The sequence below is a fragment of the Azospirillum sp. TSH100 genome (genome assembly GCF_004923295.1).
In the GTDB taxonomy this organism is placed as follows: Bacteria; Pseudomonadota; Alphaproteobacteria; order Azospirillales; family Azospirillaceae; genus Azospirillum.
Genome location: NZ_CP039639.1, coordinates 341,695 through 399,365, shown reverse-complemented (window position 1 = coordinate 399,365; position 57,671 = coordinate 341,695). Strand labels below are relative to the sequence as shown.

The window sequence follows — 57,671 nt, the reverse complement described above, 5'->3', positions numbered from 1 at the left end:
ACCGTCAATAGGCCTACCGACGGCAGGGTTATGGTCTGGCGCGGCTAACCGGCCATCCGCTGCCCTTCGGCGAGCAGCTGCCCCAGCAGCGCCCGCAGCGCGCCCGGCCGTACCGGCTTGTAGAGCAGCCGGCAGCCGGCCGCTTCGATGTCCTCGCGCACGGCGGGGTCGCGGTCGGCGGTGACAACGGCGGCGGGGATGTCGCTGCCCAGTGACGCTCGCAACGTCGCCAAGGCCTCCACGCCGGTCAGGCTGCGGTCGAGGTGGTAGTCGGTCAGGATCACGTCTGGTGTCCGCCCTTCCAGCTTGGCCAGCGCAAGGTCGGGGGCGGCGGCGGTGACGACGCGGCAGGACCAGCTGGACAACAGATCCTCGGTGGCGCGGGCAATGGCCGGTTCGTTCTCCAGGCAAAGCACAAGGACGCCGCGCAGGTCCCGCCCGCGCGGGCGGGCCACCACCGCGCGGGCGGCGACCGGCTCATCGGTCAGCGGTACCAGCACCGAGAAGGCGCTGCCCCGCCCGACGCGGGAGCGCACCTGCACCGTGTGGCCGAGGATGCCGGCCAGACGCTCGACGATGGCGAGACCGAGGCCTAGACCCTTGCCGCGGTCGCCCCGATCATCGTGGTCGGCGTCATTGTCGAGCTGGCGGAACTCCATGAAGATTTCCGGCACCTTGTGTTCGGGGATGCCGGGGCCGGTGTCCCACACCTCGATGGACAGGAAATTCCCCCGCCGGCGGCAGCCCAGCAGGATGCGGCCGGTACGGGTGTAACGGACCGCGTTCGCCAGATAGTTCTGGAGAATCCTCCGCAGCAGCGTCGGGTCGCTGCGCACGGTGGCTGAACAGTCGACCACCCGCAGCCCCAACCCGTGGCGGCTGGCCAGCACGGTGAACTCCTCGCCCAGCGGCTTCAGCAGTTCCTCGATCCGCATCGGTACCGGGTTCGGCTTCACCACGCCGCTGTCGATCTTCGACACGTCCAGCAGATCACCCAGGATCGTCTCCACCGACCGCAGCGAGGCGTCGATCTGGCGGATGGCGCTGTCGCCGTTGCGTTCGCCCAGAGCCGACAGGAACAGCCGGGCGGCATGCAGTGGCTGCAGCAGGTCGTGGCTGGCGGCGGCCAGGAAGCGGGTCTTGCCGCGGTTGGCGCGCTCGGCCTCCGCCTTCGCTTCCGACAGGGCGTGGGTGCGCTCGGTGATGCGGCGTTCCAGCGTTTCGTTTGCTTCGCGCAGGGCGGCGGCGGCGCGGTGGCGCTCGGTCACGTCGGTGTAGACGGCAACAAAACCGCCGCCGCCCGGCTTTGAACCGGGCATGGGATTGGTTGCGATCTCCAGCACCGTGCCATCGGGCCGCACCCGCTCATAGACGTCGGGCTTGTTGCGGCGGCGCGGGTCGGACCGGCGCTCCAGCAGCGTCTCGATCTCGCCGTTGCGGCCATATTCGCCGCGCCGCGCGATCAGCCCGACGATGTCCTGCAGCGAGGTGCCGACCTGGACGAAGCCGTCGGGCAGATCCAGCAGGACGAGGAACTGGTTGTTCCAGGTGGCGACGCGCCAGTCCTCGTCGAACACGGCAATGCCCTGGGGCACATTCTCCACGGTGGCGCGCAGAAGCTCATGCTGCTTCAGGATGGCGCGCGAGGCCTCGTCGATGATCGAGCGCGCATCGGTGCGCGACAGCCGGCGGTCGGACAGCAATCCCGCCACCACCACGCGGGCGGAAGCCGAACCGACCGCTCCGGCCAGCAGCCGTTCGGTCAATTGGATCGCCTCGCCATCGGTGCGCATCAGCAGGGCGGTCCGCAGATCGCCGTCGGCCACCCCGGTGAAGCGGCGGAAGGCGGTATCGGCGCGCGACTGCCCGACATACCGCACCGCCAGATCATGCAGATCGGCCAGGGTGGCGCCACGCGGCCCGTGCGCCTCGCCGTCGGCGGAACGGCGGAGGCTCATGAAACGGGCTGCCTGCTGGCGCTCCAGCGTCGATGGCCGGGTCAGCAGGGAGACCAGCACGAAAAGGAGGATGTTCGGCCCCAGGCTCCACAGCGCGGCGTTGGTCAGCGGGTCGATGCCGGCGATGCCGGCCAGCGCCACCGGGCTGAGGCCGGTCAGGCCGAACGGGCCCTCGCGCAACGCGCTGGAGGCCAGCCATCCGGCGTCGGCGAAGGACGGCAGCAGCATCGTGTAGGCCCAGCCGAGGAAGCCGGCGCAGATGCCGGCGAAGGCGCCGCTGCGGCTGGCCCGGCTCCAGACCAGGCCGCCGAGCAGTGCGGGGGCGAACTGGGCCACCGCGGTGAAGCTCATCATGCCGATGGTCGCCAGCGGAAAGGCCGGGCCGATCAGCCGATAGCAGCCATAGGACAGCAGAACCAGCACGATCACCGCCGACCGCCGCACCAGCAGCAGGATGCCCGCCGGATCGTCGCGCAGCCGCCGGTCGTCGGGGCGTAGCGCCATCAGCAGCGGGACGGCGACGTCGTTGCAGATCATGGTGCTGAGCGCCACCATCTCGACCAGGATCATGCTGGTGGCGGCCGAAAGCCCGCCGATGAAGGCGGCGAGCGCCAGCCACGGCCAGCCCTGGCTCAAGGGGATCGACACCATGAAGGTATCGGCGTTGGTCGTGCCGTCCGGGAACAGCATCAGCCCGGCCAGCGCCACCGGCAGGACGAACAGGTTGATGGCGACCAGATAGGCGGGGAACAGCTTCGCCGACGACCGCACGTCGCCGCCATGGGTGTTCTCCACCACCGCGACGTGGAACTGGCGCGGCAGGCAGAGAATCGCCAGCCCGGACAGCAGGCACGCCACCCACCAGTCGGTGCCGATGTTGTCCAGCCGGATCAGCTCCAGAAAGCCCGGATGGCGCACCGCGGCGTCGACGAAGGTCGCCGGGTCGCCGAAGACGGAGATGGCGATGGCCCCGCCCACGCCGAGCGCCGCCGCCAGCTTCACCACCGATTCCGCGGCGATCGCCATCATCAGGCCGCGGTGGTGTTCGTTGGCCGATACGCTGCGCACGCCGAAGAGGATGGCGAAGGCCGCCATCAGCAGCGCCGCCATCAGCGCGGTCCCGCCCGGCATCTGGCTGAGATCGGTGCCCAACGAGGCTCCGGCCAGGATCTCGAAACTCACGCTGATCGCCTTCAATTGCAGGGCGATGTAGGGCAGCAGGCCGATCACGGCGGCAACGGTGACGAGAGCCGCCAGGCCGCGGCTCTTGCCGTAGCGTGCGGACAGGAAGTCGGAAATGGAGACGACATTCTCCGATTTGGCCACCCTGACGATGCGGGCCAGCACTGGCCAGCCCAGCCCGATCATCAGGATCGGCCCGATATAGATCGGCAGGAAGTAGAAGCCGCCGGTCGCCGCCCGACCGACCGCGCCATAGAAGGTCCAGGAGGTGCAATAGACGCCGAAGCTCAGCGCATAAAGCCAGGGCGTGCGCCGGTCGCTGCCATGGGGACCGGTCCGGTCGCCGTACCACGCTATGGCGAACAGCGACAGCAGATAGGCCAGCGATGCGGCCAGGATGAACCAGCTTTCCATGGGGCTTTGCGCATCCCGTTCTTGATTTTCACTCCCTATGGGGTGTGAGCCTAACACAAAACCGGCACCACCGCCGTGCCCACCGTGGCCTTCCACCTTCGACAGGGCGCAAAAGGCTGGGATTGGTGACGCAGGGGGCAAAGGGGGACCGTCCGACAGCATGCCCACCCCTGCCGGGACACTTCCGACGCTTCGGTGTTCTTCGTGCACGGCTGCAAAAGCCGTTGCTCGACCATGCAAGGTGAAGGAGAGTCCGAATGGTATCGGTTACCCCCGGTTCCCAGTCCAGCATCAACACCGACGCGCTCGGCGTGACGGACATCCAGGGGGGCACGGTCACCGTCGCCACGCCCAACCAGATCGTCGTCAGCTTTTCCGACAACCGGTTCACCGATTTCCGTGGCAATTTCACCTACGACCCCACCGGCACAACTCTGACCGGCGGTACAATCAGCAGCGTCACCAACGGAGCCAACGGCGTTGGCGACGTCACGGTGGGGGATTTGAGCCTGCCGATCGCGACGGTGCTGGGCTGGGCCAGCAGCGGCACCGATCCGGAGGCGATCCGCCTCGCGCTGATGGGGGGCAACGACATTCTGCTGGGGTCGGACAGCAATGACACGTTGCGCGGTTATGCCGGTGACGACACCATCAAGGGTGGTGCCGGTGACGACCTGCTGGACGGCGGCAGCGGCGTCAACCTGATCGACGGGGGCGACGGAATTGACACGGTCGTCCGCGGCGCCACGCGGGCCGACAGCGGTGCGGTCAAATACGACGGCGAGATCTATGTGATCGACGCCGGCGGCTATGACCGGCTGACCAACGTCGAGTTCATCCAGTACAGCGACCAGACGGTGGCCGGAGCCTCCGCCCCCGTGTTCGACGGGCTGTCCTACCTTGCGGCCAATCCGGACCTCGCCGCCGTCTACGGCACGGACAGCGAGGCCGCCTTCGACCATTACCGGTCCTTCGGATGGAGCGAGGGGCGGACGCTGACCTTCAACGCCGCCGGCTATCTGGCCGACAATCCGGACCTCGCCGCCGCCTTCGGCACCAACACGGCCGACGCCACCCGCCATTACATCGAGACCGGCCGGAACGAGAATCGGCGGTTCGATTTCGATGCGGAGGCCTATCTGGCTGCCAACCCTGACCTGATCCAGGTCTTCGGCAATGATCCGACCGCGGCCGCGCTCCACTACGCCACCATCGGCCGGAACGAGGGGCGGAGCCTGGGCTTCGATGCGCAGGCCTATCTGGCGCGCTACCCGGACCTGCAGGCCGCCTTCGGCAGCGATCTCCAGGCGGCGACCGCCCATTATGTCGCGGAGGGCTATGAGGAGGGCCGAAGCGCTGCACCGCTGGCTCACAGCACTGGTGCCGCATTCGCCGTGGACGATGCGGTGCAGCGGAATGCGACGCTGACCATCGCCTGACGGAAGGCTGGCTGAAACACAAGCGGGCGGAGGATCATCCCCTCCGCCCGCTTTTCATATCAGCCTCGCGATGGCGGTCAGTCGTGCTGGTAGATGTCGACGTCCTTGGTTTCACGAACGAACAGCAGGCCGATCACCAGGGTCGCCGCGGCGATGACGATCGGGTACCAGAGGCCGGAATAAATGTCGCCGGTGGCGGCCACGATGGCGAAGGAGGTGGTCGGCAGGAAGCCGCCAAACCAGCCGTTGCCGATGTGGTAGGGCAGCGACATCGAGGTATAGCGGATGCGGGTCGGGAACATCTCCACCAGCATCGCGGCGATCGGGCCGTAGACCATGGTCACATAGATGACCAGCACCGTCAGCAGGGCGATGACCATCACCGTGTCGATGCGGGCCGGATCGGCCTTGGCTGGATAGTTGGCGGCCTTCAGCGCATCACCCAACCCCTTGTCGAAGGCCGCACCGGCGGCCTTTGCGTCGGTCGGGGTGGCGGCGGTGGCCGGGCCGTGGCTCAGCGACACGGTGGTGTTGGTCTGCGGCAGGGCGGAATAGCTGGGGATGACCGTGCTGCCGACCTTGATCGACGCCACGGTGCCTGCCGGCGCCGCTTCGTTGGTGTAGGGGATGCCGCGCTTCACCAGGGCGCTCTTGGCGATGTCGCAGGAACTGGTGAACTGGCTGGTGCCGACCGGGTTGAACTGGAACGAGCATTCGTTCGGATCGGCGACCACCACCACCGGCGAGGTGGCGATGGCTTCCTCGAGCGCCGGGTTGGCGTAGTGGGTGATGCCCTTGAACAGCGGGAAGTAGGTCAGGCAGGCAAGCAGCAGCCCGGCCATGATGATCGGCTTGCGGCCGATCCGGTCGGCAAGCGTGCCGAAGATCACGAAGAAGGGCGTACCGATCAGCAGGGCCGCGGCGATCATCAGGTTGGCCGCCTGGGCATCGACCTTCAGCGTCTGGGTCAGGAAGAACAGGGCATAGAACTGGCCAGTGTACCAGACCACCGCCTGACCGGCAACCAGACCGAACAGCGCAAGCAGGACGATCTTCAGATTCTTCCACTCACCGAAGGATTCGGTCAGCGGCGCCTTTGAATGCTTGCCTTCCTCCTTCATTTTCTTGAAGGCGGGCGATTCGTTCAGCATCAGCCGGATCCAGACCGAAATGCCGAGCAGAACGATGGAGATCAGGAATGGGATGCGCCAGCCCCAGGCGTTGAAATCCTCCGGCGACATGGCGACACGGCAGCCCAGGATGACCAGCAGCGAGAGGAACAGGCCCAGCGTCGCGGTGGTCTGGATCCAGGAGGTGTAGTTGCCGCGGCGGCCGTGCGGCGCATGTTCGGCGACATAGGTGGCGGCACCGCCATACTCGCCGCCCAGCGCCAGCCCCTGCAACAGGCGCAGGCCAATCAGGATGATCGGGGCGGCGATGCCGATGGAGGCATAGTTGGGCAGGATGCCGACGATGAAGGTCGACAGGCCCATGATCAGGATGGTGACCAGGAAAGTGTATTTGCGGCCGATCATGTCGCCGAGACGGCCGAAGACCAGGGCGCCGAACGGGCGGACCGCGAAACCGGCGGCAAACGCCATCAGCGCGAAGATGAAGGCCGCGGTCGGGTTGACGCCGGAGAAGAACTGTGCGGCGATGACCGCGCTGAGTGATCCGTAGAGATAGAAGTCATACCATTCGAAGACGGTCCCGAGCGAGGATGCGAAGATGACTTTCTTCTCCTCGCCGGTCATCGGTCGGACGGCGTCCGATGTCGAAGCCGCATAGGCCATGGTCTTCACCCTCCCAAGTGAATAAGCCATAACTATGGTTGGTTTTTCACGAGCGGTGCATGTCGGTCAGCTGATTCGATGACCGAGCCCACGTCTTGGTTATGTCACGGATAGTTGTGTGCACGAACCTTGTGCGTCACCCCCGACCATGGTCGGGGGTCACCGGGTTGGAGGTATAGGGTTACAATACTTTTTTGCGCGCTTCACGGCATTGGTTGGTCGTTGCCGGAAGAAGCATCACTGACAAAGTCACTGAAAAACCGGTGCATACAGCAGTCCGCCCTGGGTCCAGGGCCGATTCAGGCCGCGCTCGAGCTTGAAGGGCGATCGGTTGCCGAGGTTACGCTCAAAGATTTCGCCGTAATTGCCGACCTGCACCACTGCCTGATAGGCCCAGTCCGGACGCAGGCCGGCCTTTGCCGCAACGTCCGGCATGCCCGACAGCAGGCGGCGCATCTCGCTGCTCCCGGTGATGCGCTGGAAATTCGCATTGGCGCCGGACACCCCGGCGTCGTCGGTCAGGAACAGGGCGAACATGGTCCAGCGGACTGCCGCCATCCAATTGCGGTCGCCGTTCGGCGTCAGTGGGGCCAGCGGTTCGCGCGAGGTCAGCGGTGACGGCATGTCGGTGATCTCCAACGCGTCCTGCGGCGTGTCCAGCATATGCAGGGCCGTGGTCAGCAGCGCGCGGTCCGCACTGACCGCGGCACAGTCGCGGCTGAGAAAGGCCTCCAGCGTGTCGGGCCAACCGGGGAAACTGCGCAGCTTCCAAGGCCGCTTGCCGCCGGCGATCAGGGTTTCCAGTTCGGCCTGGGTGGTGGTGCCGGCCGGCACGCAGACCGTCAGCTCTCCGTCCAGCGCCGATCGGCCATCGGGTTGCCGCCATGCGGCAATTCCCTGCACGTCGTAGAAGATTGGCGGCCCGAAATCGACGGCATAGGTGGCGTCGCGCGTCAGCGTCCAGGACGTCTGGGCAAAGGAGACGTCGACCTCGCCAGCAGCGACGGCGGCGAATTCCTGCGGCTTGGACAGCCGGCGGATTTCGATGGCGTCGGCCTTGCCCAGCACGGCGGCGGCGAGAGCCCGGCACAGATCGACCATGAAGCCGACCGGCCGTCCGCCGTCATCGTTGGCGGCGAAACCGGGGTTGAAGGACACGCCGCAGCGCACGACGCCGCGCCGCTCGATCTCCGCCAGCACCGGGCGCTCGCCCCGGTCACCACCTGGGCTGCTGCCTGGATTGCCGTTGCGGGCGGTGGATGTCTCCGGCAGTGCCGCGGCGTTTCCGGCCGACGGCAACGTATGAAGCGCCAGCAGCAGGCCGACCGCGACGGCAACAGGCTTCAGCCCCATCCTTCTCCCCTTATCCGACGGCTGCGCTATGATACGCTGCCGGCGCCGTCACGCAAACGATGCGCGGAAGAGGAAATCGGGAAGCGGGAACGGGAATGGCGGGCGACAGCAGGTCGGGGGCTGACGGATCGGAACCGGATAAGACGCCGGGCAAGGCCGCGGGCAAAAACGGTGTGGTCAGGATCGGCGTCGGTGCGCGGCTGTTCGGTGCGCTCGCTTTCAACGGGCTGGTCGCCTTCCTGATCGGCCTTGGCGCCTACATCGCCTTCGACGGGCTGCATGCCGGCATCACCAAGGTCACATCGGAACAGTTCCCCGCCGTCGTCGCCTCCGCCAAGCTGGAGCGCCAGCACCAGCGGATCATGCGGACCCTGGAACAATTGGCCCTATCGCAGGAAAATTTCGGACGCGAAACGATTAAGCAGGGCTTGGCCGACCAGCTGGACGGCTATGACCGGCTGCTGGCGGAGATGGTCTCGTCCGACGGCCGGCAGGCGCAGCGGATCGCCGGCCTGAAGTTGCAGCGCGATGAGATCCTGCGGCTGCGCGACGCCATCGACCGCGGCGTGACCGCTCGTATCACGGCACGCCGGGCCCTCGCCGAGCGTGAACGCGATGTGCGGCGGATGGCCGATGCCCTGGCGGAACCCGCCCTGCGCGGGGTGGAGGATGCCGGCGTGCAGCGCTGGCTGGCGATGGCGGAGCGGTTGCTGTTCCTGATCGCCTCGGTCCATCAGGCGGAGAACAGCTTCGCCCTTACCCGCTTGGCCGACAGTGCCGCGGCGCAGCTGGCGGCGTTGGACGGGTCCCTGCCGGCGGTGGAGGTGTCGGACCGGCTCGCCCGGCTGGCCGAAGGGATGCGGTCGGTGGTCGAGGGCGACCGCTCCGTCTTCCGCCAGCGGCAGGCCGAGTTGCAGGCGTCGGAGATGCTGAACGGGCTCGTCGACCGGGCCAATCAGGTGTCGTTGATCAACACCGGGTTCAACACCGGCATTTTCGTCGAGCAGACCAAGGCGGCGGAGGAAAGCCGCCAGCAGGTCATCGAGGTCTCGACCACCTATACCCGGCTGTTCTTCGCCTCGGTCGGCGTGGTGGTGCTGGGGATGGTGCTGTCGGTGCTGTATGTCCGGCGCAAGGTGTTGGCCCGTTTGTGGGCGGTCAGCGAGGCGATCCGCGACCGCACCGGCGGCGGCCGGGCCGAAGTGCCGGTGACCGGTGCCGACGAAATCGGCCAGCTTGCCCGCGCGCTGCGCTTCTACATCCAGGAAACCGAGGACAAGAGCGAGGCGCTGCGCCGCAACGAACAATGGCTGCGCACGGTGCTGGAGGTCGCCCCGGTTCCGCTGGTGATTTCCGGCCGCGCCGACGGCCAGATCCGCTTCGTCAACCGCCGTGCCGCCGACCTGTTCGAGGTCAACGAGGCCGGCGAGCTGCTGGGCCGTCCCGCCGCCAGCGTCTGGTCCGTCCCGCAGGTGCGCGACGAATTCGTCCGCGATGTCTTCACCAGCGGCCTTGCCCTCGATGTCGAGACGGAACTGGTGACCCGCACCGGCCGCCGGTTGTGGGGTCTGTTGTCCGGCATCGCCTTCGAGTTCCAGGGGGAGGAGGTGCTGCTCAGCTCGGTCGTCGACATTACCCGCCGCCGCGAGGCGGAGGAGCTGTTGCGCCGGACCCAGGCCTTCCTGGACGCGGTGATCGACAATGTGCCGAGTGTGCTTTACGTGCTGGACGGCGACAGCGGCCGCGTCCTGCTGTGGAACCGGGCGGCGGAGGACTGCTTCGGCACCCGTCGCGCCGAGATCGGGGACCGTACCCTGGCCGAGGTGCTGGGACCGGAGACCGGGCGGGCACTTGCCGGCGGCGATCCCGGTTCGATGCGCTCGCTGGGAGTGGAGGAGCTGGTGCTTCCGCGCAATGGCGAGAACACGGTATTCGCCTTGCAGCGCCATCCCTTCGAGTGGTCGGGCGACGGACGTTGCCGCATCATCTGCGTCGCCAACGACATCACCGCTTCGCGCCGGGCGAGGGAGGAACTGCGGCAGGCCAAGGAGCGGGCGGAACGCGCCGACGCCGCCAAGACCGAGTTTCTCGCCACCGTCAGCCATGAGATGCGCACGCCGCTGAACGGCATCCTCGGCCTGTGCCGGCTGCTGCTGACCGGGCAGCTGCATGCCGGGGAGCGGCGTTACGCCATGTCGATCATGCGCTGTGGCCACGGGCTGCTCGATCAGGTCAACGACATCCTCGATCTGCGCAAGATCGAGGACGGCAAGCTGGACCTCGACCCTGCGCCCTGCGCCCTGCTGCCGGTGCTGGAGGAGGTCGTTGCGACGGTGGAAGGACTGGCGAACGAGAAGGGGATCGACCTCGACCTCGATATCGCGCCGCAGGTGCCGGATCAGGTGGTGGTCGACCGCCAGCGGCTGCGCCAGATTCTGGTGAATCTCGTCGGCAACGCGGTGAAGTTCACCGAACGCGGCGGGGTGGATCTGCGTGTCGATATCGAACCGGTGCCGGAACGTTCCGGTGCCGGAGAAATGCTGCGTATGGCTGTCCGCGACACCGGCATCGGCGTGCCGGCCGACCGCCGCGCCGCCATCTTCGAAAAGCTGGAGCAGGCCGATCCGAGCATCGCCCGGCGCTTCGGCGGCAGCGGGCTGGGACTGGCCATCGTCCGCCATCTGCTGGACGCCATGCAAGGCAGCATCCGCGTCGACAGCGCGGAAGGGCTGGGCAGCGTCTTCACCGTCACCATTCCGTTGCAACGGGTTGTCGAGCCGGCGCTTCCCGCCCGCCCCGGCCGTCTGCTGCCGATCAGTCGGGTGAGGTCATTGGCCCTTCTGCTGGTGGAGGACGATGCCATCAACCGGGAGGTGGCGCTGGGCCTGCTGTCCGACGCCGGCCACCGCATCACCGTGGCGGAAACCGGCGAAAAGGCGCTGGAATTGGCAACCCGGCGGCGCTTCGACGCCATCCTGCTGGACATCCGCCTGCCCGACATCGACGGACCGGAGGTGGCGCGCCGCATCCGCGCCCTGGAGGATGCCGATCGCGCGGCGGTGCCGATCGTCGCGGTGACCGCCAACGTCTTCGCCGCCGACCGCGCCCGCTACATCGCCGCCGGCATCGACGCGGTGATCGAGAAGCCGATCTTCCCCGAACGCCTGATGCACCTGTTGTCAAATGCCGTCGCGGCACGGTCCGATGATGAGGAGGAGGTTGACACGGGCACGATTGCGGTTGGACCGCCGGCCCGCCCGGCGGTGGTGGAGGATGATGTGAATGAGGAGATATTGGAGCGCTACATCCGCTCCCTGGGTCCGGCACGCTTCGCCACCATCCGTGGCCTGCTGCTGGATTCAGCCCAGGAGGGTCTGCCCCGCCTGATCGCCGCCGACACCCCAGATGCCGAGATCGAGGACATTGCCCACCGGCTTGCCGGTGCGGCCAGCCATTTCGGCCTGACCGCCTTCGTCGGCCTGATGCGTGCGGTCGAGGACGGCATGCGCGAGGGCCGCCGGGGCGAGGCGCAGCAACTGGCTGCCACCGCCGAGTCCGCCTTCAGCCGCGGCCTTGCGGCGATGGACGCGGTGCGCGGGGTGCTGGAGGGGGTTTGAGGCGGGGGAAGTCCCCGCCTCATGCCGATTGGTTCACGCCCCCTTGGCGGCGCGATAGGCTTCCATCAACTGGCGGCCGGCGGCCAGGATACCCTCGCGGTCGCCTTTCTTGACCAGGGTTTCATCGACCAGCTTGCCACCGGCGCCGACGCAGGCGACACCGGCCGCGACATAGGACGCCACGGTGGTGGCATCGATGCCGCCGGTCGGGACAAAGCGGACGCCGGGGAACACCGACTTCAGCGCCTTGATGTGCGCCGGGCCGACGGTGGAGGCGGGGAAGATCTTGATGGCATCGGCACCGGCGGAGATGGCGGCATGCACCTCGGTCGGGGTCAGAGCGCCCATCAGGCAGGCAACGCCATGGTCGCGGCAGGCGGCGGCGACCTTCGGCACTACGCAGGGTGATACCACGTATTTGGCGCCGGCCTTGACCACGTCGGCGACCGCCGCCGGGGTCAGGACGGTGCCGGCGCCGATCAGGGCACCACCCTCCGCCGACAGCTCCTCGATCAGGCCGACAGCGCCGGGGGTGGTCATGGTGATCTCGAAGGTGCCGTAACCGGCTTCGCGCAGCCAGGTCACGGCGGTGCGGGCCAGATCGGCGGAGCTGTTGCGGATGACCGGAACGACGCCATAAGCGACAAGCTGGTCCAGGATTTCGACAGGGGTCTGGGATGTGGACATCAGGATTCCTCGGAGGTCTTCTGGGTGACGGTTGATCTGGAAGAAGAAGCCGGCCGTTCCGGCACGCGGTGGTGCCCGGCCAGGACGGCCTTGATGCGGGCGAGACGGCGGTCGAGGCCGGGTGGGGACTGCAGGCCGACGGCGACGGTCAGCACGTCGATCAGCGCCAGCTGCGCCAGGCGCGAGGCCATCGGTGTGTGGACGGCGGTGTCCTCGTCCACATCGACGGTCAAACGGATGTCAGCGCGCTCGGCCAGGGGAGTCGCCGACGCGGTGATGGCGATCACCGTCGCCCCGCCGTCGCGGGCGATGGCGGCGACGTCGAAGATCTCGTCACTGGTGCCGGTCTTGGAGATCGCCAGCAGCGCGTCGCCGGGACCGAGAGTCGCCGCCGCCATCGCCTGGAGATGGGCGTCGGTGCTGGCGGTGACCTGCGGCAGCAGGCGGAACAGCTTGTGATGGGCGTCCAGCGCCACGGTTCCCGACGCGCCGACGCCGACGATCTGTACCCGCCGCGCCCGCGCCAACACCCCGGCGGCCTTTTCAAGCGCCATGCTGTCGAGCCGGCTGCGCAGGCGGACCAGCGCATCGATCGAGCGGTTCAGCACCTTTTCCGCCGCGCTGGCGACGCTGTCCCCGGGAGAGAGGTCGCGTACCAGCGGGGTCGGACGTTCGCCGACCTCCTCCCTGACGGCGGACGCCGCTAGATGCTGGGCCAGTGCGATCTTGAATTCCTGAAAGCCGCCGAAGCCGGCGGAGCGGCAGAAGCGCAGAACGGAGGGTTCGCTGACTCCTGCCTTGCCGGCAAGCTGCGCCAGGCTGTCACGCACCGCGGCACCCGGATCGGCCAGCACGCTGCGCGCCACCGCGGCTTCCGCGCGGCGCAGGCTGTCGAGGGAGGAGGCAATGGTGTCCAGCATGGGGGTCAGCATGGCTGCCGAGAGACGGTTGTAGTTTTACTACAGATATACCGGTCTGTCGACCTGCCTGTGAAGCAACGCTACAATTCGTTCGCGCACCCCTTCACTTTTTGGACGCGTGTGAACGGGATGCCCCGCCGAGGGGCGACAGGCCGCGATGATGGTCATGGGGTGGAAGAAAATGAAAAGCCCCTCTCCATCAGGAGAGGGGCTTTTTGGGTGGGTCAGGCCGACCGCACCTGACTGAGGAAGCGGTCGATCTGTTGTTGGAGGCGACCGGTTTGGGTCGAAACCTCCTGGGCGACCGACAGCACCTCCTGCGCCGACTGGCCGGTCTGGCCGGCGGCGGTGCGGACCTGACCGATGTTCTGGGAAGCCTGGGCGGTGCCGCCTGCCGCCTGCTGGACGTTGCGGGCGATTTCCGAGGTGGCGGCCCCCTGCTCTTCCACCGCCGCGGCGATGCTTGCGGCGATGTCGTTCAACCGGCCGATGGTCTGGCCGATGCTGCGGATGGCGTTCACCGCTTCCCCGGTCACCTGCTGCATGGCGCCGATCTGTCCGGCGATCTGGTCGGTTGCCTTTGCCGTCTGGCTGGCCAACTGCTTGACCTCCTGCGCCACCACGGCGAAGCCCTTGCCGGCCTCTCCGGCGCGGGCCGCCTCGATCGTCGCGTTCAGCGCCAGCAGATTGGTCTGTCCGGCGATGTCGGAGATGAGGTCCAGCACGGCGCCGATGCGGCTGGCCGCCTCGTTCAGTTCACGCATCGTGCCGTCGGTGCGCTCGGCCTCGCCGGCGGCCTTGGCGGCGATGGTCGCCGATTCCGTCACCTGCCGGGCGATCTCGCTGATCGACTGCGACAGCTCATGCGCAGCGGAGGCAGCACCGTCGACGTTGACCGACGCGGTTTCCGCAGCCTCGGCGGCATTGCCGGCCTGACGGGAGGTGTCGTCAGCGGTCGCCACCATCCCGGCGGCGGTCTGGTGCATCTGGGTGGCGGCGGCGGAGACCGTCTCCACCACGCTCTTCACGCCGTTCTCGAATTGGTCGGCCAGCGACAGCATGGTCTGACGCCGTTCGCCGGCGGCCCGCTGACGCTCGGCCTCGGCGGCGGCGCGGCTGGTCTCCACCTCGCGAGCGGTGTCGCGGAAGATCAGCAGCGCGGCCCCCATCTCCGCGATCTCGTCCTGACCGTTCAGCGCGATCTCGGCATCCAGGTCGCCGGCGGCGATACGGCCCATGCCGGTCTTGAGCGTCATCATCCGGCGGATGACGATCCGTCCGATATAGAGCCAGACCACCAGGATCGAGACCAGGATGCTGACCCCTGCGACGGCGATCTGCGTCAGGCGGCTGTTGTCCAGCATGCGGCTGGTGGCAGCGCTGGCGTCGGCGATGCTACCCTTCTGGCCGTCGACCATGATGGCGATACCCTTGGCCAGCGTGGTGGTCAGGGCGTGGTTGCTCTCCAGCAGCTGGATGAAATAGCCCTCGATCGCCAGTTCCTTCTGGCGCAGTGTGACCAGGGAATTTTCGCCGGTGGCAAAGCCGGTCAGAAGTTCCGCCTGTTTGGTCGCGACGGCGGCCAGACGTTCGGGCAGCCCCTGAGCGCCGTTGCTGAGGCCGGCGAGAGACACGCCGACCCGGGTCTCGATGATCGCCAGACGCTGATCGTCCCGGGTGGTCGCCGCTTCCATCAGCATGTTGCGGATGTTGGCGGCCTCGGTCGTGACGGAGATCAGCGGCTTCTTCTGCGTCATCACCCGGGTCAGGGTGCCCGCCGCTTCGCGCATCGCGGCGGCATCCACATCCGGCTCCGCAAGGGCCGAACGGGCCTGCTCCTCGTCATTGTTCAGGACGGAGTTCCAGGGGGCGGCGAACTTCTGGATTTCCGCTTCGGCCGCCATCACCTTCGGCATGGTCGACGTGCGTTCGGCGGCCAGTGCCACCCGTTCGGCCGCCGCCTGATCGAGTTGCGTGAGGTTGTCGAGCAACCCCTTGGACGCCTCTTCGATAGCGGTGAGCTGCGCTCCGGCGGAGCCGCTGGCCCTCAGCCGGGTCAGGCGGGCGTTGAATTCTTCCTTCGCGGCGGCGATGCGTGCCGAGACCGACTCGCGCGCGGCGGCGGTGTCGGCAGAGGTCAGTGCCGGGGCGAGCGCGACCAGCCGTTCGGCCTGCTGCGCCACCGCCATGCCTTCGGTCATCGCTGGAACCGCTTCACCGACGATGGCGTCAATGGTGGTGCGCACGTTCGCATAGCCGATCAACGCCACCGCAGCGGCCACCAGCGTGCCGGACAGCACAACGCCGATTGCGATCATCAGCTTGGCACGCAGGCCGGAATACCACGCTCTGCCTCTGGCAGGCGCACCCTGACGCATCATGGTCTGGCTATCCTTCGACATCCCGTCCTCCCCCCCGGTGCTCGGACACCGGCTCTCCACAGGTCATTGCGGTGGGCCATTCCAGCTCTCGCCGCACCATCGTTTCAGTACGTCTCATCCTGCACCGGCATCGCCGGTGTCACGGGAAAGGAACAATTGAAAATAATTTGCCCGTTCCACGACTAGGAAAGCGCCAAAATCGCTAAGAAAGAAATAAGGAGAATCCACGATTCTTCCGTGACGCAATGGGAAAGCTGCGGCGCCGAAATGGACGACCGGTCATGACCTATACCGATTTCACGAAAGGCGCGCATGCTCAGGCACCCTCAAGTCGGAATGATGATGTGGGTCCACTGTCGTCATATATAAATCTGGTGATATAACAGTTTTACTCACAACCGACGGACGCAGTGGCTTGGTGTGCCGGCCGATCGGCAAAAAAAAGCCGGCCTTTCTGAAAGGCCGGCTCGTCCAGTTGGAGGCAAGGCGGCTTCGCCGCCACGTCAGGCAAGCGCTTCGCGCGGGCCGAAGAACTCATGCACGATGGCAGACTCCGGGAGGCCCAGTGCGGTCAGTGCCTTGACGACCGCTGCCATGAAGGGCTTCGGACCGACGACATAGGCGGCGACACCCGGCTCCTTCGGCAACAGCTTGCCCAGCCGCTCCTCGTCCAGCAGACCAATCATGTGAGGCTTGTCGCCGGGCTGCGGGTCGGCATAGCAGTAGACCGGCTTCAGCGTGTCATGCAGGGCGGCCAACTGGTCGATCTGCCGGCGGAAGGCATGGACCGAGCCGTTGAGCGCTGCATGGACGTAAATCACCTCGCGGCCGGCGGCGAGCGCCTGTTCGGCCAGCGGCAAAGCGGGAGTCTGGCCGACACCGCCGGTGATCAGCAGCAGCGGACCGGCGCCCTCGCGCAGGATGAACTCGCCGGCCGGCGGATAGACCTCGATCTCGTCGCCGACCTGCGCACGGTCATGCAGGAAGCCGGAGACCAGCCCCTGCTTCTCGCGCTTCACCGAAATGCGATAGTCCTTGCCGTTGGGCGAGGCTGACAGGCTGTAGTTGCGGTGGACGGTCTCGCGGTCGATGGTTAGGCGCAGGCCGAGATACTGGCCGGGATGGAAATCCATCACCTTGCCGCCATCGACCGGCGCCAGCCGGAAAGAGGTGATGACCGCGCTTTCCGGCGTCTTCTCGACGATGCGGAAACGGCGGGCGCCACGCCAGCCGCCGGTCAGCGCCGCCTTGCGGGCATATTCCTTCTCTTCCGCCGCGATCAGCAGCTCGGCCAGCTGCCAATAGGCCGCACCCCAGGCGTCGGCGACCTCCGCCGTCACCGCGTCGCCCAGCACCTTGCCGATCGCCTCCATCAGGCATGTGCCGACGATCTTGTACTGATCGGGGGTGATGTTCAGCGAGACGTGCTTCTGCACGATGCCTTCGACCGCCGGGCCCAGAACCTCCAGCCGGTCGATGTTGGAGGCATAGGCGATGATGGCGTTTGCCAACGCCTCCGGCTGGGCGCTGCTGCGCTGATGGCTCTGATTGAAGACGGCGCGCACCTCGGGGAAGCGGTCGAACATCAGGGGATAGAAGGTGCCGGTGATCCGGTTGGCGTTGGCGGCAACGACGGGAGCGGTCGCCTTGATGACGGCGATCTGGGCAGGCGTGAGCATGGGTGGGGGCAATCCTTTTGCGCGTCACGATGTCGCAACCGAGTGGCAAGCCCTGTGCCAAAGCGACGCAGCCCGGATTCCCGCCCTGCTCGGACGGCATGTTGTCAAAGCGACCGCGCGGGGTATGATGTCGGATGGACAACGAAGCGGTCATTTCGACACCAGTACTCCCGCTTGAAGAGGCTGGAGCCCTGTTGCAGGCGTTGGACGACCCGGCACGGCTGTGGCCGCTGCTGCTCGATCTGATGGCGCGTCATCTGCCCTGCGATGCCTGCGCTCTGCTGCGGCGGGACGACCGCACCGGAAGGGGACAGGCGGGCGAGAGGCTGCTGGTTCCGCTCGCTACCCGCGGGCTGAGCCCCGACACACTGGGCCGGCGCTTTGAACTCGACGAGCATCCTCGCCTGAAAGCCATTGCCGAAGCTGGCGACGAACCGCTGCGCTTCCCCGCGGATTGCGAGCTTCCCGACCCCTATGACGGGCTGATTCCCGACCTGCGCCAGCGACTGCATGTGCATGACTGCGTTGGAGCGCCGCTGACGGTCGACGGGCGGGCCTGGGGGATGCTGACCCTGGATGCGTTGAACGAAGGGCGTTTCGACGGTTGGCAGGAAGCGATCGCCGCTTGGGCCCGGCTGACCGCCGCCCTCGCCACGGCAGTGGAGCGGCGTGCCACCCTGTCCAGCGATGGCGGAACCGGCTTGCGCGTCCTCGACGATCCGCCGCAGGGGCTCGACTTCGATCCGATCGGCGCCAGCCCGGCGATGGCCAGCCTGCAGACGGAGATCGACACAGTCGCGGCCAGCGACCTCGTCGTGCTGGTGCTGGGCGAAACCGGAGTGGGCAAGGAACTGGTGGCGCGCCGGCTGCACGCCCGCTCCCGCCGGACCGCTGGGCCGCTGGTCCATGTCAACTGTGCCGCCTTGCCGGATGCGCTGGTCGAAAGCGAGCTGTTCGGCCATGTGCGCGGTGCCTTTTCCGGCGCGGTGGCCGACCGGCGCGGCAAGTTCGAGTTGGCCGACGGCGGCACCCTGTTCCTGGACGAGGTCGGCGAGCTGCCACTGGCGGCGCAGGCGAAGATGCTGCGGGCGTTGCAGAACGGCGAGATCCAGCGCGTCGGTTCCGACCGCCACATCACCGTCGATGTGCGGGTGGTCGCCGCCACCAATCGCGATCTGGGGGCGGAGGTGCGGGAGGGCCGCTTCCGTGCCGACGTCTATCACCGGCTCAGCGTCTATCCGCTGCGGGTGCCGCCGCTGCGCGATCGCGGCACCGACATCCTGCGGCTGGCCGGCCTGTTCCTGGAGCGCAACCGGGCGCGGCTCGGCCTGCGCAACCTGCGTCTCTCGGTGGCGGCGGAGCGGCGGATGCTGGCCTATCCCTGGCCCGGCAATGTGCGCGAACTGGAACACGCCATCGGTCGCGGCGCCATCCGTGCCCGCGTCGCCCGCCCGCCCGACGGTGGTGTTCTGACCCTGACCCCAGCCGATCTGGGGTTGGAGGAGGGCGAGGAGGGGGCCGTGATCGCGTCGACGGCCGTGCGGCAGCCCGGTTCGACGCCGTTGCGGGAGGTGCCCGACCTGCCGGAATTGCCGCTGCGCGACGCCGTGGAGGATCTGGAACGCCGGATGATCCGCGAGCATCTGGCCCGTCATGACGGCAACTGGGCGCAGGCGGCGCGGTCGCTCGGTCTCGACCGCAGCAACCTGTTCCGCCTTGCCCGGCGGCTGGGGTTGCGGGAATGAGCGGGGAGGGGCTGTCCTGGCGCGCGGACATCGACGCGCTGGTTTTCCAGCCGGCGGGCCATGGCGGCTGGTGTGCCATCCACCGGCTGGCCTTCCGTGCCCTGCTCGGCACGCGGGAGCCGGGGGTGGCGGATTGCCTCGCCTACGCCACCGCTCACCGTGCCGCCTTTGAGGCTGCGGCGGCCGGCAAGATCGCCCGGCGAGGCTGCGCCGCCGCGGCCAGCCTGCATCTGACCAGCCGCGACGTCGCCCGTCTGCTTTAGAACCCCATATGCCGCGGCATCCACAGCGCCAGATCCGGCCAGACCACGACGGCGGCGAGCGTCAGGAACATGGTCAGGATCAGCCACAGCACCCACGGAATGGTGCTTTCGATGGTGCAGCCGGCGATGCGGCAGGTGACCATCAGGTTGACGGCCATCGGCGGGGTAAACTGGCCGATGGCGATCTTCAGCGTCAACAGCACGCCGAACCAGACCAGATCCCAGTGATAGGTCATGGCGATCGGAATCAGCAGCGGCAGCAGGATGATGAAGGTCGAAACGCCGTCCAGAAAGGTTCCGATGACGATCAGCATGATCATCAGCAGGAACATCACCCCATATTCGCCGATGCCGAGATTGACGATGGCGTTGGCGATCGGGTCGATGATCGACAGCGTGCTCATCGCCCAGCCGAAGACGCTGGCCAGCGCGATGACGGTCAGGATGATCGCCGAAATCTCCGCCGCCTCGACCATCATCGAATAGAGGTCGCGGACTTTGATCGTGCGGTAGACCACCATGCCCAGCAGCAGGCCGTAGGCGACGGCGATCACCGCCGCCTCGGTCGGGGTGAAGATGCCGAGCCGCAGGCCGCCGAGGATCAGCACCTTGGCGAACATGCCGAGCGACGCATCCCACAGGCTGCTCCAGAAGGGCGGGCGCGGCTCGTTCGCCATGTTGCCGCCCAGATTGTAGCGCCGGGCGAGCCACAGGGTCGGAATGATCAGCGCCAGACCGGCCAGCGTCCCTGGAATGATGCCGGCGGCGAACATCGCGGTGACCGGGGCGGCCGGAACCAGCACGCTGTAGATGATGAGCGCGACCGAGGGCGGGATCAGGATGTCGGTGGCGGCCGCGGCGGCAATGACGCCGGCGATATAGGGGCGCGGATAGCCGGCGCGGATCATGCTGGGCGCCATCACACCGCAGACCGCCGCGGCGATGGCCGGGCCGGATCCGGCGATACCGCCCATCATCATGGCGACCACCACGGCGATCACCGCCAGCGCCCCCTTGCCCTGACCGATGACGGCAGTGGCAAAGCGCACCAGCTTCTGTGCCACACCCGAGCGGTCGAAGATGGTGCCGGCCAGCACGAACATCGGGATGGTCAGCAGCGGGTACTTGGCGATGCCGGTATAGACGCTGGTCGGCACCGAAATGACGCCCAGATGCGCGAAGCCGATGGCGGCGGTACCGGCAAGACCGAGGGCGACCGCGATCGGTACGCCCAGCAGCAGCATGAACAGGAAGGACCCGAACAGCATGGTGGTGATCACGCCTCGCCCTCCAGCTTTTCCGTCCGCTTGGCGATCCGGATCATGCGGCCGATCGCGCGCAGGGTGACGACGACCGACAGCAGCGGCAGCCAGATCGTATAGATCCACTGAGGAAGCCCGAGAGCCGGCGAGGTGACCTCGAATCGGTAATCGTCCCAGGTCGCCCAGGCGCCATAGCCCACCAGCAGGGCGAACATGGCGGCGGTGCAGGCCATGGCGAAGATCTCCGCCCGGCGACGGTTGGCAAGCGACAGCTTGCTGGTCAGGAAGGTGATCCGCATGTGGCGGTCCTTCACCACCGCGGCCGAGGCGCCGAGGAAGGTCATGATCACCATCAGCGCGATCGAATATTCCTCGGTGAAAGCGAAGGAGACATCGGTCAGGTAGCGCACCACGACGTTGGCGAAGGTGATCAGGGCCACCACCGCCATGGTGATGGCGACCAGCACCTCTTCGATGCCCAGGGGGACGCGGGGTTTCGGCACCGGCCGGACGACGGTGGGGTCGTGATCGCTCATATTGCCAGGGTCCAGATGGAGGGAGCGGGATTATTCCCTTCGCTGGTCAATCAATGCAAGAAACGATCTCTCTCCCGGATTACTCCGCCGGCATGCCGGCCATCCCGTCCTCGCAGAGCGTCTCCTCGCAGAGCGGGATGCGCAGAGTGAAGACGCTGCCCTCGCCAAGCCGGCTGTCCACCGTCACGGTGCCGCCATGCAAGGCGGCAATGCGCCGGACCATGTTCAGTCCGACGCCGCTTCCCGCCGCCGTTCCGGTGTTCGAGGCACGGAAGAAGCGGTCGAAAACCTGCTCGCGCTCGCCGTCCGGAATGCCGATGCCCTGATCGGTGATCGACAGCGCCAGCCACGGCCCATCCGCGCCAGTCTCTTCCCGGCCCCGCAGCCGGACCGGTGTGCCCGGTGAGGAATATTTCAGCGCGTTGTTCAGCAGGTTGTGGACGCACAATTCCAGCATCGGGCCGTCGCCCGTCAGCCAGGGCGGACAGGCGTCCAGATCCAGTTCGATGCGCCGTCCGGGTGCGGCGTCGCTCTGGGCCGAGGCGGCGGCGCGCAGCAGGGCCGGCAACGCCAGCCTGTCATGGCGCAGGGCGAAGTCGGGGTTGTTCAACCGGTCGTCAGCCAGGCAGGTTTCAAGGATGTTGATCTGGCGGCGCACGGCACGGCGGATCTTCTCCAGGCGCGGCAACATGCCGGGGGCCTTCACCTCAGCATCCATCAGCAGAAGCTGTGCCGCGCCGTCGATGATGGCGAGCGGGGTCTTGAACTCGTGCGCCGCCATCGACAGGAAGCCGTTCAGCGCCCGTTTCGCCTCCTGTTCCGCCGCCAGCCGCTCCTCGGCCTCCAGCCGGGCGAGGTCGAGGCGGCGCACGGTGTCCTCCAGCCGCAACTCGGCCTGGCGGCGGTGGGTGACATCGCGCAGCATCAGCAGGCAGCCGACCTTGCGCGCGCCTCTCCGCGCGGCGACATTGCCGGAGGTGAGCGGCACCCGGGTCGCTTCGAAGCTTCGTGGACCACCGTCCGGGCACCCCCCGTTCTCCAGCGTCAGCGGCACCGGCAGGGTGTCCTCCAATCCGTCGAGCGCCAACAGTCCGGGAAGTTCGGCCAGCCGGCGGCCGAGCGGCGTGCCGTCGCGCACCAGCGCCAAAGCGGCCGGATTCGCTTCCACCACGGTGCCGTCGGAATCCAGCACCAGCACCGGGTCGGGCACCGCGTCGAGCAGGGCGTCGCGGGCGACCGGCAGCAGGACGAACAGGCGCCGCCGGGTGATCAGCCAGTAGAAAACCGCACCCATCAGCAGGAAGCTGAAGGGGGTGGGTTCGAGGTCGAAGAAAGTCAGGTTGCCGGTGACATAGCCGACATTCGCGACCCACGGCACCGCCATCGCCACCAGGAAACCCAGGTAATGGGTGCGGTAGGCCGACGTGGCCCTGTGGATGCCGCTGGCGGTGACGACGATGCTCATCACCATGAAGGCGTAGAGATAGATGGTGACGACGAAGAACAGCAGGCCGTGGCTGTAGTGCAGGGCGGCCCCCGGCTCGTCGCTGATCGGCCGGACGGCGGTGTATATCAGCCGGTGGGCATCGTTGGTCAGCGCCGCCACCCAGGTCAGCGTCCCAACCGCCACCGGCACCAGCCGCCAGCGCGCCGACAACTCCTCCCGTGTGTAGGACCACAGGAACAGCGCCCAGAAGCTGGGGGTGCAGACGATGCCGAACCACGCCATCTCGGCCCAGAACAGCTTGTCCGCCGGGGCCGGAAGGATGGCTTCCATCGCCGCGGCTGTCGCCCACCAGGAGGCCGACAGCTGCATCGCCACGAAGTTGAATCGTCCCGGGAAGGGCGGCAGGGCCCAGCTGCGCCAAGCCGTCCACAAACTCGCCACCACCGCGGCAAGCAGAAGGAGTGCTGGCAGGCTCAGCATGGAAAAACGGACGCGACGGGCAAGATGGCTCCGGAAAGCGGTGCGGGCCGCAGCATGGACTCGCCAACCGCGAATCGGCAAGAGCCTGTGGCACCATGATAGGCTCGTTCCATCGTTGCGGAAACCGGTTGCGGTCCCGATAACAGGGGCTGGGAGTGACAGGGGGCCAGGGTGACGGAAACGGCGCGGAACAACCCACGCAACGAGGCGGAGACGGTGGCCGCCCCCTTGGAGGCTGATGCCTTCGCCGGCAATGCCGCGTTGCTGCGCAGCCGCGCCATCCCGTCGCTGTTCGAGGCGCTGGAAACCCAGTCCGAGGGCACGGTGGCGGTCGACCGCGACGCGCGTGTGGTATGGATCAACGCCAAATATGCCCGCATGCTCGGCATCTCCGACCCCGCCGAGGCCATTGGCCGCGAGGTGGAGGAGATCATCCCCCATTCGCAGATGCGCCATGTACTGGCGACCGGCCAGCCGATCCTGCTCGACCTGATGCTGTTCGGAACACAGCGGCTGGTTGTGACCCGCTTTCCGCTGACCGACGATGCCGGTGCGGTGATCGGCGCCGTTGGCTTCGTCCTCTATGACAGCCTGCACCGGCTGAAGCCCCTGCTTGCCGAACTGTCGCGGTTGGAGGCCGAACTGGCGGCGACCAAGCGCCGGCTCGACGAGGGACGGCAGCCGCGCTACACGCTGCAAAGCTACGTCGGCGACAGCCCGGTCTGCCTGGAGGTCAAGCGCAAGGCGCGGCTCGCCGCCCGCAGCGACGCGCCGATCCTGCTGCTGGGCGAGACCGGCACCGGCAAGGAACTGATCGCTCAGGCTATCCATGGCCTGTCGGCGCGCAGCGGCCGCTCCTTCGTCGGCGTCAATGTGGCGGCGATCCCGGAAACGCTGCTGGAGGCGGAATTCTTCGGCGCGGTGCCCGGCGCCTATACCGGAATGGACCGGCGTGGGCGGGAAGGGCGCTTCAAGACAGCGGACGGCGGCACCCTTTTCCTCGACGAGATCGGCGACATGCCGCTGGGGCTTCAGGCCAAGCTGCTGCGCGCCTTGCAGGAGCAGGAGATCGAGCCGCTGGGATCGGACCGGCCGGTGAAGGTCGATGTGCGGGTGATTGCCGCTACCAATGTCGATCTGGAGCAGCGGATCCGCGACGGCCGCTTCCGCTCGGATCTCTATTACCGGCTGAACGTGCTGCCAATCCGCCTGCCGGCCCTGGCGGAGATGGGGGGCGGGCTGGAGGCCATTGCGGAATCGATCCTACAGGAGATCGCCGCCCGCGGCGGTCTTCCGCTGCGTGGCCTGACACCGGAAGCGGTCGAGGCGCTGGGCCGGCACCGTTGGCCCGGCAATGTGCGCGAGCTGCGCAACGTGCTGGAGCGCGCCTGCCTGCTGACCGAGAACCGCCGCCTGACCGCCGCCGACCTTGCCGAAGCGCTGCCGGATCTGGGCGAAACGGCACCGGTAAAGCCTAATCCCACGTTCGTTCCGGCAATCGCCGGTGCGGAGCGGCCATCTCCGCCCCTGCCGGGCTATGGCGACGCCTTCGACGAGTTCGAGCGCGGGCTGCTCGGCCGTGCCCTTGCCGCCCATGGCGGCCGAGCGGCGGAGGCGGCACGGGCGCTCGGAATTTCCCGCGCCGCCTTCTATAAGAAGCTCGCCCGTCTGGGGATGCGCGCCGGCGGGTGAGGCCAGCGCGCATTCAGCTCACACCGGCCCGCATCACACCGGAAGCTGCTTCATCTGCGCGACGGCGGTCATCACGCCGCGGATTTCGGCCAGACCGCGCAGGCGGCCGATCATCGGATAGCCGGGGTGGGTCGGCTTGCCGATGTCGTCCAGCAGCTCATGGCCGTGGTCGGGGCGGAAGGGCAGGCGCCAGTTGTCGTTGCCGGCGTCCTGGCGGCGCTTCTGCTCCTCCAGCAGGGTGGTGACGACCGACACCATGTCGACATCGCCGCCGAGATGGTCGGCCTCCTCGAAGGACCCGTCCGGCTCCTTGGCGACGTTGCGAAGATGGACGAAGTGGATGTCCTCGACGAAGCGCTTGGCCATCGCGGGCACGTCGTTGGTCTGGCCGGCGCCCAGCGAGCCGGTGCAGAAGGTCAGGCCGTTGTTGGGCGACTTGACCGCGTTGATCAGGTGGGCGAGGTCGTCCTCGGTGCTGACCACGCGGGGCAGACCGAACAGCGGGCGGGGCGGGTCGTCGGGGTGGATCGCCATGCGGATGCCGACCTCTTCCGCCGTCGGGATCACCTCGCGCAGGAAGCGGGCCAGCGTCTCGCGCAGGCCATCGGCGGTCATGCCGTTGAAGCGCGCGATCATCTTGCGCAGGCCGGGGATGTCGTAACGGTCATAGGCGCCCGGCAGGCCGGCCATGATGTTGGTCAGCAGCTTGGCCCGGTCGCTTTCGGACGAGCGGTCGAACCATTCCTTGGCCTTGGCGAGAACCTCCGGCGAGTGGTCCGCCTCGGCGCCCGGACGCTCCAGCATGTAGACGTCGAAGGCGGCATGCTCATGGGCGTTGAAGCGCAGCGAGGTGCCGCCGCCCGGCAGCGCCGCCGCCAGCTCGGTCCGCGTCCAGTCCAGCACCGGCATGAAGTTGTAGCAGATGGTCGTCACGCCGCAGGCGGCGAGGTTGCGCATCGACTGACGGTAATTGTCGAACAGCTCGGTCAGGTCGCCCTCGCCGATCTTGATCGCCTCGTGCACCGGCAGGCTTTCGGTGACGGTCCAGCTGAGGCCGAGTTCCTCGTCGGACTCGATCATCGCCTTGCGCTTCTGGATCTCTTCGACCGACCAGACCACGCCGTAGGGGATATGATGCAGGGCGGTGACCACGCCGGTGGCGCCGGCTTGGCGGATGTGGTTCAGCTTGATCGCGTCTTCGGGACCGAACCAGCGCCAGGATTGTTCCATGGCTGCGAACTCCTTGGAAAGAGAGGGGGCTTTGGAAGTCAGGAGAAATCAGCGGAAAAGCAGGCTCGGCAGCCACAGCGACAGGGCCGGGATGTAGGAGACCAGGAACAGGATCAGGATGTTGCAGAGCAGGAAGGGCCAGATCGCCTTGGTGATGGCCCCCAGCGAGATCTTCGCGATGTTGGCGGCAACGAACAGGCAGACGCCGACCGGCGGGGTGGTCAGGCCGATCATCAGATTCAGCACGGCGAAGGTGGCGAAATGGATCGGGTCGATGCCGACCTGGGTCGCCACCGCCAGCAACGGCGGAAACAGAATGATCAGTGCCGCGATCGTCTCCATGAAGGTGCCGACGATCAGCAGCAGGATGTTGATCAGCAGGATGATCAGATACTTGTTGGTGGTCAGCGCCAGCATCGAGGCGGCGATGGCCTGCGGAATCTGCTCGCTGGTCAGGATCCAGCCGAAGACGTTGGCGAGGCCGACCAGCAGGATCAGGCCGCCCGCCCCGATGGCGCTTTCCAGCAGGATGCCGGGCAGCTGACGCAGCTTGAAGCCCTTGTAGACGAACAGCCCGATGACGAAGGCGTAGAGCGCCGCGACGATGGACGCCTCGGTCGGGGTGAAATAACCGCCGACGATGCCGAACAGGATGATCGCCGTCATCAGCAGCGCCCAGAAGGCGCCGCGGCTGGCACGGACCAGCGCGCCGAAGCCCTGCCAGGGCTCGCGCGGGTAGTTGCGCACCCGCGCCAGGATCCAGACCGTCAGCATCATGCCGAGACCCAGCAGCAGGCCCGGAACGGCGCCGGCCATGAACATCTTGCCGACCGACAGGCCGGTCAGGGTGCCGACGATGATCATCGGCACGCTGGGCGGGATGATCGGCCCGACGGTGGAGGCGGCGGCGGTCACCGCTGCGGCGAAGGGCGCGTCGTAGCCGGACTTGCGCATCGCCGGGATCATCACCGCGCCGATGGAGGCCGTTTCCGCCACCGCGGTGCCGGAGATGCCGGCGAACACCATCGACCCGGTGACGTTGGCGAGACCGAGGCCGCCGCGGATATGGCCGACCAGACGGTTGCTGAACAGCACGATCTGGTCGGTGATGCCGCCGCCGTTCATCAGGTTGCCAGCCAGCACGAAGCCGGGGATGCAGAGCAGGACGAAGCTGTCCATGCCCGCATACATGAACTGGGGAACCACGGCGAGGTCGATGTCGCTGCCGACCAGATAGACCGCCGAGGCGCCGCCCAGGGCGATACCCACCGGTGCGCCCAGGATCAGCAGGACGGCGAAGGTGACGAACAGTGCGGTGACCATCAGACGGTTTCCCCATGGCTGGGCGGGGCTGAATCGCGCCCGAGCCCGGCCAGCCGGGCAATCGAGAAGAAAGCGAGCGAGACCGGGATGATCAGCGTCACGATATAGACCCAGATCATCGGGACGTTGATGGACCGCGCCCGTTCGCCGATGCTGCCGACGACATAATCCCAGGCGCCGGGGATGATCGCGATGGCGAAGACCAGGATCGCCACGTCGACCAGCCGGGCCACGGCGGTCTGCATTGGCTTGGGCAGCAGCAGGATGAACATGTCGACGTTCACCAGCTCGCCGCGCAGCAGCGCCAGACCGCAGGAAAAGGCGACGAGATGGACCAGCGCGAAGCGGGCCACCTCCTCCGTCCAGGGCGGCGAGGGAAAGCCGGGAATACGTCCCAGCACCTGGATGGTCACCACGACGATGAGGACGCCGATGGCCGCCAGGGTACCCCAGCGACAAAGGGCGGATATGGCCGATACCAGGGCGGCAAAGGCGTTGCGCATGGAAATGGCTCTCGCGTTTGGAGGAGGATTACACCCTCTCCCGGGACGGGAGAGGGCTAGGGTCTCTCCCCTCACTTCACCGCGAGGATTTCGTCGTAGATCGGCTTGATTTCCGGCGACAGCGCCGCGACCACGGCCGGGCGGCCCTTCTCGGCGAAGGCGGCCTTGTCGACGGCGATGAACTCCATGCCCTTGGCCTTAAGGTCGGCGGCAAGCTTGGTCTCATCCTCGATGAACAGCTTGCGCTCGGCGGCCTGCGCCGCCTTGGCGGCCTCCATGATGGCGGCGCGCTGTTCGGCCGGCAGCTTGCCCAGCTTCTTCGACCCGCCGACCAGATAGATCCAACTGATGACGTGCTCCGTCTGGTTCACATACTTCTGGACCTCGTAGAAGCTCGCCGACTTGATCAGCGCCAGCGGGTTTTCCTGCGCCTCGATGGTGTCGTTCTGGAGGCCGGTGAAGACCTCCGAGAAGGCCATCGGCGTCGGCTTGGCGCCCAGACCCTGCCAGAAGGACACGAACAGCGGCACGTTGGGAACGCGCATCTTCAGGCCGTTCAGATCGTCCGGTGACTTGATCGGGCGCTTGCTGGTCAGATTGCGGGGGCCGCGGGCGAAATAGGTCAGCGGGACCAGTTGGGTCTTCTGCTCGATCGATTCGGCGATCTTCCTGCCCGGTTCACCGGTCACGACCTTGTCCAGGTGATCCAGGTCGCGGATGGCGTAGGGCACCGCCAGCAGTGCTGCAGCCGGCGCCCAGTTCTGTAGCGACTCACCGGTGATGGTGAAGTCGATGGTGCCCAGCTGGATGCCCTTGATCAGGTCGGTTTCCTTGCCGAGCTGCTCGTTGGGGAACACCTTGACCTCGACCGCGCCGTTGGTGCGCTTCGCCACTTCCTCGGCGAAGACCAGCGAGGCCTTGTGCCAGACATTGTCCTCGTTGGCGAGGTGGCCGAGCTTCAGCGTCGTCTTCGCCTGGGCGCGGACGATTGCCGGCGCGGCGATGCCGCCCAGCAGCGTCGCGCCGGCGGCGATGCCGGCGCCGAGGCCGATGCTCTTGGCCAGCGTGCGGCGCGAGATCGGGGTCTTGCTGTTCATCCTGGTGTCCCTCCATTTTGGGCGGATCGGGTCCGCCTTCGTTTGACTGATGGGATGTGGTCAGCTTTCGAAGTCGAGCTGGACCTTGATCGTGCTGGACGGGTCGGTCTCGATCAGCGAGAAGGCGCTCGCCGCGTCGGCGATCGGGAAGACCTGGGTGATCATCGCCGCCGGTTGCAGCTTGCCGCTCTCCAGCCACTCGATGACCTGCGGCAGCAGGCGGCGGTTCAGCCGCGAGCCGACCAGCGTCAGCTCCTTCTTCACGATCTCCTGCTGGCTGATGTTGCAGGGAGCCGGCGAGAAGCCGAGCAGGCCGATGCGCGCGGCCGGGCTGGCAAGGCGGCAGGCCTCCTCCAGCAGGGCCGGCACGCCGGCGCCGTCGATCACCACGGTGGGGCCGAGCCCGTCATTCTCGTCGCGTACAGCGTCTGGCACCGACACGCGCGACGAGTTGAGGACGACATCGGCGCCGAACTCCTTCGCCCGCTCAAGCCGCTTGTCATCCAGATCGGCGACGATGCAGCGGGCACCATGCAGCTTGGCGACCTGCACGATCGTCAGCCCGACCGTGCCGGCGCCATAAACGAGCAGCGTGTCGTCGGCAGCGATGCCGGTGCGCGACAGCACGTTGGCGGCGATGGACAGCGGCTCCGCCAATGCGGCGATCGAGATCGGCAGGTCGGAGCGCACCTTGATCGCGTTGGCGGCCGGCACCATTACATGGTTGCGGAAGCCACCGTCGCGATGGACGCCGAACACCTCCAGATTGGCGCAGACATTGGTGCGCCCGGCGCGGCAGGCATAGCAGCGGCCGCAGGACACCACCGGATCGACCACGACATGGTCGCCGACCGCAACATTGGTCACGCCGTCGCCGATTGCCTCGACCGTGCCGGCGAACTCGTGCCCGATCACGCGGGGGTAGACCGCGAAGGGGTTGGAACCGTGGTAGATGTGGAGGTCCGATCCGCAGATGCCGGCGCGCTGGACGCGGACCAGCACCTCGCCGGCCTTGACCGGCCCGGCGGCAGGGGCGTTTTCGGGGCGGAGCGCCAGCACATGCGGCTTTTCGACGGTCAGGGCAACCACGGGAACACTCCCTAAGAGAAGAGGATGCTGTGAGGAAGGGTCAGGCGGTCGCCGCGACGACAGCGCGGGCGCCATCGGCGAACAGGCGCTTGAGCGCGGCGATGACCGGGGCGGTGAAGCGCGGGTCGCGCGGCAGATCCTCGCCGAACACGGCGATCAGGCCGAACAGCGCCTCGGCCAACTGGTCGGGTTTCCCGACGGTGGCCGCTGCAATCTCCGCCAGCTTGGCGGCCAGTGGATCACGCACGTCGATGGGCTGGCCCTTCTCGTCGGTGCCGGCGACGTAGCGCATCCAGGCGGCGACTGCCAAGGCCAGCCGATCGATGGATTCTCCAGCGGCCAGCCGGTCGCGGATCGGGTTCAGCAGCCGCTGCGGCAGCTTCTGCGTGCCGTCCATGGCAATCTGCCAGGTGCGGTGGCGCAGCGCCGGATTGCGGAAGCGGGTGACCAGCGCGTCCTTGTACTGCTCCATATCCGCACCGGGCGGCATGTGCAGGGTCGGTCCAGTCTCCCGGTCCATCAGGTTGCGGACCAGCGTGGCGAAGGCCGGGTCGGCCATGGTGTCCGACACCGTCTCGTAACCTGCCAGATAGCCCAGATAGGCGATGGTGGAGTGGCTGCCGTTCAGCAGCCGCAGCTTCATCGTCTCATAGGGATGGACGTCTGCGACCAGTTCGACCCCTACCGCCTCCCAGGCCGGACGGCCGGCGGGGAAGCGGTCCTCGACCACCCACTGGGTGAAGGGCTCCGTCACCACCGGCCAGGCATCCTGCACGCCGAGCGCCTGCGACACGCGGGCGCGGTCTGCCTCGGTGGTGGCGGGGACGATGCGGTCGACCATGCTGTTGGGACAGGCGACCGTCTCGGCCACCCAGGCTCCGAACCCGGCATCGCGCAGTTCGGCGAAGCGGCGAAGGATGCGGGCGACGGTGTCGCCGTTGCTCGGCAGGTTGTCGCAGCTCAACACGGTGAAGGGGGACAGCCCGGCGGCACGGCGGCGCGCCAGCGCCTCGGCCAGGAAGCCGATGGCGGTGCGTGGCTTGCCCGGATTGTCGAGGTCGTGGCGGATGTCGGGATGGGCTTCGTTGAGGGCGCCGGTCGCCGGATCGTGGCAATAGCCCTTCTCCGTCACTGTCAGGGTGACGATGCGCACCGACGGGCGGCACATCCGCTCCAGCACCGCGTCCGGATCCTCATGCGCCACCAGCAGGTCCAGCAGGCAGCCGATCACCCGCAGCCGCTCCCCCTCCGCATCGCGCACCGCGACGGTATAGAGCCCGTCCTGCGGCTCCAGCGCGTCGCGGGTGTCGGGGCTGCGCAGGCTGACCCCGGCAATACCCCATGGTCCGAACCGCTTCTCCAGCAGGGCGTCGGTGTAGGCTGCCTGATGGGCGCGCTGGAAGGCGCCGACCCCAAGATGGACGATCCCGATCTCAAGATCCTTACGCTCGTAGCCCGGCCGTGCCACCGCCGCCGGCAGGGTCGAAAGGCCGGCAGAGCCAAGGCGCCGTGACGGGACGCCAGAAGGAGGGGTGTGAGACACGGACGATTGCATGGGAGCGTTTCCTTCCTGGCGAGCGGTTGGCTCGCATTCTTGTATGGTAGTATGTCAAGAAGTCTGGAGAAGGGCAACCCGGATTGTCGCCATCGCGAACCATATAGTGCCGGTAGCGGCAGTCCGCTGATACCGCCACTCCCGAAATCCAGCACCGCTCAACGCAGAGCGGCAACCCGCGACCGGCCACTGCTCCGCGAAGCCGTTTTCGGCATCGGCGTGGCACCGGCATCTTCCAGGGTGAACAGGTCGGGGAACTTGCCTTCCAGTTCGGGCAGCGAGGTCAGGATCTCGCGCAGATGCAGCCCCATCGCCGCTTCCGCCTTGACGGGATCGCGGGCGACGATCCCCTCAAGCACAGCTTGATGCTGTGCGATCAGCCGGCGGATCGGGGTGGCGTAGGGAACGCTGAGATAGCGGACGCGGTCCATCTGCGCCTTCGTCTCCTCGACGATGCGCCAAGCGTACTCGCACTCCGCTCCAATGGCGATGGTGCGGTGGAATGCCTCGTCCAGCTCCAGGAAACGCACCGGGACCGGTTCATCGGCGATGTCCCACTGGGCCTTCAAAAGCTCGCGCAGTTCAGCGATGCCAGCCGCCGTGATGGTCTCGCAGGCCTTGCGCACCACAGCGGTCTCCACCGCCTCTCGCACGAAGCGGGCGTCGAGCACCTGCTTGGCCGATATCTTGACGACGAAGCTGCCACGCTGCGGCCGGATGGTCAGCAGGCCGGCCTCGCTCAGCTTGATGAAGGCCTCGCGCACCGGCTGGCGGCTGACGCCGAGCTGGTCAGCGATCTCCTGCTCCGATAGGGCTTGGCCGGGGCGGAACTGCATCGTCACGATGGCTTGGCGCAGCACCCGGTACACGCGCCGCGCGATCGGTTCGCCGGATTCCACGTCGATCTTGTTCAGCATCGGCATGTCATGGTTTATGGCGCCTCGAAACCTGCCCGAAGGGCCGGAGCAACTGTCAGGTCCATCAGGATACTACCATACCAAGCGACCGGCAAGAGTATTTCCCGCCAACCATGCTTGGTACGATGCGGATTTTTCAACGAAAGCCCTCTCGGTCCAAAGAGTCCTTGTCAGAGTTCCACAAACGAAATGAGGGCATGTGTGGACGAAAATTACGGAAACTCCGTTCAAGATCATGACGTTGGCATCACGAACTTGAACGGAGCGGGCACCAACACCGGACTTAGGCAGCCGGACGCTTGCCGCGCCCGACGATCTGGGTCGGGTTCACGAAACGCAGGGCGACGATCAGCCAGACCAGCGTGGTCGCCATGTAGATGACTGCCATGGCGTCGATCGACTGCACCGCCCGCACGCCGGAGGCGAACACCGCATAGTAAAGCGCCACCACCAGCGTCTGGCTGCCGGGTCCTGAGACCAGGAAGGTCAGCTCGAACATGCCGATGGTCCGCACCAGCACCAGCAGCAGCGCCGCCAGTACGCCCGGCATCAGCATCGGCACCAGCACATGCACGAACATCTGGAAGATGTTGGCGCCGAAGACACGGGCAGCCGCCTCGGTGCGGGGATCGATCTGTTCGATGAAGGGGATCATCACCAGCACCACGAAGGGCACGGTCGGCACCAGATTGGCGAGGATGACGCCGGTCAGCGTACCGCCCAGTCCCGCCTTGTAGAGAACCGTCGCCAGCGGGATGCCATAGGTGATCGGCGGAACCAGCAGCGGCAGCAGCAAAAGTAGCATCACCGCCCGCTTGGCCGGGAACTCGCGCCGCGCCAGCGCATAGGCGGCGGGAACCCCCAGCAGGCCCGACAACAGGACCACCGCCCCGACCGCCTGGAAGGTGACCCACAGCACGTCGCCCAGCTGGAACTCGTCCCAGGCGGCGAAGTACCAGCGGGTGGTGAATCCCGCCGGCAGCCAGGTGCCGAGCCAGCGGGTCGCCACCGAGGAGGTCAGCACCGAGGCGATCAGCCCCATCAGATTGACGAGGAACAGCCCGATCACCGCCCAGACGGCGAAGACCCACAGGCGGGACATGATGGATTTCTGCATCGCCGTTTCTCCTCAGCCTTTGGCGCCCGCGGCGGGGCCGCGGTAGAACAGCGAGCGGCAGCCGAGAACCGCCACCACCACCAGCAATTGGACCGCCCCCATGATCATCGCGATGGCCGAGGCCATGGAGTAATCGTACTCCTCGAACGCGGCCTGATAGGCGGCGATGGAGATGACCCGCGTGGCGTTAGCCGGATCGCCGACCAGCACTGCCGATGGCAACACCGAGTAAGCCTGGACGAAGGACAGGCAGAAGGTGATGGCAAGGCCCGGCACCAGCAGCGGCAGGAAGACCTCGCGGAACCGCGCGGCCGGTCCGGCGCCCAGCGTCGCCGCCGCATTCTCCAGCGACGGGTCGATGCCGGTGACGTAGGACAGCGTCAACAGGAAGGTGAAGGGGAAGCCGGTCAGCACCAGCGAGATGAAGACGCCCCAGTAGCCGTTCAGTACCGAAATCGGCGTGGACAGCAGACCGACGGCCATCATCGCCCGGTTGAACCAGCCCTGCGGCCCGAAATAGAACAGCATGCCTTCGGCGACCAGCACGGTTCCCAGCGTGATCGGCAGCACCAGCAGGGTGGTCAGCAGCCGCTGGCGCCGCATCAGCCGCACCCGGAAGGCGATGGGGATGGCGATCAGCAGGTTCAGCAGCGTCACCGGAAAGGCGAGGCGCAGCGTCTTGAAGATGGTGCCGTAGAGGAAGGGATCGCTGAAGAACCGGGCATAGTTGCCGAACAGCGCCCCGTCCTTTGGCTGGAAGGACAGCACCAGCCCATACAGGAACGGGTAGATGAAAAGCCCCAGGATCAGCGCCACGCAGGGCAGCACCAGCAGGGTTGCGCCGTCGATGCCGCGTGCCGCCAGCTTCTGGCGCAGGGTCGGCCCCTCGGCTCGGCTTTCCAGGACGGCGCTCATCGCGCGTCCCCGAACACCAGCACGCGGCCGGCATCGGCGCCGAGCCGCACGGCGGCACCCCGTTGCAACGGATAGGGGGAGGCGAAATGCAGCTCTGTCCCCGATGCGGTGACGCCGACGCCGTGGAAGCCGCGCCCGCGATACTCCACCGCCTCCACCCGCACCGGGATGCCGCTGTCGGTGCCGGTCGGCTCAAGGTCGTCGGGGCGGATCGCCGCGACGGCCGCCTTGCTTGCGGACGCAGCCCGCATCCGGCCGCGGATCACCGTGCCTTCGATGTTCAGCAGGGCATCCTCGCCCTCCATCCCCACCAACTCACCGTTGACCCGGTTGCGGAAGCCCATGAAGTCGGCGACGTCGAGATGGGCGGGCAGGGCATAGAGTTCGGCCGGGGTGCCGACCTGCCGGATGGCACCGTCACGCAGCACGACGATGCGGTCGGCCAGCGACAGCGCCTCTTCCTGGTCGTGGGTGACATAGATGGTGGTGGAGCCGAGCGACTGGTGGATGCGGCGGATTTCCTGGCGCATCTCCAACCGCAGCTTGGCGTCCAGGTTGGACAGAGGCTCGTCCATCAGCACCAGTGGCGGCTCGACCACAATGGCGCGGGCGATGGCAACGCGCTGCTGCTGGCCGCCTGAGAGCTGGCCTGGCAGCTTTTCCGCCTGCGATTCGAGGCGCACCGCCGCAAGGGCGGCGTCGACGCGCTTTTCCAGCTCCGGCTTCGGCACGCCGCGCATGCGCAGGCCGAAGCCGATGTTCTTGCGCACGGTCATGTGCGGGAACAGGGCGTAGTTCTGGAAGACCATGCCGAAGCCGCGCTCTTCCGGCCGCAGCACGTCGACCCGCCGGTCGTCCAGCATGATGCGCCCGCCGCTGACCGGCAACAGGCCGGCGATGCAGTTCAGTGCCGTTGTCTTGCCGCAGCCCGAGGGGCCGAGCAGGGCGATGAACTCGCCCCGCTCGATGGTCAGGTCCAGCCCTTTCAGCGCGGTGAAGGCGTCGAATTCCCGCCTCACTCCCTGAAGGTGCAGTTGCTTGAAGGTGGCGGGTCCGACGGTCATTCCGGGGTCCTGTGGCTGGGTGAGGCAATGTCGTCAGAAGCCCTCCATCCGTTGCCGGACAAAGGGCTCCTTCTCTTCACGTCGTCGGCTTGAAAGCGGTTACTTGCCCTTGCGCGCGCCGATCTCCTCGTCCCAGCGGCGGAAGGCCTGGACCAGCTTGTCGGCGGCGAGCGGCAGTTCGATGGGGTTGTCAGCGATCAGCTTGTCGTAGGACGGGCGGCCATATTCGGCGATGGCGTCCTGGCTTTCCTTCGGCGCCATGGCGAGCGTCACGCCCTTCACCGCGGGGCCGGGATAGAAATAGCCCTCGTCATAGGTGTAGGCCTGCTGCGCCGGCGTCAGCAGATGGTTCATCAGGTCCAGGAGGACGGCCAGCTTTTCCGCCGACACGCCCTTGGGGATGCACATGTAATGGGCGTCGGCGACCCAGCGGAAATTCTCCACGGCGAACACCTCCGCCGACTTCGGCACCACACCGAGCACCCGCGGGTTGATGTCCCAGCCGGTGGTCGACACGATGATGTCGAGCGACCCTTCGCCCAGCGCCTTCATGGTCGGCGTGGTGCCGGCCGGATAGGCCTCGATGGTCTCGCCCAGCTCGCGCAGGTAGGCCCAGGTCTTCTCCCAGCCATTCACCGGGTCCTTCGGATCCTTGTCGCCCAGGATATAGGGCAGTCCCATCAGAAAGGTGCGGCCGGGGCCCGAGTTGGCCGGGCGGGCATAGGCGAAGCGCTTCGGATTGGCCTTCGCCCAGGCCAGCAACTCCGCAGCGGTCTTCGGCACCTGCTTCACCCGTTCCGGCGCATATTCGAACAACGGCCCGGAGGGGTAATAGGTCACGACGACACCCTGGCCCTCGGCGAGGCCCTGCATGCGGGCGGCCGGTTCCAGATAGATATCGGACAGCTTCGGCAGGTCGGCGGCGCGGTCCGGCAGCAGATTGACCCACAGCTTCTGATCGATGCCGGCGGACAGTACGTCGGTACCGGTCAGCACCAGATCGATGTCGACACGGGCGGCGTCCTGCTGCGCCTTCAGCTTGCCGGGAAGTTCAGGCGCCGGCGCCTTGGAGAAGACGATGCGCGAGGCCCAGTCGGGCTTGGCCTTGCGGTAATTCTCGATCGCCTTCTGGGTCAGCGCCAGATTGCCGGCGACGTCCACCACGTTCAACGTGACCGGGCTCGACGGCTTCTGCAAGGCCGCAAAAACCGGCCGGCCGGTGGCAAGCAAACCGGCTGTGCCGGCGGATGCCGCAAGGAAGCCGCGTCTTGAAATCCCGAGGTCGATCATGGGGGTCCCTCCCGTTCAGGCTTTTTGGAGTGTGGCCGGCATGCTGGAAGCGGCCGGCGCCCGAAAGGCCCGGCCGAACTGTGACGGATGTCGCGGAAGATGCGGATAATTTGTAACCCATCCGAATGCTAGTATGGTAGCCGGGCGCCCGCAAGCTGAAACTTGTATGGTAGCGCTCCAGTGCATACGATTTTGTGTGGGAAGAGGTGGTTGGCCGGGTGGTTGCGCATTGCCATATGCGACGTCGCATTTCTCAGCGCTGCGACTTTTGGAAATCATTTCGCACCAGCACACGGACGGTTGAAACTTCTGACAGAATCGGCATGCTGTCGCCGATGGTCTGACCACTTCGCGTGCAGGGGCTGCCTCCTGCCCGAAAAATGATCATCCTCGTTCGCGCATCGACCCGTATCCGTCCATCCTCGACCAGGAAACCGTCGCCCATGTCCGCCATCCTGCTGCAGGAAAGTTCCGAGACGAAGGACCAGCCGCTCCGCGAAGACATCCGCCTGCTGGGGCGCATTCTGGGCGACACCGTCCGCAGCCAGGAAGGGGAGGCGGTGTTCGACATCGTCGAGCGCATCCGCCAGACCTCCATCCGCTTTCACCGCGAAGAGGACCAGGGCGCCCGCAAGGAGCTGGAAGGTATCCTGAACAGCCTGTCGCCGCCGCAGACGGCGCGGGTTGTGCGGGCCTACAGCTTCTTCTCGCACCTCGCCAACATCGCCGAGGACCAGCACCACATCCGCCGCACCCGCGCCCATGCGCTCGCCGGGTCGGCCCCGCGCGAAGGCACCATGGCCCATGCGCTGGACGAGGCGGCGAAAGCCGGCGTCACCACCCAGCAGCTGAAGGAGTTCTTCGACGGCGCGCTGGTCAGCCCGGTGCTGACCGCCCACCCCACCGAGGTGCAGCGCAAGAGCATTCTGACGGTGCAGATGGAGGTCGCCAAGCTGCTGGCCGAGCGCGACCACGGTCCGATGACGCCGGAGGAGGAGGAGACCAACCTCGAATCGCTCCAGCGTGCCGTGCTGACCCTGTGGCAGACCGCGATCCTGCGCGCCACCAAGCTGGCGGTGACGGACGAGGTGGCCAACGGCCTGACCTTCTACGACTACACCTTCCTGCGCGAGATGCCGCGCTTCTACGCCCAGCTGGAAGACCATCTGCGCAGGACCGACCCGTCCTGGACGACGACCGAACTGCCGTCCTTCCTGCGCATGGGCAGCTGGATCGGCGGCGACCGTGACGGCAACCCCTTCGTCACCGCCCCCGTCCTGCGTCAGGCGATGCGGATGCAGAGCACCCGCGCCCTGCAATTCTATCTGGACGAACTGCACACGCTGGGGTCGGAGCTGTCGCTCAGCACCCGTGTCATCGACGTATCGGAGCCGCTGCGCCAGCTGGCTGAACGCTCGCCCGACCCCTCGCCGCACCGCAAGCTGGAACCATACCGCCGCGCCATCTCCGGCATCTATGCGCGGGTGGCCTCGACGCTGCGGACGCTGGACGGGCTGGAGGCGCCGCGCCACGCCGTGGGCGACGCGCCGCCCTATCTCACCCCGGCGGAATTCCGCGCCGACCTCGACATCATCGACCGTTCGCTGACCGTCAACGGCTCGGCCGCACTCGCCAAGGGCCGGCTGCGCCACCTGCGCCGCGCGGTCGATCTGTTCGGCTTCCATCTGGCCAGCATCGACCTGCGCCAGAACTCCGACGTGCATGAGCGGTCGGTGGCGGAGCTGCTGTCCTTCGCCGACGCCGGTATCGATTACAAGGCGCTGTCGGAGGACGAGCGGATCGCGCTGCTGGTCAGCGAACTGGAGACCAACCGCCCGCTCGCCTCGCGCTACGCCGATTATTCGGAGGAAACCAACTCCGAGCTCGACATCCTGCGCACTGCCGCCGATGCCCGCGCCCGCTTCGGCGCCGATGCGGTGGTGAACTGCGTCATCTCCAAGACCGACGGCGTGTCGGACATCCTGGAGGTCGCCGTCCTGCTGAAGGAAGCCGGGCTGCTGCGGCCGAAGGACAAGGCGCTGGACCTGAACATCGCGCCGCTGTTCGAGACCATCGGCGATCTGCGCAACTGTGCCGCCACCATGGACCGGCTGCTGTCGATCCCGACCTACCGGCGCTTCCTGGAAAGCCGCGGCAATCTTCAGGAGGTGATGCTCGGCTATTCGGACAGCAACAAGGACGGCGGGTTCCTCACCTCCGGCTGGGAGCTGTACAAGGCCGAGATCGCGCTGGTCGAGGTGTTCGCCAAGCATGGCGTGCGGCTGCGGCTGTTCCATGGCCGCGGCGGCTCGGTCGGCCGCGGCGGCGGCCCCAGCTATCAGGCGATCCTGGCCCAGCCGGCCGGTGCCGTACAGGGAGCCATCCGCATCACCGAACAGGGCGAGGTCATCGCCGGCAAATATTCCAACCCGGAAGTCGGCCGCCGCAACCTGGAAACGCTGGCGGCGGCGACGCTCGAAGCAACGTTGCTGCACCCGGAATCGGCCGCCCCCTGCACCGACCTGTTCCTCCAGACCATGGAAGAACTGTCGGAGCATGCCTTCAAGGCCTATCGCGGGCTGGTCTATGAGACCGAGGGCTTCGAGACCTATTTCTGGGAATCGACGGTGATCGGTGAGATCGCCAACCTCAACATCGGCAGCCGCCCTGCCTCGCGCAAGAAGTCGACCAGCATCGAGGATCTGCGCGCCATTCCCTGGGTGTTCAGCTGGGCCCAATGCCGCCTGATGCTGCCGGGCTGGTTCGGTTTCGGGTCGGCGGTGAAGGCCTATCTGGCCCAGCATCCCGACGGCATGGAGCGGCTGCGCGCCATGCACCGCGACTGGGGCTTCTTCAGCACGCTGCTGTCCAACATGGACATGGTGCTGTCCAAGTCGAACATCGCCATCGCCTCCCGCTATGCCGGTCTGGTGTCGGATCCGGCACTGCGCGACGCCATCTTCACCCGTATCCGGGCGGAGTGGCAGGACAGCATCGATGCCCTGCTGGCGATCACAGAACAGACGGCCCTCTTGGAGAAGAACCCGCTGCTGGCGCGGTCGATCCGCAACCGCTTCCCCTATCTGGACCCGCTGAACCATGTGCAGGTCGAACTGCTGAAGCGTCACCGCACCAGCGACAGCGGCGAACAGATTGCCCGCGGCATCCACCTGACCATCAACGGCATCGCCGCCGGCCTGCGCAACAGCGGCTGATCCCGTTACCGCATCGCAGCGACAGGCGACGTTCCGCCGCATGGTTGCCCATGGAAACGCCCTTCCTCAGCCAAGAGGAAGGGCGTTTTATGTTTGTGGACAAATGGGTTGGTCCGCCTTGCTCTACTCTTGTGCGCTGCACGGCCAACTCTTCGGCATTGCAAAACAAACTGCGGATTTCGGGGAAAAAGCCAAAATAAGTCACGAAATATCGACGAAAAATCCTGGTTGAACACTGATGAGTATTTTGATACCTCATGCCTCCCCGAGAGGAGAAATGGTATGACCACTCAGTCACAGCAGCAGCAAATGGCGCAACCGCACCAACAGCGGGCGACCACCAACACCCTGGGCAACAACACCCAGGGCGGCGCAACCGACACTCATGAGGAATTTTGCGGCGGAGCCTGCGGTGCCGGTGCCGGCGCCGCGGTGATCTGGCGGCCGATCACGGTCGAGACCCGGCGCTGACCAGCGACGGATTCCGCATGGAAAAAGCCCCTCTCCATTGACGGGAGAGGGGCTTTTTTTTCAGGCTTCCGTGGAATGGCTGATCGGTCAGCCCGCCCGCATACGGTTGACCAGACTATCGACCTGCGAGCCCAGCGAGCGCACCTCGTCCGCAACGGTGGAGGAGGCGGTCAGCACCCGGGTGGCTGACTCGCCGGATTCCGCGGCGGCGCGGGCGACGGAATCGATGTTGCGCCGGACATGCTGGGTGCCGTCGGCGGCTTCGCCGACATTGCGGGCGATCTCGCGGGTGGCGGCACTCTGCTGTTCCACCGCGGCGGCGACGGTGGCGGCGATCTCGTTGATCTCGCGGATGGTGCCGGCGATTGAGCGGATGGCGTCCACCGCGTCCTGCGTTACCGCCTGCATCGCCTGGATCTGGCTGGAGATTTCCTCCGTCGCCTTGCCGGTCTGGTTGGCAAGGCTTTTCACCTCGCTCGCCACCACGGCGAAGCCTTTCCCCGCCTCGCCGGCACGGGCCGCTTCGATGGTCGCGTTCAGCGCCAGCAGGTTGGTCTGGCTGGCGATGTCGTTGATCAGCTGAACCACCTCGCCGATCTTGTTGGCCGACTGCGACAGCCCCTCGACCGTGCGGTCGGTGCGTTCGGCCTCGGTCGCCGCCTTGCGGGCGATCTGGCTGGAAGCATGGACCTGACTGCCGATCTCCTGGATCGAAGCCGACAATTCCTCGGTCGCAGCGGCAACCGCCTTGACGCTGCCTTCGGCCTGTTGGGAGGTGCTGGCGGCGGTCGCGGCCTCGCCGGTCGTGGCCTCGGCGTTGCGGCTCATCCGCTGGGCCATGTCCTGCATCTCGCCGGCGGCGCGGGCGACGCGGTCAAGCACGCCGCGGACGCTGCTCTCGAAATTCTCCGCCATCTCGACCATGGCGCGGCGGCGTTCGCCGGCGGCACGGCTGCGTTCCGCTTCGGCCCGCGCGTTGGCAGCGCTCGCCTCGTTGGCGGTGTCGCGGAACACCATCAGGGCTCGGGTCATGTCGCCGATCTCGTCCGAACCGGCGGCGGGGATCGCCGCGTTCAGGTTGCCGGCGGCGATCGCCCGCATGGCGTCGGACAGCGCGCTCAGCCTGGCGACGATGTTGCGGCCCACCACGAACCAAGCCAGCGCGGCGGCGCCGATCAGGCTGGCGGCCGCGAACAGGATCAGCATCTTGCGGCCGGCCGACAGGGCATCGGTCGCCCCGGCCGCGGCGGCGTCCGCCTCCTGCTTCATCGCGGCGATCTGGTCGTCGATCATGCCGGCGAACTGCCGGGCGATCTGGCGGTTTTCCGCCAGAACCTTCTCGTTCTCGGCGGCGGCGTCGAGTTCGGAGCGGCGGAGCTTGAACAGACTGTTGTCGCCCTTGCCGAAACCGGCCAGCGCCTCTGCACTCTCGACCAGCTTCGGAAGACCGATGTCCCCCGCCGCCTTCAGCACCTTCAGCCGCTCCTCCATCGCCTTGGCGGCGGCGGTGAAGCGGGTTTCCAGCATGGCGAGCCGATCGGCGCTGGGCGCCTGCGTCGCCTCGTTCAGCGCGCCGACGGTGGTGGACGCGTAGGTCGACAACTCCAGGTATGTGCGGAAGCGGACCAAACCATCGCCCAGCAAATCCTGCATGGAATCGCGGGTCTGCGATCGGACGTTGACACTCGAAAGCTTGATCTCGGCTTTCAGCCGCATCAGCGGCGATTCCATCTGGTCGAGCAGGGCGGCCTGCCGGCGGGCGGCATCGGTCAGGATTTCGGTCGTCTTCTGACGGATGGCGTCACGCTCGGCGCTGCCCGTCGGCAGTTCCAGCGCCTTGCGGCGGAGGTCGAAGACACCGGTGGCACCGTCTCCCAACTGGAAGAAGGCGTCCAGCCCGTCGGAGGTCTCCTTGCTCAGCCGGCTGCCGACCTGGGCGGTGGCGCTGACCATGCGGGCGGCCGCTTCCAGATAGGTCTGCTGGTATTGCGTGACGGCGAAGGCGGTTTCGGCGCTGCCGGCCCGGGTCAGCGACTCCGATGCGACGCCCAGGTCACCGCGCACCTCGTACATGGTGATCAGAGAACGGACGGCATCGCCCAGGGCGTTCATGTCGCGCTCGGTGCTGCTGTCCAGCGTTTCGCCCTTGCCACGCAGGGTGGCGCCGGCCTTGTCGGTCAGGGGAGCGAGTAGGCCGAGGAAGACGTCGTAGGCCTTGGCCAGATCGGCCACCATCGTCTCGCGCGTGCCGCGGACGGACAGGCGCAGGTTGGCGGCGGCGTTGCCACGCTCCAAGGTCGCGATCAGACCCTGGGTCTTGGCGCGCAGCTCGCCGATCCGGGAATCCCCTGACCGGTGTGACGCCAGTTCCTCCACCAGGGCGCCCAGCGTCTTGCCGTTGCCCATGATCTCGCCATAGACGCGCTCGCGCTCGCTCTGGCTTTCCGCCGCCGCCAGCACAGGGGCGGCGGCGGCGATGCCGCTGCTCTCGCCGGACAGACGCTTGGCCAGTTCCATCTCCGGCAGGCCGGTGCCGACGATCTGCGTCAGCGGCCGTTCCACCGCCGAAAAGGACGTCAGACCGACCATGCTGGCGGCGACCGTCATGCCGGCCATGCCGGCGAAGGCGAGCAGAAGCTTGCCGCGCACCCCCATCCTGCGGCCGCCTGCGGCACCGGTTGGGCGGTCGGGCATCGAGGTGTCGTCGCGCGCGTCCATCGTCATATGCGTCCTGCTCCCCGGAAAATGCGTCCAAGTTGGGCTTTTCGCCCGCTCTTATTCGTTCTTGCCCGCTGTAGGCCGCTCCCCCGCTCCCAGGGATTGTTCCGCCCCACACTGCTTGGCAAGCCAACCATACCGCAGTGTGGTTGACAGATCCTTACAGGGGAACTCACTTTTTATGCTTTTGCGGTACATAACCATTTCAGCCCGACACAATGGGCCGGCTTTCGGGGCGTGCGTCATTATGACCATCCGCAGCCCCCGAATGTTATAGGCCCTCTTCCCCGGCCCGGCCGCATGATAGTCTCATGGCGGACGTCACCGGTGATTGGGGAGAGGCATGCGGGTCTGGCAGTCGGCATTCTCATCTCCGGCGGAGGAACTGTCTCCACAGTCCGCCGATCTCCTGCTGGTTTTCGGATCCGTTGACATCTTAGACAGCCCGGACTTCGCCACCCGGCTGGCGACCGCCTTTCCGGGCGCCGTGACGGTGGGATGCAGTACGGCGGGCGAGATCGCCGGCGACTGTGTCCTCGACGGGACCTGCATCGTCACCGCCATCCGCTTCGACCGGGGCGGCGCCGTCGCCGCGGCGGAAGCCAACATCGCCTGTGCCGACGAAAGCCAGCGTGCGGGCGAGATCCTGGGGGAGGCGCTGATTGCCCGGCCCGGCCTGTCGGGAGTGCTGTTGTTCGCCCGCGGCGTCGGGGTCAACGGCAGCGCGCTGATCGACGGGCTGTCGTCCCGCCTGCCGGCGGGCATTCCGGTGTCGGGCGGTCTGGCCGGCGACGGCGGCTCCTTCGTCCGTACGCTGGTGCTGGGCCCGTCCGGCGTCTCGGATGGACGCGCGGTGGCGGTCGGGCTGTACGGCGAAGGGCTGCAACTCGGCCTCGGCTCCGTCGGCGGGTGGGAGCCGTTCGGACCGGCGCGCAAGGTGACCAAGTCGGTCGGCAACCGGCTGCTCCAACTGGACGGCGAGCCGGCACTGAACGTCTACAAACGCTATCTCGGCGACTATGCCCGCGACCTGCCGGCCTCGGGCCTGCTGTTCCCGTTCGAGCTGCTGAACGGCAATCATGATTCAGTCGGGCTGATCCGCACCATTCTCGGCATCGACGAGGCGGCCGGCGGCCTGATCCTGGCCGGCACGGTGGAGGAAGGCTTTTACCTGCGGCTGATGCACGCCAGCACCGACGGGCTGGTCGACGGGGCGGAGCAGGCCGGCTCCATTGCCGCCGCCGCGGCTGCCGACACTATGGCGGGGGAAACGATCGGCGACCGGCTCGCCCTGCTGGTCAGCTGCGTCGGACGCAAGCTGGTGTTGGGCGACCGGGTGGAGGAGGAGGTGCAGGCCGTCGCCGACCGCATGGGGGCCCGCGCCGTGCTGGCCGGCTTCTACTCCTATGGCGAGATCGGACCGATGCGCGATCTGGTCGATTGCCGACTGCACAACCAGACGATGACGGTCGCCCTGCTGACGGAACGCTGACCGCATGCACCGCCTGCTTCAAAGCCAGTTCAAACGGGTTCTGGGTCTGCCGACCGCCGAGGCGGCGGCCTCCGTCCTGGCGGAGCTGAAGGCGCTCGCCGGCACCACAGGCCTGTCCGCCGAAGCGGCACGGATGCTGGAGTCCCTGCCGGCGCTGTTCACCCGCATCGGCCAGAGCTATGAGCAGGCCGACCGCGACCTGACGCTCCGGGCACGCAGCCTCCAGTTGAGTTCGGAGGAGCTGGCCGACACCAACGAGCGGCTCCGGCGCGAAGCGGCGGCGCAGGCGCACGCCATCCGACGTCTGCGCGGCATCGCCAACAGTCTGCTGCGGGCGGACGGCCGCCCGGAGCTTCCGGATGCCGCAGACAGCAGCCCGACCGACAGTCTGGAACGGCTGAGCCAGCTGATGGCGGGGCTGGTGGAGGAACGCTCGGCGGCACAACGGGCGCTGGAACAGCAGAAATTCGCACTCGACCAGCATGCCATCGTCAGCATCACCGATCACCGCGGCATCATCACCTACGCCAACGACAAGTTCTGCCAGATCAGCGGCTATCTCCGCGAAGAACTGCTGGGCCGGTCGCACCACATCGTCAATTCCGGCCGCCACCCCTCCGGATTCTTCGCGGAGATGTGGCACACCATCATGGATGGGCAGGTCTGGCATGGAGAGATCTGCAACCGCACCAAGGCGGGCGAAGAATATTGGGTGGCGGCGACCATCGTCCCGCTGCTGACCGCCGACGGCCAGCCGCACCAGTACATCGCCATCCGCACCGACATCACCGAGCGCAAGCGGATGGAGGCGGAGCTGGAGGACAGCCGCCGCTTCCTGCAGAGCATCACCGACAGCATGGGCGAGGGCGTCTTCTCGCTGGACCGCAACGGCTTCTGCACCTTCCTGAACCCGGAAGCCGAACGTCTGCTGGGATGGTCGCTGGAGGATCTGCGCGGCATCACCTTGCACGACGCCGTCCATTTCAAGGACGGGCAGGGGCGGCCGGTCGCCGGGGAGGACTGCGCCGTTCTGAACACCGTCCGGCGCGGCGAGATCCATCGCTCGGAAGCCGACCATTTCATCCGGCGCGACGGCACCGTCTTTCCCATCGCCATCACCGCGGTGCCGCTGCGCGAGGACGGCAGCATCGTCGGCTCCGTCACCGTCTTCCAGGACATCACCGAACGCCAGCGCATGCTGACCGCCCTGCAGGAAAGCGAGGAGCGGCTGACGGTGGCGCTGGACGCCTCCAACACCGGGCTGTGGGATTGGAACCCGGTGACCGACCACGCCTATTTCTCCGACCGCTGGCTCGGCATGCTCGGCTACGTGCCGGGAGAGCTGCCGGGCAACGGCTCCACCTGGCTGACGCTGCTGCACGATGGCGACCGCGATCGCGTGCTGTTGACCCTGGAGGAGCATGTGGCCGGCCGCGCCCCGGTTTACGAGGTCGAGTTCCGCATGCGCCACAAGTCGGGCGCCTGGGTCTGGATCCTGTCGGCCGGCAAGGTGACGGAACGCGACGCCGACGGCCTGCCCACCCGCATCACCGGCATCCACAAGGACGTGACCGACCGCAAGCGCACCGAGGACGAGCTGGCCCGCGCCAAGGAGGAGGCCGACCGCGCCAATCGGCAGAAGAGCGATTTCCTGGCCAACATGAGCCACGAGATCCGCACGCCGATGAACGCGGTGATCGGGCTCAGCCACCTGATGATGAAGACGGAGCTGACGCAGCGGCAGCGCGACTACCTGGACAAGATCCACGCCTCCTCGCGCAGCCTGCTCGGCATCATCAACGACATCCTGGATTTCTCGAAGGTCGAGGCCGGCAAGCTGACGATCGAGGCGATCCCCTTCCACATCGGCGACGTCTTGCAGGAGGTCGCGACCGTCGTCCTGCCGAAGGTGCGGGAAAAGGGGCTGGAGCTGATCGTCGATGTGCATGCCGGCGTGCCGGGCACGCTGGTCGGCGATCCGCTGCGGCTGGGACAGGTGATCCTGAACCTCGTCTCCAACGCGGTGAAGTTCACCGAGCGCGGCGAGGTGGCGGTGACGGTCGGCGGTCGCATCGGCGGCGCCGACGATTACCGGCTGGAGGTGGAGGTCCGCGACACCGGCATCGGCATGTCGGCGGAACAGGCCGCCGCCCTGTTCCGCCCCTTCACCCAGGCCGACAGTTCCACCACGCGGCGCTTCGGCGGTACCGGGCTGGGGCTGGCGATCTGCCGGCAGCTGGTGGAGCTGATGGACGGCGGCGTGTCGGTGGAAAGCCGTCCAGGGCAGGGCAGCATCTTCCGCTTCTCCATCCGCTGCCGGGTCGCCGCCGGCGGCAGCACCGACGACCGACTGCCGTGCGACCTGATGGAACGCCGCGTTCTGGTCGTCGACGACAGCGACGCCGTGCGTTCCATCCTGACCGACATGCTGGAACGCTTCGGCCTGATCGTGGAGTCGGTCGGCGACGGCTGGTCGGCGCTGCGCCGGCTCGAGGAGGGGCAGGCCGGCACCTTGCCGCCGGTGGAACTGGTGGTGCTGGACTGGCGCATGCCGGACCTGGACGGGGTGGAGACGCTGCGCCGCCTGCGCGCGCTGCCCGGCCTCCAGCCACCGGTGGTGATGACCACGGCCTATGGCGCCGAGGGTGTGCAGGGAGCGTTGGACAGCGCACTGGACACTGGATTGCCTGAAGGCGCGCGCGAGCCTGTCACCGCTGTGCTGGAAAAGCCGGTGACGCCGTCTGCCATGTTCGACTCGGTGATGGTGGCGCTGGGCGGAGCCACGACCCGCACGGCCGATATCGGGCGGCGTGCCTACGATCCGGCCCAATCGACGGAGCTGTCGGCGTTGGTCGGCCGCAGCGTGCTGCTGGTGGAGGACAATCTGGTCAACCAGCAGGTCGCCTGCGGCCTGCTGGAGCTGGTCGGCATCGAGGCCACCGTGGTCGGCAGCGGCGAGGAGGCTTTGCAATGCCTGCGCGAAGTGAAGTTCGACCTCGTGCTGATGGATGTCCAGATGCCGGGGCTGGACGGCTATGAGACCACGCGGCTGATCCGGCGCGAGTTGGAGCTGTCGAGCCTGCCGATCATCGCCATGACCGCCCACGCCATGGCAGGCGACCGCGAGCGCTGCCTGGACTCCGGCATGAACGATCATGTCTCCAAGCCGATCGACCCGGAGACGCTCTATGCCGCGCTCGCCCGCTGGCTGAAGCCGGTGCGCGGGATCGCCGGCAGCGCGGCGGCGGCTACCGCGATGCCGGCGGTCGCCGCGCTGTCGGCCGCCCAGGCACTGCCCGACAGTCTGCCGGCGCTCGACCTTGCCGTCGCCCGGCGCAACGTGAACGGCAACCTTGCCCTGCTGCGGCGGATCCTGATCGACTTCGCCACCACCCATGAGGGCGAAGCGGTGCGTCTGACCACCGCCGTGCAGGAAGAGCGCTGGAAGGACGTGTTGCGGCTCTCCCACACGCTGAAGGGCACCGCGGCCACCATCGGCGCCATGGATCTGTCCGCCTTGGCGGGCCGGGTGGAGGCCGCAGCGATGACGGTCCCGCCGGCCCTGGAAGACGACCTGCTCGGCCTGCTGGCCGACGCCCTGGCCCAGGTGGTGGAGGGGATCGGCACCCTTGGCCGGCCGGTGGTGGAAGGCAGCCCGATGACAGAACCACAGGAACAGGTGTCCACCAATTGTCGGCGCGACATGCTGCGAGAGGCGGAGTCGCTGTCCGACCGGCTGGGCGGTCTGCTGATCGCCGGGGATCCGGAGGCGGGCGATCTGGCCGATGCGCTCGCCCGCCTGCTGGTCGGCAACCCGATGTCGGCCTTGGCTGAGCGGGTGAACCGCCATGCCGGCACCTTCGACTTCGACGATGCCGCCACCGCCCTGACCGAACTGCGCGACCGCCTGCGCGATTGGGGAGAGACCGCGACATGAGCCTGCCGCACCCGGTTGGACGGCCGAACGGCGACAAGCCGCGCATCCTGATCGTCGATGACGAGCCGATCAACCTGAAGGTCATGGCCGACCTGCTGCGCGAGAGCTATGGCCTCATCGTGGCGAAGGACGGCCCGCAGGCGCTCGCCCGTCTGGCCGGCGATCCGCTGCCCGACCTGATCCTGCTGGACGTGATGATGCCGGGCATGGACGGGGTGGAGGTCTGCCGCAGGCTGAAGGAGGATGCCCGCATCCGCGACGTGCCGGTGATCTTCATCACCGCCATGGGACAGGTCCATGACGAAACCCGCGGGTTCGAGGTGGGCGCCGTCGATTACATCACCAAGCCGATCTCCCCGCCGGTGGTTCTGGCCCGCGTCCGCACCCACATCGCCCTGCGTGAGGCGAGGCGTGCGCTCGCCGACCAGAACCGGCAGCTGGAGGAGCGGGTGGCGGAGCGGACACGCGACCTGCTGCACGCCCAGGACGCCACCATCCGCGCCATGGCGTCGCTGGCGGAAACCCGCGACAACGAGACAGGCAACCACATCCGCCGCACCCAGAACTATGTGCTGGCACTCGCCCTCCATCTCAGCCGCGATCCGGGCCATGCCGGCCAGCTGGACGAGGAAACCATCGAACTGCTCTACAAATCGGCGCCGCTGCACGATGTCGGCAAGGTCGGCATACCGGATTCTATCCTGCTGAAGCCGGGAAAGCTGAGCGACGACGAATTCCATGTGATGAAGACCCATGCGGCTCTGGGCCATGACGCCATCTTCGCCGCCGAAGGGCAGGCGGAACTCGCCATGGCCGGCGAAAGCTCCTTCCTGCGCATCGCGCGGGAGATCGCCCACGGCCACCATGAACGCTGGGACGGCACCGGCTATCCCCGGGGGCTGGCAGGGGAGGCGATTCCGCTGTCCGCCCGGCTGATGGCGGTCGCCGACGTCTATGACGCGCTGATCAGCCGCCGCTGCTACAAGCCGCCCTTCCCGCACGAAAAGGCGGCGGCGATCATCCGGGAAGGCAGCGGCAGCCATTTCGACCCGTCCGTGGTCGCCGCCTTCTCCGCCGTGGAGGACGAGTTCAAGGACATCGCTAGCCGCTATTGCGACGAGGAGGAGTGAGCGACGGACGCCACGCCCCCGTCCTCAGAACAGCTCGACGTCCACGTCGCGGCGACCGATCACGGCAGCTTCATGGCCATCCGAATCCAGAATGCGGATCGGTTCACCATCGCAGTCGTCCGACATCGCCTGGGCGATTTCGAACAGTTGCATCGGTAGCCGCATCCGGCCATTCGGCATCCGATCGGTGCGGCAGGGGGCGATGGTGACGGTGAATGCCATGGTGATGCTTCCGTTTGCATTGAACCATGGCCAAAGCAGCAAAGCCTATACCAAAGTATGAGGGTAAAGCTCGCGATCAGGGAAAGACCTTATGTTTGCAAAAGATCCGGCCGCCACACCGTCCTGATCGGCCGCCTTCCTGGCCTGCGATCCACGAACCCATTAACCATCGGCTTGCCGGTTCGGAGAGTTGCCCGACCGCCGCCTCTGCATTCTGCGATGCTGGCGATCGCAGAATGCAGAACCGGGATCCCGACGGGAGTGGCGTGTTGCCCAAGCCTCAAATCCAGGAATCGTCCCCGCTGCCGCTGCTGCCGTCGTCGAAGGACGAATCATCGTATGACGCATCGTCGGCAGGCGGCGGATCGGGCTGGTAGGTGGTGTCCTGAGCGGTGTCACGCCCGGTATCGCCCTGCGGTCCCTGGTCGTCGCCGTAATAGTTGTTGATCACCGTCTCGTTGATCGTCTCGCCGGCCAGGGGCTGGGCCATCGCCGTGCCGAAGGGGCCGGGCGAATGGTGCAGCAGGGAGGAGATGGCGCTCGCCGCCAGCATGCCACCGGCCACACCCGCAGCGGTCTGCGCCGCCCCCGCGAAGAACCCGCCACCGCGCGGGGCCATGCCCGGCTGCGGATAGGGGGAAGGACTGTACTGCTGCGGCGGATAGGCAGCGCCAGGGGCACCAGTGGGCACCGCACCGGGTGCGCCCCACGGGCTCCGGCCGGCAGGGGACTGTCCTTGCGGATAGGGTTGGGCCGGAGCGGGTTCGGCGTCGCGCCCCCATGGGCTGCGGCCGATGCCCAGCGCATTCGACAGGAAGCTTCCGCCGGACTGCGCCGGCTGGGCCGGTCGTTCGCGCAGTTGCCGCTCCAGTTCCTCGATCCGGGTCTGGGCCGCGGTCAGCGCCTGCTGCTGCACCAGCACCGTCTGCGCCATATAGTAGGACGACTGCGGCTGGTCCTGGACCGACCGGCGGATGAAGTCCTCCGCTTCGGCGTCGCGCGGCTGGGAGTGCTGCTGGGACTCCACCTCGCGCAGGCGACGGAACAGGTCGGACAGAAGCGTGCGTTCCTCGGGGGTCATCGACGTCTCCTAGACATGGCGCCCATCGCAAGGGGACGCCACCCCTACATGTGGAGTCGCCATCCCCCGCCGGACAAGTCCCCCACCGTCTGTCCATATGCTGAGAGACTGTCCCGCCCGATAACGCGGCGCCGGACATTTGGTTTCGTATCTTAAGCAATATTGCGCAAAAGCGCCGGCGACTTGCCTAAGGTTCCGAACACGGTTCTTTGGATGGTGGATTGTCCTCCTGACCATTGTGGGAAGCGGGGCGGCTATATCGGCTATGGCGTCGCCGGCTTAACATATGACATTGACGGGGGTGCCTTTTTCCACATCGATAGGTCACATTTGTGATGCGACCGCCCGGCGGCGCCGGTTGTGAAGCCGAGACCAAGACTGAACAGGCGCCGAGAGATGGTGGAACTGACCGACCTGGAGCGCGATGCGCTGACCGAGTTGGTGAACATGGGGGTCGGCCGCGCCGCCACCCATCTCAGCCGCATGGTCAATGACCAGGTTCTGCTGTCCGTGCCAACCGTGGACATCGTCAGCCGGCAGGAGGCGTCGGACTTCCTGTCCGCACGCGAGCGGAGCGGGCTGGTGGCGGTGGAGCAGCAGTTCCAGGGCTCCTTCGACGGCCGCGCCATGCTGATCTTCCCGGAGGCCAACAGCCTGGAGTTGGCCCGCGCCGTCCTGGGCGGCGACCTGACCCTGGCGGAGATCGTCGATCTGGAGCAGGACGCCCTGGCGGAGATCGGCAACATCATCCTGAACGGCTGTCTCGTGGTTGTCGCCAACGCGCTGAAGGACCGGCTGACCATCTCGTTGCCGGCGGTGCTGCGCGGAGACGGCGCCAACATCCTGAAGGACAAGGTCGGCGGCGGCGACGAGCTGGTGCTGTTCCTCTACATCGACTTCACCATCCGCAGCCGCAGCATCCGCGGCTACATCGCCCTGCTGATGGGGGTTTCCTCCCTCCAGTCGCTGAAACAACTGATCCACGCCTTCATCGAAGGCATCGCCGCCGAAGAACCCACATCCGCCGGAACGTCGTCGCATGGCTCCCAGATTGCCTGAACAACCCACCTGGGCGCTCGATGTCCTTGGCGCGCTGGACGCCGGCATCCTGCTTCTGGACCGCCATTGCCGGGTTCTCTACTGGAACGGCTGGATGGAGCAGGCCTCCACCCTGACGGCCAGGGAGATTCTGGGGCATGATCTGTTCGACGCTCTGCCGAACCTGCGTGAATCGCGCCTGCACATCGCGGTGCGCGACACGCTGGCCACCGGCGCGCCCGGCGTCCTGTCGCACACGCTGAATCCGATGCTGTTCCCGCTGCACCTGCCCGACGGGCGGCGGATGGTCCACAATGTGGTGATCCGTCCGCTGCCGTCGAACGCCTCGTCGCCCCATTCGCAGGCCGCCGGCAGCGAGGCGCGCTGCCTGATCCAGGTGACCGACGTCACCGCCTCGGTGAACCGCGAGCGGGTGCTGCGCGAGCAGCGTGATGCCCGCCACCGCGCCATCGTCGACACCGCCCCCGATGCCATCATCACCACCGACACACGCGGCATGGTGCAATGGATGAACGGCACCGCCACCCGCCAGTTCGACTACCGTCCGGACGAGCTGATCGGCCGGAGCGTCACCGTCCTGCTGGGTGACGACGCGCCGGACTGGATCGCCATGGCGGAGCGCAGCGGGCCGGAGGCCGCCAGCAGGGATGCCGCGACCCAGCCGGTGGAACTGTCGGGCCGGCGGCGCGACGGCAGCCACATCGACCTGGAACTGTCGATGGCACGCTGGGAATCGGAAGGGCGCAGCTTCATCACCGGCATCCTGCGCGACATCACAGAACGCCGGCGCACCCGGGAGGAGCTGCGGACCAGCGCGCTCGCCATGCGACAGCTGGCCGAGCAGACCAAGGCGACGCTGGACGCGTTGCCGGCCCTCATCGCCGTGCTCGACCGTTCCGGCCACATCGTCTCGGTCAACCGCGCATGGGCGGAAGCCGGACCGGAGACGAGCTTCCTCGGCCAGGGCTGCATCGTCGGTGACGATTATCTCGACCATTGCGGCCGCGGGGAGACCGCCGACCCGCGGGCCGACAGCGTGATGGGAGGCCTGCGCACCCTGCTGAGCGAAGGCGGGCCGCCAGTGTCCGCCGAATACGTCACCAACAACCAGCACTGGTTCCGCTGTCTCGCCGCCCCGATGCCGGCCGGCCCGTTCGGCGGCACCGTGCTGATGCACATCGACGTGACGGAGATCAAGTCGATGGAGGCGGCGCTGCGCAAGCTGGTCGGCCAGAAATCGACCCTGCTCCGCGAGGTCAACCACCGGGTCAAGAACAGCCTGCAGCTGGTGTCCAGCCTGCTGACGCTCCAGACGCTCAGCCTGCCCGACGCAGGGATGCGGGTGCATTTCCAGGATGCCCGCAGCCGTATCGAAGCGATCGCCCGCGTCCACAACCGGCTCTATCAGGCCGACCAGTTCCAGACCATCGAGTTCGGCACCTATCTGAACGAGCTGTGCGAAGATCTGGCGCGCGCGTCCGGCGGCGACAGCATGTGCGACATCGTCGTGCAGTCGGACGTGATCGACCTGCCGATCGACCATGCCGCCCCGCTGGGCCTGATCGCCAACGAGCTGATCACCAATGCGGTCAAGCATCGCGGCAGCGGTCCGGCGAAGGTCGATGTGACCTTCCGGCGGGAGGACGACCGGCTTGCCCTGACGGTTTCCGACCGCGGTCCCGGCCTGCCGTCGAACTTCGACATCCGCAAGAGCCGCAGCCTGGGCATGCGCCTGATCTCCAGCCTCGCCGGCCAGATCCGGGCCAGCGTCGACATCGACACCACTCCGCAGGGCACCACCTTCCGCATCGAGCTGCCGGTGCCGGACGAGGTGCCGCTGCTGGAGACCTCCTCGCCCGAGGAGATCGAGGGATGAAGATCCTGCTGGTGGAAGACGAGGTGCTGATCGCGCTGGAACAGCAGCTCTATCTGGAAAACGTCGGCCACAGCGTCATCGGTCCGGCCGTCACCGCGGCGGAAGCGGTGGAGATGGCCGCGGAGGACAAGCCGGATCTGGCGCTGGTCGACGTGCATCTCGGCATGGGCTCCAACGGCATCGACGCGGCGCGGGGGCTGACCGGACTGGGCGTGCCCTGCCTGTTCATCACCTCCTTCCGTGACGAGCTGAAGAAGGATGGCCCGCTGACCGGCATCGGCTGCCTGCCGAAACCCTTCACGGAAAGCGGCCTGATCGCCGCCGTCGACGTCGCCCGCGCCATCCTGGCGGGGGAAACGCCGCGCAACGTGCCACAGACGATGGAACTGTTCGTGTGAAAAGAGGGGGGTGACGCCACCTCCCTTAGCGCACGTCCGGAAAATCGGCACCCAGCGTCGTCGCCTCCCAGGCATCGATCTCGTCCAGCACCGAACGCAACTTGCCGCGGACGCCTTCCAGCGCCGGACGGCCGAGCACGAGGCGGAGTGGCGGAATCTCGGCGGTCACGGCGGTGATGATCGCTTCGGCCGCCCGCACCGGATCGCCCGGCTGCTTGCCGCTGTAGCCGGAGATTTGCTTGCGCCGCGCGCCGGAGGTCTGTTCGTAATCGTCGATCCAGGTCGCCGACTGTTTCAACGAGCGCCCGGCCCAGTCGGTGCGGAACGGCCCCGGCTCGACGATCAGCACGCGGATGCCCAGCGGCGCCACCTCCTTCGACAGCGATTCCGACAATCCCTCCACCGCGAACTTGGTGGCGGCGTAATAGCCGGAGCCGGGGAAGCCGATCATGCCGCCCTGGGACGAGATGTTGACGATGTGCCCGGCCCGCCGCGCCCGCATCCCCGGCAGCACCGCCCGCGTCACCGCGGCCAGCCCGAAGACATTGGTCTCGAACATCGCGCGGATCTCCGCGTCCTCGCCTTCCTCGATGGCGGAGAGATAGCCGTAGCCGGCATTGTTCACGACGACATCGAGCCGGCCGAAGGCTTCCTCCGCCTCGGCGACGGCGCGGGCAACCTGGGACCGGTCGGTCACGTCCAGCGCGATGGCCCGACCGCGCTCGCCATGGCCGGCCAGCAGATCGTCCAGCCGGCGCGGATCACGGGCGGTCGCGGCGACGCGCCAGCCCTTTTCAAGCACCAGCCGCGCCAACTCGCGGCCGAAGCCGGTCGAACAGCCGGTGATGAACCAGACGGGCGTGTCGGTGGTGGTCTGTGCCATGACGGCTCCTGCGGTCAGCGAAAACAGTCGGTCGCCAGGGACATACGCCGACACGCCGCTGCGGCCACCCCACCTTTCGACAAAGGGGAACGGACCCTTCAGCCCCCGATCCGGCGGATCGGCTCCGGCGCCGACTGTTGCTCGAACAGTCGGCGATAAAGCCCGCCAGCGCGGTGGAGCAGGGCGGCATGGCTTCCCTCCTCCACCACCCGGCCCTGGTTGAAGACCAGGATGCGGTCCAGCGTGCGCACGGTCGACAGCCGGTGGGCGATGATGATGGCGGTGCGGCCCTGCATCAGCCGTTCGATGGCCTCCTGGATCAGCGCTTCCGATTCCGAATCCAAGCTGGAGGTCGCCTCGTCCAGGATCAGGATCGGCGCATCAGCCAGGAAGGCGCGGGCCAGCGCCACCCGCTGCCGCTCACCGCCCGACAGCTTGACGCCGCGCTCGCCGACCAGCGTCCCATAGCCCTTGGGCAGGCGGGCGATGAAGTCGTGGGCGTTGGCAAGCTTCGCCGCCCGCTCGATCTCCGCCATCGACGCACCGGGGCGGCCATAGGCGATGTTCTCCGCCAGGGTGCGGTGGAACAGGATCGGCTCCTGCGGGACGATGGCGATCTGCGAACGCAGGGAGTGCTGGGTCGCCCCTGCCACCTCCTGCCCGTCAATCAGCACCCGGCCCCCGGTCACGTCGTAGAGGCGCTGGATCAGCTTGACGAAGGTGGTCTTGCCTGATCCCGAAGGTCCGACCAGCCCGACCCGTTCCCCCGCCTTGATGGTCAGCGACAGGTCGCAATAGAGCGGCGTGGTGTGGCCGCCATACTGGAAGGTGACGTGGTCGAAGCGCACCTCGCCCGCCCCGATGCGGATCGGCGCGGCGTCCGGCCGGTCCTCCACCCCGAGCGCCTCGGCATGGATCGCCACCAGCTCCTCCATCTCGTTGACTGAGCGCTGGAGATGGTTGATGTGCATGCCGATGTCGCGCAGATAGCCATGCACGACGAAGTAGGTGGTCAGCACATAGGCGACGTCGCCCGGCGTCGCCTGCCCACGCCACCACAGCAACAGCGCGGTCGCCACCACGCTGCTGCGGATCAGCAGAAGCACAAGCAGCTGCACGGTGCTGTGGCGGGTATGGCGTGTCCAGGTGCGGTGGGTGCGGCGGCTCCACTTGCCGACGACTCCGGCCAGCCGCTCGTCCTCGCGCGGCTCGGCGCCGAAGGCCTTGACCACGGCGTTGCAGCCGATGGCGTCGGCCAGCGTGCCGCCCAGCTTGGTGTCCCAGGCGTTCGACAGCCGGGCTGCCGGCGCGATGTAGAGGGTGGAGAACAGCACCGTCATCGCGATGTAGACCGCGGTGCCGAGCGCGATGACCAGCCCCATCGCCGGCCAGTGCAGCCCCAGTGTCACCATGGTGCCGATCAGCACCACCAGTGACGGCCACAGCGCCAGCAGCAGCGTGTCGTCCAGCGTGTCGAGCGCCCACATGCCGCGGGTGATCTTGCGCACCACCGAGCCGGCGAAGCTGTTGGCATGCCAATCGGTGGAGAAGCGCTGGATGCGGTGGAAGCTGTCCTGGCCCACATCGGCCATGATGCGCAGGGTGAAAGGGATGACGCCGCTCCATGCGAGATGGCGCATCACCACCATGCCGACGCCCAACACCACCATCGCGCCGAAGGCGGTCAGCGCCGCGTGCAGCGCCGCGTCGCGGTCACCCGGCAGCAGGGTCAGCGCATCGACCAGCCGACCGGCGAACAGCGGCATGAAGACGTCGGCGAGAGTCGACAGGGCGATGGCCCCGGCGATGCCGGCGGCCAACGGGGTCTGGCGGCGCCAGTGACGGAAGGTGAAGGCCAGAACGCTGCGGATGGCGTTCGGGCGCGGGGTGCGTTTCGACTGTGCCATGGGAATCCAACCGGGGCAGGGGCCGGCCATACGGGCGGCGGCGCCGTTGGGGGAAATGGGGAATGGTCGCTGTGCGCGGCTTGAGGCAGCCGGCGCGGAGATGTAGTGCGGCGCTAAATGCCATCTCTTTCCGAGTGGCGAGGATTCGAAGCCGGAAGAACCAACCGAAACAGCAACAACTGCGCGTCATCCCCGCGAAGGCGGGGATCCAGTGTTCCCAAAGCGACCGCTCCGGAAAGGCTGGATTCCCGCCTTCGCGGGAATGACGGCCAAACAAGCCTTCAGAACGTCACCGGCCCTTCAAGTTCGTCTGGCGCGGCTTCATGCCGGAGGG

The 57,671-nt window shown here is 67.2% G+C and carries 41 protein-coding genes (1 of these 41 running past the window's edge); 13 read left to right on the top strand and 28 right to left on the bottom strand.

The genetic code is table 11. From position 1 onward, the window contains the following. Positions 1 to 44 precede the first annotated feature (44 nt). The gene (locus E6C72_RS29730; protein ID WP_109444021.1) at positions 45 to 3,554 is read right to left on the bottom strand and encodes a PAS domain-containing hybrid sensor histidine kinase/response regulator; all 3,510 of its coding nucleotides are present in this window, start codon (positions 3,552 to 3,554) and stop codon (positions 45 to 47) included. A 257-nt stretch (positions 3,555 to 3,811) separates the two neighbouring features. On the opposite strand from E6C72_RS29730, the gene E6C72_RS29725 reads away from it, so the two are divergent. Continuing rightward, positions 3,812 to 4,993, top strand: a complete 1,182-nt coding sequence (locus E6C72_RS29725) for a calcium-binding protein (RefSeq protein WP_136700871.1) — start codon at positions 3,812 to 3,814, stop codon at positions 4,991 to 4,993. A 77-nt stretch (positions 4,994 to 5,070) separates the two neighbouring features. Here the strand turns inward: E6C72_RS29725 and E6C72_RS29720 are convergent, their stop codons facing one another. After that, on the bottom strand, positions 5,071 to 6,786 hold the full coding sequence (locus tag E6C72_RS29720) for an MFS transporter (RefSeq protein ID WP_109865125.1): 1,716 nt from the start codon (positions 6,784 to 6,786) through the stop codon (positions 5,071 to 5,073). A 249-nt stretch (positions 6,787 to 7,035) separates the two neighbouring features. After that, entirely contained in the window at positions 7,036 to 8,139 is a 1,104-nt protein-coding gene (locus tag E6C72_RS29715; RefSeq protein ID WP_109865126.1) for an amino acid ABC transporter substrate-binding protein, read from the bottom strand. A 95-nt stretch (positions 8,140 to 8,234) separates the two neighbouring features. Between E6C72_RS29715 and E6C72_RS29710 the strand changes: the two genes are divergently transcribed. Beyond that, the gene (locus E6C72_RS29710) at positions 8,235 to 11,756 is read left to right on the top strand and encodes an ATP-binding protein (protein ID WP_109865127.1); all 3,522 of its coding nucleotides are present in this window, start codon (positions 8,235 to 8,237) and stop codon (positions 11,754 to 11,756) included. A gap of 33 nt (positions 11,757 to 11,789) precedes the next feature. Here the strand turns inward: E6C72_RS29710 and E6C72_RS29705 are convergent, their stop codons facing one another. From E6C72_RS29705 to hmpA, 4 genes are all read right to left on the bottom strand, one after another. Beyond that, positions 11,790 to 12,443 carry a bifunctional 4-hydroxy-2-oxoglutarate aldolase/2-dehydro-3-deoxy-phosphogluconate aldolase gene (locus E6C72_RS29705; RefSeq protein WP_109865128.1) on the bottom strand — a complete coding sequence of 218 codons (654 nt, stop codon included), beginning with the start codon at positions 12,441 to 12,443 and terminating at the stop codon, positions 11,790 to 11,792. Beyond that, positions 12,443 to 13,363: a MurR/RpiR family transcriptional regulator gene (locus E6C72_RS29700; RefSeq protein ID WP_109865188.1), complete on the bottom strand. Its 921-nt coding sequence runs from the start codon at positions 13,361 to 13,363 to the stop codon at positions 12,443 to 12,445. The genes E6C72_RS29705 and E6C72_RS29700 overlap by 1 nt, the downstream gene beginning before the upstream one ends. Before the next feature lie 224 nt (positions 13,364 to 13,587). Further along, positions 13,588 to 15,765, bottom strand: a complete 2,178-nt coding sequence (locus E6C72_RS29695; protein ID WP_247876129.1) for a methyl-accepting chemotaxis protein — start codon at positions 15,763 to 15,765, stop codon at positions 13,588 to 13,590. A 482-nt stretch (positions 15,766 to 16,247) separates the two neighbouring features. Beyond that, positions 16,248 to 17,423 (bottom strand): NO-inducible flavohemoprotein, encoded by a 1,176-nt coding sequence (gene hmpA / locus E6C72_RS29690; RefSeq protein WP_109865130.1) that lies wholly within the window; start codon positions 17,421 to 17,423, stop codon positions 16,248 to 16,250. 134 nt (positions 17,424 to 17,557) lie between these two features. On the opposite strand from hmpA, the gene norR reads away from it, so the two are divergent. After that, positions 17,558 to 19,168: a nitric oxide reductase transcriptional regulator NorR gene (norR, locus tag E6C72_RS29685; RefSeq protein ID WP_109865131.1), complete on the top strand. Its 1,611-nt coding sequence runs from the start codon at positions 17,558 to 17,560 to the stop codon at positions 19,166 to 19,168. Continuing rightward, entirely contained in the window at positions 19,165 to 19,431 is a 267-nt protein-coding gene (locus E6C72_RS29680; RefSeq protein WP_109865132.1) for a hypothetical protein, read from the top strand. The genes norR and E6C72_RS29680 overlap by 4 nt, the downstream gene beginning before the upstream one ends. Here the strand turns inward: E6C72_RS29680 and E6C72_RS29675 are convergent. The 3 genes from E6C72_RS29675 to E6C72_RS29665 form a co-directional block, all read right to left on the bottom strand. Further along, complete coding sequence (locus E6C72_RS29675; protein WP_109865133.1) at positions 19,428 to 20,711, bottom strand: TRAP transporter large permease; 1,284 nt, start codon at positions 20,709 to 20,711, stop codon at positions 19,428 to 19,430. The two genes, E6C72_RS29680 and E6C72_RS29675, sit on opposite strands and share 4 nt — an antisense overlap. Then, entirely contained in the window at positions 20,708 to 21,229 is a 522-nt protein-coding gene (locus E6C72_RS29670) for a TRAP transporter small permease (protein WP_109865134.1), read from the bottom strand. Before E6C72_RS29670 ends, E6C72_RS29675 begins: the two co-directional genes overlap by 4 nt. Before the next feature lie 79 nt (positions 21,230 to 21,308). Next, complete coding sequence (locus E6C72_RS29665) at positions 21,309 to 23,156, bottom strand: histidine kinase N-terminal 7TM domain-containing protein (RefSeq protein WP_109865135.1); 1,848 nt, start codon at positions 23,154 to 23,156, stop codon at positions 21,309 to 21,311. A 171-nt stretch (positions 23,157 to 23,327) separates the two neighbouring features. On the opposite strand from E6C72_RS29665, the gene E6C72_RS29660 reads away from it, so the two are divergent. After that, on the top strand, positions 23,328 to 24,848 hold the full coding sequence (locus tag E6C72_RS29660; RefSeq protein WP_247876130.1) for a sigma-54-dependent Fis family transcriptional regulator: 1,521 nt from the start codon (positions 23,328 to 23,330) through the stop codon (positions 24,846 to 24,848). A gap of 33 nt (positions 24,849 to 24,881) precedes the next feature. On the opposite strand, the gene uxuA is transcribed toward E6C72_RS29660, so the two are convergent. The 12 genes from uxuA to E6C72_RS29600 all read right to left on the bottom strand — a co-directional run bounded on the left by uxuA (position 24,882) and on the right by E6C72_RS29600 (position 37,393). Further along, entirely contained in the window at positions 24,882 to 26,078 is a 1,197-nt protein-coding gene (gene uxuA / locus E6C72_RS29655) for a mannonate dehydratase (RefSeq protein WP_109865136.1), read from the bottom strand. A 48-nt stretch (positions 26,079 to 26,126) separates the two neighbouring features. Then, entirely contained in the window at positions 26,127 to 27,401 is a 1,275-nt protein-coding gene (locus tag E6C72_RS29650) for a TRAP transporter large permease (RefSeq protein ID WP_109865137.1), read from the bottom strand. After that, the gene (locus tag E6C72_RS29645) at positions 27,401 to 27,904 is read right to left on the bottom strand and encodes a TRAP transporter small permease (protein WP_109865138.1); all 504 of its coding nucleotides are present in this window, start codon (positions 27,902 to 27,904) and stop codon (positions 27,401 to 27,403) included. Before E6C72_RS29645 ends, E6C72_RS29650 begins: the two co-directional genes overlap by 1 nt. Before the next feature lie 71 nt (positions 27,905 to 27,975). Beyond that, the gene (locus tag E6C72_RS29640) at positions 27,976 to 29,001 is read right to left on the bottom strand and encodes a TRAP transporter substrate-binding protein (protein ID WP_109865139.1); all 1,026 of its coding nucleotides are present in this window, start codon (positions 28,999 to 29,001) and stop codon (positions 27,976 to 27,978) included. A gap of 60 nt (positions 29,002 to 29,061) precedes the next feature. Beyond that, entirely contained in the window at positions 29,062 to 30,090 is a 1,029-nt protein-coding gene (locus E6C72_RS29635; RefSeq protein WP_109865140.1) for a Zn-dependent oxidoreductase, read from the bottom strand. A gap of 40 nt (positions 30,091 to 30,130) precedes the next feature. Further along, positions 30,131 to 31,645, bottom strand: coding sequence for a mannitol dehydrogenase family protein (locus tag E6C72_RS29630; RefSeq protein WP_109865141.1), 1,515 nt, complete (start codon positions 31,643 to 31,645; stop codon positions 30,131 to 30,133). Positions 31,646 to 31,803: 158 nt separating this feature from the next. Next, complete coding sequence (locus E6C72_RS29625) at positions 31,804 to 32,568, bottom strand: GntR family transcriptional regulator (protein ID WP_247876131.1); 765 nt, start codon at positions 32,566 to 32,568, stop codon at positions 31,804 to 31,806. A gap of 277 nt (positions 32,569 to 32,845) precedes the next feature. Then, positions 32,846 to 33,679, bottom strand: coding sequence for an ABC transporter permease (locus tag E6C72_RS29620; RefSeq protein WP_109865142.1), 834 nt, complete (start codon positions 33,677 to 33,679; stop codon positions 32,846 to 32,848). A gap of 12 nt (positions 33,680 to 33,691) precedes the next feature. Further along, positions 33,692 to 34,594, bottom strand: a complete 903-nt coding sequence (locus E6C72_RS29615) for an ABC transporter permease (RefSeq protein ID WP_109865143.1) — start codon at positions 34,592 to 34,594, stop codon at positions 33,692 to 33,694. Further along, positions 34,591 to 35,658 carry an ABC transporter ATP-binding protein gene (locus tag E6C72_RS29610; protein ID WP_109865144.1) on the bottom strand — a complete coding sequence of 356 codons (1,068 nt, stop codon included), beginning with the start codon at positions 35,656 to 35,658 and terminating at the stop codon, positions 34,591 to 34,593. The genes E6C72_RS29615 and E6C72_RS29610 overlap by 4 nt, the downstream gene beginning before the upstream one ends. A 99-nt stretch (positions 35,659 to 35,757) precedes the next feature. Next, on the bottom strand, positions 35,758 to 36,948 hold the full coding sequence (locus E6C72_RS29605) for an extracellular solute-binding protein (RefSeq protein WP_109865145.1): 1,191 nt from the start codon (positions 36,946 to 36,948) through the stop codon (positions 35,758 to 35,760). A 253-nt stretch (positions 36,949 to 37,201) separates the two neighbouring features. Next, on the bottom strand, positions 37,202 to 37,393 hold the full coding sequence (locus tag E6C72_RS29600; RefSeq protein ID WP_109865146.1) for a hypothetical protein: 192 nt from the start codon (positions 37,391 to 37,393) through the stop codon (positions 37,202 to 37,204). On the opposite strand from E6C72_RS29600, the gene ppc reads away from it, so the two are divergent. Both ppc and E6C72_RS29590 read left to right on the top strand, forming a co-directional pair. Beyond that, the gene (gene ppc / locus E6C72_RS29595; RefSeq protein WP_109865147.1) at positions 37,392 to 40,163 is read left to right on the top strand and encodes a phosphoenolpyruvate carboxylase; all 2,772 of its coding nucleotides are present in this window, start codon (positions 37,392 to 37,394) and stop codon (positions 40,161 to 40,163) included. The two genes, E6C72_RS29600 and ppc, sit on opposite strands and share 2 nt — an antisense overlap. A 282-nt stretch (positions 40,164 to 40,445) precedes the next feature. After that, positions 40,446 to 40,634: a hypothetical protein gene (locus tag E6C72_RS29590; protein ID WP_109865148.1), complete on the top strand. Its 189-nt coding sequence runs from the start codon at positions 40,446 to 40,448 to the stop codon at positions 40,632 to 40,634. Between the two features lie 87 nt (positions 40,635 to 40,721). On the opposite strand, the gene E6C72_RS29585 is transcribed toward E6C72_RS29590, so the two are convergent. Beyond that, a complete protein-coding gene (locus E6C72_RS29585) occupies positions 40,722 to 43,358 on the bottom strand; it encodes a methyl-accepting chemotaxis protein (RefSeq protein WP_109865149.1) in 2,637 nt (878 codons plus the stop codon). Positions 43,359 to 43,695: 337 nt separating this feature from the next. Between E6C72_RS29585 and E6C72_RS29580 the strand changes: the two genes are divergently transcribed. From E6C72_RS29580 to E6C72_RS29570, 3 genes are read left to right on the top strand one after another with little or no spacing between them, the layout of a single operon-like run. Beyond that, positions 43,696 to 44,844 (top strand): FIST signal transduction protein, encoded by a 1,149-nt coding sequence (locus E6C72_RS29580; protein ID WP_109865150.1) that lies wholly within the window; start codon positions 43,696 to 43,698, stop codon positions 44,842 to 44,844. 4 nt (positions 44,845 to 44,848) lie between these two features. Then, positions 44,849 to 48,781 (top strand): PAS domain S-box protein, encoded by a 3,933-nt coding sequence (locus E6C72_RS29575; protein WP_109865151.1) that lies wholly within the window; start codon positions 44,849 to 44,851, stop codon positions 48,779 to 48,781. Continuing rightward, positions 48,778 to 49,911 (top strand): HD-GYP domain-containing protein, encoded by a 1,134-nt coding sequence (locus E6C72_RS29570; protein ID WP_109865152.1) that lies wholly within the window; start codon positions 48,778 to 48,780, stop codon positions 49,909 to 49,911. Before E6C72_RS29575 ends, E6C72_RS29570 begins: the two co-directional genes overlap by 4 nt. 24 nt (positions 49,912 to 49,935) lie before the next feature. Here E6C72_RS29570 and E6C72_RS29565 read toward each other — a convergent pair whose 3' ends face one another. Beyond that, positions 49,936 to 50,133, bottom strand: coding sequence for a hypothetical protein (locus E6C72_RS29565; protein ID WP_109865153.1), 198 nt, complete (start codon positions 50,131 to 50,133; stop codon positions 49,936 to 49,938). Positions 50,134 to 50,413: 280 nt separating this feature from the next. After that, entirely contained in the window at positions 50,414 to 51,214 is an 801-nt protein-coding gene (locus tag E6C72_RS29560; protein ID WP_109865154.1) for a DUF2076 domain-containing protein, read from the bottom strand. 396 nt (positions 51,215 to 51,610) lie between these two features. On the opposite strand from E6C72_RS29560, the gene E6C72_RS29555 reads away from it, so the two are divergent. From E6C72_RS29555 to E6C72_RS29545, 3 genes are read left to right on the top strand one after another with little or no spacing between them, the layout of a single operon-like run. After that, positions 51,611 to 52,273 carry a chemotaxis protein CheX gene (locus E6C72_RS29555; RefSeq protein ID WP_109051226.1) on the top strand — a complete coding sequence of 221 codons (663 nt, stop codon included), beginning with the start codon at positions 51,611 to 51,613 and terminating at the stop codon, positions 52,271 to 52,273. After that, a complete protein-coding gene (locus E6C72_RS29550) occupies positions 52,254 to 54,149 on the top strand; it encodes a PAS domain S-box protein (RefSeq protein WP_109865155.1) in 1,896 nt (631 codons plus the stop codon). The genes E6C72_RS29555 and E6C72_RS29550 overlap by 20 nt, the downstream gene beginning before the upstream one ends. After that, a complete protein-coding gene (locus tag E6C72_RS29545; protein WP_109865156.1) occupies positions 54,146 to 54,547 on the top strand; it encodes a response regulator in 402 nt (133 codons plus the stop codon). The genes E6C72_RS29550 and E6C72_RS29545 overlap by 4 nt, the downstream gene beginning before the upstream one ends. 25 nt (positions 54,548 to 54,572) lie before the next feature. Here the strand turns inward: E6C72_RS29545 and E6C72_RS29540 are convergent, their stop codons facing one another. The 3 genes from E6C72_RS29540 to E6C72_RS29530 all read right to left on the bottom strand — a co-directional run. Continuing rightward, positions 54,573 to 55,430, bottom strand: a complete 858-nt coding sequence (locus E6C72_RS29540; RefSeq protein WP_109865157.1) for an oxidoreductase — start codon at positions 55,428 to 55,430, stop codon at positions 54,573 to 54,575. Between the two features lie 98 nt (positions 55,431 to 55,528). Further along, the gene (locus E6C72_RS29535; protein ID WP_109865158.1) at positions 55,529 to 57,337 is read right to left on the bottom strand and encodes an ABC transporter ATP-binding protein; all 1,809 of its coding nucleotides are present in this window, start codon (positions 57,335 to 57,337) and stop codon (positions 55,529 to 55,531) included. Between the two features lie 289 nt (positions 57,338 to 57,626). Next, positions 57,627 to 57,671, bottom strand: partial view of a YgiQ family radical SAM protein gene (locus E6C72_RS29530; protein WP_109865159.1) — the final stretch only. 2,076 nt of this gene lie beyond the right edge of the window; only the last 45 of its 2,121 coding nucleotides appear in the window; its start codon lies off the right edge, out of view — the gene reads right to left on this strand; its stop codon occupies positions 57,627 to 57,629.

Excerpts from the sequence above, each read along its gene's own strand:
- E6C72_RS29730 (WP_109444021.1), bottom strand. The coding sequence starts at position 3,554 with ATGGAAAGCTGGTTCATCCTGGCCGCATCGCTGGCCTATCTGCTGTCG.
- E6C72_RS29725 (WP_136700871.1), top strand. The coding sequence starts at position 3,812 with ATGGTATCGGTTACCCCCGGTTCCCAGTCCAGCATCAACACCGACGCG.
- E6C72_RS29720 (WP_109865125.1), bottom strand. The coding sequence starts at position 6,786 with ATGGCCTATGCGGCTTCGACATCGGACGCCGTCCGACCGATGACCGGC.
- E6C72_RS29715 (WP_109865126.1), bottom strand. The coding sequence starts at position 8,139 with ATGGGGCTGAAGCCTGTTGCCGTCGCGGTCGGCCTGCTGCTGGCGCTT.
- E6C72_RS29710 (WP_109865127.1), top strand. The coding sequence starts at position 8,235 with ATGGCGGGCGACAGCAGGTCGGGGGCTGACGGATCGGAACCGGATAAG.
- E6C72_RS29705 (WP_109865128.1), bottom strand. The coding sequence starts at position 12,443 with ATGTCCACATCCCAGACCCCTGTCGAAATCCTGGACCAGCTTGTCGCT.
- E6C72_RS29700 (WP_109865188.1), bottom strand. The coding sequence starts at position 13,363 with ATGCTGGACACCATTGCCTCCTCCCTCGACAGCCTGCGCCGCGCGGAA.
- E6C72_RS29695 (WP_247876129.1), bottom strand. The coding sequence starts at position 15,765 with ATGTCGAAGGATAGCCAGACCATGATGCGTCAGGGTGCGCCTGCCAGA.
- hmpA (WP_109865130.1), bottom strand. The coding sequence starts at position 17,423 with ATGCTCACGCCTGCCCAGATCGCCGTCATCAAGGCGACCGCTCCCGTC.
- norR (WP_109865131.1), top strand. The coding sequence starts at position 17,558 with ATGGACAACGAAGCGGTCATTTCGACACCAGTACTCCCGCTTGAAGAG.
- E6C72_RS29680 (WP_109865132.1), top strand. The coding sequence starts at position 19,165 with ATGAGCGGGGAGGGGCTGTCCTGGCGCGCGGACATCGACGCGCTGGTT.
- E6C72_RS29670 (WP_109865134.1), bottom strand. The coding sequence starts at position 21,229 with ATGAGCGATCACGACCCCACCGTCGTCCGGCCGGTGCCGAAACCCCGC.
- E6C72_RS29665 (WP_109865135.1), bottom strand. The coding sequence starts at position 23,156 with ATGCTGAGCCTGCCAGCACTCCTTCTGCTTGCCGCGGTGGTGGCGAGT.
- uxuA (WP_109865136.1), bottom strand. The coding sequence starts at position 26,078 with ATGGAACAATCCTGGCGCTGGTTCGGTCCCGAAGACGCGATCAAGCTG.
- E6C72_RS29650 (WP_109865137.1), bottom strand. The coding sequence starts at position 27,401 with ATGGTCACCGCACTGTTCGTCACCTTCGCCGTCCTGCTGATCCTGGGC.
- E6C72_RS29645 (WP_109865138.1), bottom strand. The coding sequence starts at position 27,904 with ATGCGCAACGCCTTTGCCGCCCTGGTATCGGCCATATCCGCCCTTTGT.
- E6C72_RS29640 (WP_109865139.1), bottom strand. The coding sequence starts at position 29,001 with ATGAACAGCAAGACCCCGATCTCGCGCCGCACGCTGGCCAAGAGCATC.
- E6C72_RS29630 (WP_109865141.1), bottom strand. The coding sequence starts at position 31,645 with ATGCAATCGTCCGTGTCTCACACCCCTCCTTCTGGCGTCCCGTCACGG.
- E6C72_RS29625 (WP_247876131.1), bottom strand. The coding sequence starts at position 32,568 with ATGCCGATGCTGAACAAGATCGACGTGGAATCCGGCGAACCGATCGCG.
- E6C72_RS29620 (WP_109865142.1), bottom strand. The coding sequence starts at position 33,679 with ATGCAGAAATCCATCATGTCCCGCCTGTGGGTCTTCGCCGTCTGGGCG.
- E6C72_RS29615 (WP_109865143.1), bottom strand. The coding sequence starts at position 34,594 with ATGAGCGCCGTCCTGGAAAGCCGAGCCGAGGGGCCGACCCTGCGCCAG.
- E6C72_RS29610 (WP_109865144.1), bottom strand. The coding sequence starts at position 35,658 with ATGACCGTCGGACCCGCCACCTTCAAGCAACTGCACCTTCAGGGAGTG.
- E6C72_RS29605 (WP_109865145.1), bottom strand. The coding sequence starts at position 36,948 with ATGATCGACCTCGGGATTTCAAGACGCGGCTTCCTTGCGGCATCCGCC.
- ppc (WP_109865147.1), top strand. The coding sequence starts at position 37,392 with ATGTCCGCCATCCTGCTGCAGGAAAGTTCCGAGACGAAGGACCAGCCG.
- E6C72_RS29600 (WP_109865146.1), bottom strand. The coding sequence starts at position 37,393 with ATGGGCGACGGTTTCCTGGTCGAGGATGGACGGATACGGGTCGATGCG.
- E6C72_RS29590 (WP_109865148.1), top strand. The coding sequence starts at position 40,446 with ATGACCACTCAGTCACAGCAGCAGCAAATGGCGCAACCGCACCAACAG.
- E6C72_RS29585 (WP_109865149.1), bottom strand. The coding sequence starts at position 43,358 with ATGACGATGGACGCGCGCGACGACACCTCGATGCCCGACCGCCCAACC.
- E6C72_RS29580 (WP_109865150.1), top strand. The coding sequence starts at position 43,696 with ATGCGGGTCTGGCAGTCGGCATTCTCATCTCCGGCGGAGGAACTGTCT.
- E6C72_RS29575 (WP_109865151.1), top strand. The coding sequence starts at position 44,849 with ATGCACCGCCTGCTTCAAAGCCAGTTCAAACGGGTTCTGGGTCTGCCG.
- E6C72_RS29570 (WP_109865152.1), top strand. The coding sequence starts at position 48,778 with ATGAGCCTGCCGCACCCGGTTGGACGGCCGAACGGCGACAAGCCGCGC.
- E6C72_RS29565 (WP_109865153.1), bottom strand. The coding sequence starts at position 50,133 with ATGGCATTCACCGTCACCATCGCCCCCTGCCGCACCGATCGGATGCCG.
- E6C72_RS29560 (WP_109865154.1), bottom strand. The coding sequence starts at position 51,214 with ATGACCCCCGAGGAACGCACGCTTCTGTCCGACCTGTTCCGTCGCCTG.
- E6C72_RS29555 (WP_109051226.1), top strand. The coding sequence starts at position 51,611 with ATGGTGGAACTGACCGACCTGGAGCGCGATGCGCTGACCGAGTTGGTG.
- E6C72_RS29550 (WP_109865155.1), top strand. The coding sequence starts at position 52,254 with ATGGCTCCCAGATTGCCTGAACAACCCACCTGGGCGCTCGATGTCCTT.
- E6C72_RS29545 (WP_109865156.1), top strand. The coding sequence starts at position 54,146 with ATGAAGATCCTGCTGGTGGAAGACGAGGTGCTGATCGCGCTGGAACAG.
- E6C72_RS29540 (WP_109865157.1), bottom strand. The coding sequence starts at position 55,430 with ATGGCACAGACCACCACCGACACGCCCGTCTGGTTCATCACCGGCTGT.
- E6C72_RS29535 (WP_109865158.1), bottom strand. The coding sequence starts at position 57,337 with ATGGCACAGTCGAAACGCACCCCGCGCCCGAACGCCATCCGCAGCGTT.